Source organism: Streptomyces sp. NPDC049597, assembly GCF_040675505.1.
In the GTDB taxonomy this organism is placed as follows: domain Bacteria; phylum Actinomycetota; class Actinomycetes; order Streptomycetales; family Streptomycetaceae; genus Streptomyces.
In genome coordinates this window covers 1-57,671 of record NZ_JBFAOY010000015.1, presented here as the reverse complement: position 1 = coordinate 57,671, position 57,671 = coordinate 1, and the positions used below count along the sequence as shown (strand labels likewise).

Here is a 57,671-nt window from a genome sequence, read left to right as displayed (position 1 = left end):
GGCGGCCGGGCCGCGGGGAGGCCGCTCCTGTGCGGCATCGTCCGAACAGCCGGTCACCATCGCGGCGGCGGCCGCACCCGTCGCCAGCAGCGCCCGTCGCCGCGTCGTCCCGGTGCGCCCCACGCCTGTCTCCTCGGCCCTCTTGGTGATCATCGCCGCAGGCGAGCGTACCCGCGGGTCCGGCGCCCGTGGACGGCAACACCCTCCGGGACCGGATACCCTTTCCTTCGACACGCGACGATCCCACAACAGCACACGCGGCCGAGGAGTCACCCGGATGAGCACCACCCAGAGCGAGAGGCTGCGCGGGCTGCTGGAGCCGCTCGTCACCGCCGCCGGCCTGGATCTGGAAGAGATCGAGGTCTCCCGGGCAGGCCGACGCCGCACACTGAGGATCATCGTCGACTCCGACGACGGCGTGGAACTGGACGCGTGTGCCGAGCTGAGCCGCTCCCTCTCCGAGAAGCTCGACGAGACGGACGCGATGGGCGAGGGCGAGTACGTCCTCGAAGTCAGCTCCCCCGGCGCCGACCGCCCCCTGACCGAGCACCGCCACTACGTGCGCGCCACCGGCCGCCTGGTCAAGCTGCAGCTGCACGAAGCAGGGGAACTGGTCGCCCGCATCATCACCGTGGACGACGAAGGACTCGACCTCGAGATCCCGGGCGTGAAGGGGCGCAAGCCCACCGCCCGACGGGTCGCGTTCGACGAGATCGCCAAGGCGCGCGTCGAAATCGAGTTCAGCCGCAAGGACAGGCAAGACGTGAAGGACGAGAAGGAAGAGGAGGCGTAGCCGTGGACATCGACGTGAAGCTCCTGAGGGGCTTGGCACAGGAGAAGGAGATCGCCTTCGACCTGCTGGTCGAGGCCATCGAATCGGCCCTCCTCATCGCGTACCACCGCACCGAGGGCAGCCGCAGGCACGCCCGTGTGGTGCTCAGCCGGGACACCGGCCATGTGACGGTGTGGGCGAAGGAGGACCCGTCCGATCTGGAGGAGGGCCAGGAGCCCAAGGAGTTCGACGACACCCCGTCGGACTTCGGCCGGATCGCCGCGAGCACCGCCCGCCAGGTCATCCAGCAGCGGCTGCGGGACGCGGAGAACGACGTCACCTTCGGCGAGTACGCCCGCCGTGAGGGCGATGTCGTCGCGGGCCAGGTGCAGCAGGGCAAGGACCCCAAGAACGTCCTCGTCAAGCTGGACGACAAGCTCGAGGCGATCCTGCCCGTGCAGGAGCAGGTGCCGGGCGAGGAGTACACCCACGGCCTGCGCCTGCGCACCTACGTGGTCCGGGTGGCCAAGGGCGTGCGCGGTCCGTCCGTGACGCTGTCGCGCACCCACCCCAACCTGGTGAAAAAGCTGTTCGCGCTGGAGGTCCCGGAGATCGCCGACGGCAGCGTCGAGATCGCGGCGATCGCCCGTGAGGCCGGTCACCGCACCAAGATCGCGGTCCGCTCCACCCGTTCGGGTCTGAACGCCAAGGGCGCCTGCATCGGCCCCATGGGCGGCCGGGTGCGCAATGTGATGGCCGAGCTGCACGGCGAGAAGATCGACATCGTGGACTGGTCGGAGGACCCGGCCGAGATGGTGGCGAACGCGCTGTCGCCCGCCCGGGTGAGCAAGGTGGAGATCGTCGACCTCGGCGCCCGCTCCGCCCGTGTCACCGTTCCGGACTACCAGCTGTCGCTGGCGATCGGCAAGGAAGGGCAGAACGCCCGCCTCGCCGCGCGCCTGACCGGCTGGCGCATCGACATCCGCCCCGACACGGAGCACCCCTCCGACCAGGGCTGAGGAATGAATCGGCGTGGGGCCCCGTTGGTATGGGTCGGGGCTCACGCGGATCAGGACAACATCCGTTCGATTTTTGCCCCAAAGGGGTGAGGTCGGTGCGGGGAGGTAGACTTAAGCGTGTCTGGCCGGACGCATGCCCGCGTGTGCCCTGAGCGAACCTGTGTGGGATGCCGGGAGCGAGCGGCCAAGAGCGATCTGCTGCGCATCGTGGTGATCGAGGGCGAGTGCGTCCCCGATGATCGCGGTACGCTGCCCGGCCGGGGTGCGTACGTGCACCCCGCCTTGGTCTGTCTCGACCTGGCGGTTCGCCGCCGGGCGTTCCCGAGGGCCTTCCGGGTCAAGGGACCGCTCGAGACCGCCGACGTCCGGCGGCATGTCGAGCAGGCAGCACCGTAAGAAGAAAGAAGTACGGCACGGAACACCGTGCGGTCAGGTACCTCGCGAGTTGGAAGTAGGTCGAGATTGCGATGAGCACTCGATGAGTACGCGATGAGTACGCCCATGAAGTAGCGACGGTCCGGCGGTAACCCGGACCTAAAAGGAGCGAAGTGGCTAAGGTCCGGGTATACGAACTCGCCAAGGAGTTCGGCGTGGAGAGCAAGGTCGTCATGGCCAAGCTCCAAGAACTCGGTGAATTCGTCCGTTCGGCGTCCTCGACGATCGAGGCGCCGGTTGTACGCAAACTGACTGACGCGCTGCAGGGTCCCGGTGGCAACGCCGGCAAGACCGCAGCCAAGCCCGGCGCGCCCCGCAAGGCGACGCCGGCCAAGCCTGCCGCGCCCTCCCCGGCGCAGGCGGGCCGTCCCGCTGCCCCCAAGCCCGGCGCCCCGGCCCCCAAGCCGGCCCCGGCGAGCAGCACCCCCTCCGCGGCCCCGACCCCGGGCCCGCGTCCGACTCCGGGTCCCAAGCCCGCACCGGCCAAGCCCGCTCCGGCGGCTCCGGTGCCCGCAGCCGAGTTCTCGGCTCCGGCCCCGGCACAGCCCAGCACCCCGCAGGCCCCGCGGCCCACGGGTGCGACCCCCGGGCCCCGTCCTGCCCGTCCGGCTCCGTCCGGCGGCCAGCGTGACGGCGGCCGCGGCGGCGAGCGTCCGGCGCGTCCCGCCGGCGGCACCGGCGCCCCGCGCCCGGGTGCCCGTCCGGCCGGTCCCCGTCCGGGCAACAACCCCTTCACCTCCGGCGGCTCCACCGGCATGGCGCGCCCGCAGGCGCCCCGTCCGGGTGGCGCTCGTCCCGGCCCCGGCGGGCCGGGCGGCGGTGCCGTTCCGGGCGCCCCGCGTCCGCAGGGCGGCCCCGGCGGCGCTCCGCGCCCGCAGGGTCAGGGCGGTGCCCGTCCGACTCCGGGCGGCATGCCCCGTCCGCAGGCTCCCCGCCCCGGCGGCGGCCCTGCCGGCAACCGTCCCAACCCGGGCATGATGCCGCAGCGTCCCGCTGCCGGCCCGCGTCCCGGCCCCGGCGGCGGCGGTCGTGGTCCCGGCGGTGCCGGTCGTCCCGGCGGTGCCGGCCGTCCGGCCGGCGGCGGCTTCGCCGGTCGTCCCGGTGGCGGTGGCGGCGGCGGTCGTCCCGGTGGCGGCGGCGGTTTCGCCGGTCGTCCCGGTGGCGGTGGCCCCGGTGGCGGCGGCGGCTTCGGCGGCGGTCGTCCCGGCTTCGGCGGACGTCCGGGCGGTCCCGGCGGCCGTGGTGGCACGCAGGGCGCCTTCGGCCGTCCCGGCGGCCCCGCGCGCCGTGGTCGCAAGTCGAAGCGGCAGAGGCGCCAGGAGTACGAGGCCATGCAGGCCCCGTCGGTCGGCGGCGTGATGCTGCCTCGCGGCAACGGCGAGACCATTCGCCTGTCGCGCGGTGCGTCGCTCACCGACTTCGCGGAGAAGATCAACGCCAACCCGGCGTCGCTCGTCGCGGTCATGATGAACCTCGGCGAGATGGTCACGGCCACGCAGTCCGTCTCCGACGAGACGCTGCAGCTCCTCGGCGACGAGATGAACTACACGGTTCAGATCGTCAGCCCGGAGGAGGAGGACCGTGAGCTGCTCGAGTCCTTCGACATCGAGTTCGGCGAGGACGAGGGCGGCGACGAGGCCCTGGTCTCGCGTCCGCCGGTGGTGACCGTCATGGGTCACGTCGACCACGGCAAGACCCGACTGCTCGACGCCATCCGCAAGACGAACGTCGTCGCGGGCGAGGCGGGCGGCATCACGCAGCACATCGGTGCGTACCAGGTCGCCACCGAGGTCAACGGCGAGGACCGCGCGATCACCTTCATCGACACCCCGGGTCACGAGGCGTTCACCGCCATGCGTGCCCGTGGTGCGAAGTCCACCGACATCGCGATCCTCGTGGTCGCGGCCAACGACGGTGTGATGCCCCAGACGATCGAGGCGCTGAACCACGCCAAGGCGGCCGACGTGCCGATCGTGGTCGCGGTCAACAAGATCGACGTCGAGGGCGCGGACCCGACGAAGGTGCGCGGCCAGCTCACCGAGTTCGGTCTGGTGGCCGAGGAGTACGGCGGCGACACCATGTTCGTCGACATCTCCGCCAAGCAGGGTCTGCACATCGACTCCCTGCTGGAGGCCGTGGTCCTCACCGCGGACGCCTCGCTCGACCTGCGGGCCAACCCGGAGCAGGACGCGCAGGGCATCGCGATCGAGGCCCACCTGGACAAGGGCCGCGGCGCCGTCGCGACCGTCCTCGTCCAGCGAGGCACGCTGCGCGTCGGTGACACGATGGTCGCCGGTGACGCGTACGGCCGTGTCCGCGCGATGCTCGACGACAAGGGCGAGAACGTGGAGGAGGCGGGTCCCTCGACCCCCGTCCTCGTGCTCGGTCTCACCAACGTCCCGGGCGCCGGCGACAACTTCCTGGTCGTCGACGAGGACCGTACGGCCCGTCAGATCGCCGAGAAGCGTGCCGCCCGTGAGCGCAACGCCGCGTTCGCCAAGCGCACCCGCCGGGTGTCCCTCGAGGACCTCGACAAGGTGCTCAAGGCGGGCGAGGTCCAGCAGCTCAACCTCATCATCAAGGGCGACGCGTCCGGTTCGGTGGAGGCCCTCGAGTCCTCCCTGCTCCAGCTCGACGTCGGCGAAGAGGTCGACATCCGCGTGCTGCACCGCGGCGTGGGTGCGGTCACCGAGTCGGACATCGACCTGGCGATGGGCTCCGACGCCATCGTCATCGGCTTCAACGTCCGCGCGGCCGGCCGTGCCTCGCAGATGGCGGAGCGCGAGGGCGTCGACGTCCGGTACTACTCGGTGATCTACCAGGCCATCGAGGAGATCGAGGCGGCCCTCAAGGGCATGCTCAAGCCGGAGTACGAAGAGGTCGAGCTCGGTACGGCGGAGATCCGCGAGGTCTTCCGCTCGTCCAAGCTGGGCAACATCGCGGGTGTGCTCATCCGCTCCGGCGAGGTCAAGCGCAACACCAAGGCACGGCTCATCCGCGACGGCAAGGTCATCGCGGAGAACCTCAACATCGAGGGTCTGCGTCGCTTCAAGGACGACGTCACCGAGATCCGCGAGGGCTTCGAGGGCGGTATCAACCTCGGAAACTTCAACGACATCAAGGTCGACGACGTCATCGCGACGTACGAGATGCGCGAGAAGCCGCGCGGCTGACACAGCTCGACTGCGCAGCCTTTCCGGGGCCGGTCGGCGGAACAAACTCCGTCGATCGGCCCCGGCCGTTGCGTGTACGGTTTGGAGGTCCCTGCCAAGCGCTGGCAGGCGTCATGAACCCGAACCGGCGGGACATCCGGTCACACACATGTATGTGGGGACGCTGTCCTTCGATCTGCTTCTCGGCGACGTGCGGTCGCTGAAGGAGAAGCGCTCCGTGGTCCGCCCGATCGTCGCAGAACTCCAGCGGAAGTACGCGGTGAGCGTGGCCGAGGTGGGCGATCAGGACCTATACCGGCGGGCCGAGATCGGCCTCGCGGTGGTGTCCGGCGACACGGGACATCTGACGGCCGTACTGGACCGGTGCGAGCGCCTCGTCGCCGCCCGGCCCGAGGTGGAGCTGCTCTCGGTTAGACGCAGGCTCCACACAGACGAAGACTGAATGAGCAAGGCAGAGCAGGAAAGGAAGAAGGACCAGTGGCCGACAACGCGCGGGCGAAGAAACTGGCAGACCTCATCCGGGAGGTGGTCGCCGAGAAGCTGCAGCGCGGCATCAAGGACCCCCGGCTGGGATCGCACGTGACCATCACGGACACCCGCGTCACCGGTGACCTTCGGGAGGCCACGGTCTTCTACACGGTCTACGGCGACGACGAGGACAGGGCCAGCGCGGCGGCCGGACTGCAGAGCGCCAAGGGCATTCTGCGTTCGGCGGTCGGCGCGGCGGCGGGGACCAAGTTCACACCGACCCTGACGTTCGTGGCCGACGCCCTTCCGGAGAACGCGCGGACGATCGAGGACCTCCTCGACAAGGCGCGTGCCTCGGACGCCAAGGTACGCGAGGCGTCCTCGGGCGCCACGTACGCCGGCGAGGCGGACCCGTACCGCAAGCCCGAGGACGAAGCCTCGGAATGACACAGCACACCAGGACGCCCGACGGACTTGTCATCGTCGACAAGCCGTCGGGCTTCACTTCGCACGACGTCGTCGCCAAGATGCGCGGGATCGCGAGAACCCGGCGCGTCGGACACGCGGGGACGCTCGACCCCATGGCCACCGGCGTGCTCGTCCTCGGCGTGGAGAAGGCCACCAAGCTCCTCGGCCACCTCGCGCTGACGGAGAAGGAATACCTCGGCACCATCCGGCTCGGGCAGAACACGGTCACGGACGACGCGGAGGGCGAGATCACGTCCACCGCCGACGCCTCGGGCATCGCCCGTGAGGCGATCGACGCGGGTGTCGCCGCGCTGACCGGCGACATCATGCAGGTGCCGTCCAAGGTCAGCGCGATCAAGATCGACGGCAAGCGGTCGTACGCGCGCGTGCGCGGCGGCGAGGAGTTCGACATCCCGGCCCGGCCGGTGACCGTCTCCTCGTTCCAGGTGTACGACGTGCGGGAGGCGACCACCGAGGACGGCCAGACCGTCGTCGACCTCGTCGTCTCCGTGGTCTGCTCGTCGGGCACCTACATCCGGGCGCTCGCCCGCGACCTCGGCGCCTCGCTCGGCGTCGGCGGCCACCTCACCGCGCTGCGCCGGACCAGGGTCGGCCCCTACGGGATCGACGCGGCGAGGACGCTCGACCAGCTCCAGCAGGAGCTGACGGTGATGCCGATCGCCGAGGCCGCCGCAGCCGCCTTCCCCCGCTGGGACGTGGACGAGCGACGGGCGAAGCTGCTGGCCAACGGGGTGCGGCTGGACATGCCGGCCCACGACCGGTCGCCGGTCGCGGTCTTCGGCCCCGGCGGGCGCTTCCTGGCGCTGGTCGAGGAGCAGAAGGGCAAGGCCAAGAGCCTCGCCGTCTTCGCCTGACCCCGAGGACCGGGACGCCTCGTGGCACGGGCGGTGACGCCGCCCGTGCCACGACCCCCCTCGCTTCCCCCACCCCCATGCTGTCCGCCGTGACGCCCCAATTCACCTCATCGTGCAGGCGCTCGGAGTACCTGGCGGCGCACTTGGGGGCGCTTTCCTGACGCGGACTCCTGCGCTGATCATCGGCGGCCTAGCGTCGAGCGCATGGAACGCGGCAGCACGGCAACGCTGGTACAGATCTGCGACCTGGCCGGGCGGCCTCTGGGCACCGGCTTCGTCGCCGACGACTCGGGCACCGTCGTCACCGGTCAGGAGACCGTGGACGGACACGACACCGTGCTCGTCAGGGCACCCGGCGGCCACGAGAGCACGGCAGGGGCGGATGACGTCACCCGCATCCCGGACCTCGACGTCGCCCTGATCCGCACCCACGGACTCGCCGTGCCCCCGCTGCCCATCGGCGCACGGGACCACGTCGCGCGCGGGACGTACGTACGACTCCTCGCGGACGGCTGGCGCGAGGCCCGGGTCCTGGGCGCGGCCCACGACGTCCCGGACCCCTCAGCCGTGGAGCTGGCCATGGGGACGGACGGCACAGACGCGCTCCGCCGCGGCCGGGCGGCCGTCGGAGGACCGGTGCTCGACGCCGCAACCGGCGCCGTCCTCGCCGTCCTCGGCGCGCCCCCGCCGCCCGCACAGGGCGCGGCGGTCGCCCGGCTCCTGCGCCCCGGCCACCCGGACGGACCGCTCGCCGCGCTGCTGCGGCGCAACGCCGCCACCGTCCCCGCCTACGGCGACGACCTCAACCTGGCAGCCGTCCTCGAACTCACCGCCGTCTCCTGCGGATCCACCGGAGGCCCCAGCGCCTGGCCCGATCCGGTGGAACGGCCCGAAGCGGCCGCCGAGTTGACCGCCTTCACCCGGTCCGCGCCCGGCGTGCTGGGGCTCGTCGGCGCACCCGGCACGGGACGCACCACGGAACTGTCTGCGCTCGCCGTACGGCGCGCGGACGGCCCCCGCCCCGCGCCCACCCTGTGGCTGCGCGGCGCGGACCTGTGCCCCGACGACATGTCCCTCGCCGACGCGATGGCCCGCACACTGCGCCGCGCGGCACGCATCCGGGCCGCCGCGGAGAGGACCGTCGATCTCGCGGGAGTCACCCCGCGACGGGTGGCGCGCCTGTCCCGCGCGGCCGGCCGCCCCCTCCTCGTCGTCCTCGACGGCCCCGAGGAGATGCCGCCCGCCCTGGCGCACCGGCTCGCACCCTGGGCCCGGGCCACCGCCGACTGGCTGGCCGACCACTTCGTGCACCTGGTCGTCGGCTGCGGCCCCGAGCACTGGGAGCAGGCCGCGCAGCTGTACCGGCCGTCCGCCGCCCCCGCCCGCACGGCGTGCCCCGTCGTACGGATCGGGGACCTCGGACCGGAGCGGGCACGCCTGATGCGCGAGCGGTACGGCCTGCCCGAACACGCCCTCGCCGACCGGGACGCGGGCCATCCGCTCGCACTGCGCCTGCTCGCCGAGGTCCGCGGGGCCCTGCCCGACGGGGCGGCCGGCAGCCCGGCGCGCGAGGACGTCTTCGCCGCCTGGCTGGACCTGCTCTGCCTGCGCATCGCCGTCCGGGTCGCCGCGGCGAGCGCACCGCCCCCGCGCGGCACCGCCGTGCGGCGGCTCGCCGCCCGGGTGGCCGGCCGGGTGCACGAGGCGGCACGGCGCTGCCTTGGCGCCGGCCAGGGGGAACTGGACCGCCGGTCCTTCGAGGAGCTCTTTCCCTGGGCGTCCGGCTGGGCACCCGCCGTACTCACCGAGGGACTGCTCGTCCCGGCCGGCGGAGGCTACCGTTTCGCCCACGAGGAGTTCGCCGACTGGATCCAGGGCGCCCATCTGGACCTCGGCACCGCGCTCCGCACACTCGTGCACCGCCGCGTCCTGCCCGCCGACGAGGCGCCGGCCGTGCCGCGTCACCGCGGCGGCCCCCTCGTGCAGGCCCTGCTGCTCCTCGCCCGGCAGCGCGGCCCCGACCGGCTCGTCACCGAACTGGGCGCCCTCGTCGGCGCGTTGGACCGCACCGACGCGTCGCAGGCGGACCGGGACGCCCGCTGGTGGGCGGTGCGCCTGCTCACCGAGGTGCTGCACCGCGTGCCGGACGCCGAACCGTACGTCGGCGTGCTGCGGCTGATCGCGCGGCGCGTCGTCGCCGTGCCCGGCGAACGGAAGGACTTCGGGCCCGCGTTCTGGGCCCGGCTGCCGCTCGGCGAGGCGTCCCGCCTCGACCTGCTGCGCCGCCTGGTCCCCGCCGACCCGGCCCCGGGCACGGGCGCGACCGCCTCGCGCTTCCTCGACCTGGCCGCGGAGCGACTGGCCGCCGATCCCCGGGCCGTACAGCCACTGCTGTGCCAGTGGTTCACCGACGTCACCCCGCTCGCCGCCGGGCCGGACGCGGCCGTGCGGCCCACCGTCTCCGCCGCAGCGCAGGCCCTGCTGTACGCCCGTCGTGGCCAGGACCCCGACGGCCTTGCCGACGCCCTCGTCGCCACGGCCCACCCGCGGGCCGCCGAGCTGCTCGCCGTCCTCGCGCACGACGAGCCCGCCGCCTACTGCCGTGCCGTCCACCGCTGGGCCCGCGACCCGAGCCCGGCCAGGCGGGCCGCGGCCGCCGCCCATGCCCGGGCAGCCGACGCCGCGATCACCGCCGACGCCGACCGCGAACTGCTGCGCGGCGCGGCGGCCGCGCTGCTCGCCCGCCCCGGCCCGGTGAGCGGCCCGGCGCTGGCCCTGCTGGTCCGCGACCCCGTCAGCCGGGGACACCACCTGGACCGGGCGCTGGCCCGTTTCGCGGACGGCGACCCACAGCTGCCCCCGGCCGCCTTCACCGGCGCCCTCTCCACCCACCCGGGTCCCGTGCTCGCCGCCTTCCGGACCCGGCTCCTGCGGCCCGAGGCCACCGACGCGGGCGCCCTGCTGGAGGTGCTCGCCCGGGCGACCACCTCCACCACCGCCCGGCCGGTCGCCGCCCTCGTCTGCGAGTACGTCGACCACCGGCCCGGCGGAGCGCCGCACGCCGCGGCCTACGTGGAGCACCGCCTGGAGCAGCGGCCCGTCGACCGCGCCGTCCTGTTCCCCCTCGTCACCCGCCTGCTGCGCGGCCGGCCCGCGAACGTACGCAGCGCGCTCGCACCCGTACTCGCCGTGCCCGGCAGCCCCGCCTCCCGCCCGCTGCGCGCCGAGCTGCTCGACGTGCTGCTGCGCTACGAGCAGTACGAGGCCCGCGACCTGGAGGTGCTCGACGCCGTGCTGCGGGCCGCGGCCCTCGGCTGCGAGGGCGCCGACGAGTCCACGACCAGGGCCCTCGTGCACCGCACCGGCCTCCTGCTGGTCCGCAGCCCCGGCGGCGCGGCCCTCCTCGACCGCCGCCTCGTGGAACTCGCCGGGACCGCGCCGCGCTTCGCCGCCGCGCTCACCCGATGGCTCGCCGAGGACCCGGAGGAATGGGCCCTCGTGGCCGGTCCGCACACGTGGGGCACGCTCTGGACGCCCGACAGCCAGGTGCCGATGCGAAGCCGGGGTCCCGGGCATGGCAGTCTTAGACCTGCGTAATCGTTAATGACGTACACGGGTTCGGGCGAGGAGCGGTCACAGTGCAGCGCTGGCGTGGCTTGGAGGACATCCCCGAGGACTGGGGACGCAGCGTCGTCACCATCGGCTCCTACGACGGGGTGCACCGCGGACACCAGCTGATCATCGGTCGTGCCGTGGAGAAGGCGCGCGAGCTGGGCGTGCCGTCGGTCGTCGTCACCTTCGACCCGCACCCCAGCGAGGTCGTGCGCCCCGGCAGCCACCCGCCGTTGCTGGCGCCTCACCACCGCCGCGCGGAGCTGATGGCGGAGCTGGGCGTCGACGCGGTGCTCATCCTGCCGTTCACCGTGGAGTTCTCGAAGCTGTCGCCCGCCGACTTCATCGTGAAGGTGCTCGTCGACAAGCTGCACGCGCGTGCGGTCATCGAGGGCCCGAACTTCCGCTTCGGTCACAAGGCCGCCGGGAACGTCGCCTTCCTCACCGAGCTCGGCGCCACCTACGACTACGAGGTCGAGGTCGTCGACCTGTTCGTGTCCGGCGAGGCGGGCGGCGGGGAGCCGTTCTCCTCGACCCTGACCCGCCGCCTGGTCGCCGAGGGCGACGTGACGGGCGCCGCGGAGATCCTCGGCCGCCCGCACCGCGTGGAGGGCGTCGTGGTCCGCGGCGCGCAGCGCGGGCGCGAGCTCGGCTTCCCCACGGCGAACGTGGAGACCCTGCCGCACACCGCGATCCCGGCGGACGGCGTGTACGCGGGCTGGCTGACGGCGAACGGGGAGCGCATGCCGGCGGCGATCTCCGTCGGCACGAACCCGCAGTTCGACGGCACGGAGCGGACGGTCGAGGCGTACGCGATCGACCGCGTCGGCCTGGACCTGTACGGGCTGCACGTGACGGTGGACTTCCTGGCGTTCGTCAGGGGCCAGCAGAAGTTCGCATCGATCGACGCGCTGCTGGTGGCGATCGCGGACGACGTGAAGCGCTGCCGTGAACTGACGGCGTAGCCGTCCGGGCCGCGGCCTCGTGCGCGGCGCGGACGCGTGTGCGCAACCACCTCCGCGTGGGCCGGGCTTCTCGGGCTCGGCCGTCCGGCGGACGTGGTGACCGTGAGCGGGCCGTCGTCCGCACGTGCCCTGACGCGAAGCGACCCCAAGCCGTGGGGGCGGCCACCGGGCGGAACGGGGCCCCGGCACCACCCCGGCAGGGGCAGCGGGAGCGCCACGCCCCCGGGCGGACTCCGGCTCAGCGCCGGGACCAGTGGCACGCCACCCCCGCCCCCGTGCTCCCCAGCACCGGCAGGTCCCGGGTGCGGCACAGGTCCGCCACACCCGCCCGCGCGGCCTCGCCCGAGGCAAGGATCTGGCAGCGGGCGTGGAAGCGGCACCCGGACGGGATCCGGGAGGGGTCCGGGGGCTCGCCCGTCAGGACCACCGGGGCGTTCCCCGACTCCGGCAGCACCGACAGCAGCGCCTGGGTGTACGGGTGCCGGGGTGCCGTCAGCACCTCCTCCACCGGTCCCGACTCCACGATCCGGCCCAGGTACATCACCGCCACCCGGTCCGCGATGTTCCACGCGAGCCCGAGGTCGTGCGTCACCACCAGCGCGGACAGGCCCAGTTCGTCCCGCAGGCGCAGCAGCAGGGCGAGGATCTCGCCGCGTACGGAGGCGTCCAGCGATGCCACCGGCTCGTCGGCGACGATCAGTTCGGGCTCCAGCGCCAGCGCCCCGGCGATCACCACGCGCTGGCGCTGACCGCCGGACAGCTCGTGCGGATAGCGCAGGAAGAACCGCTCCGGCGGGCGCAGGCCCGCCCGCGACAGCGCCTGCGCGACGGCCGCCCGCTCGTCGCCCGCGTACCCGTGGATCCGCAGGCCCTCGGCGACCGCGTCGTACACGGTGTGCCGCGGGTTGAGCGAACCGCTCGGGTCCTGCAGCACCAGCTGCACCCGCTTGCGGTACCGCTTCAGCGAGCGGGAGGAGTAGTCCAGCGGCTGCCCCCCGAACGTCACCCGTCCCGACGTCGGCGGGACCAGACCGAGCAGCGAGCGCGCGAGCGTGGTCTTGCCGCAGCCGGACTCGCCGACCAGCGCGACGATCTCGCCCGCACCGATGTCCAGATCGACCCCGTCGACCGCCCGCGCGGCGGGACGGCCCCGCCGCCCGGGGAAGGCGACGTGCAGTTTGGCCGCGGACAGCAGGGGAGTGCTGGTCATGCTCGGCTCCTCGGTACGGCTCACAGCTGCTTCGCCCCCACGTGCAGACAGGCCGCCCGGCGCCCCTCACCCGCCGCGACCAGCACCTGGTCGCCGCTCGTACAGGCGTCCACGGCGACGGGACAGCGCGGGTGGAACGTACAGCCGTCCGGCAGTGACGCCGGGTCGGGCGGGTCGCCCGGCAGGCCGCGCGGCGCACGGCGCGACGCCGGGTCGCCGATGCGCGGGAACGCCGCGGAGAGGGCCTGCCCGTAGGGGTGCCGGGCCGCGCCGTACACCTCCCGCGCCGGGCCCTCCTCGACGATCCGGCCCGCGTACATCACCGCCAGCTCGTCGCAGGTGTCGGCGAGGACGCCCAGGTCATGGCTGATCATCAACAGGGCGATGTCCTTCTCGGCGACCAGCTGCTCGATGAGTCGCAGGATCTGCGCCTGGATCATCACATCGAGCGCGGTGGTCGGCTCGTCGGCCACGATGAGCCGGGGGTCGCAGGCCAGGGCCATCGCGATCATCACCCGCTGGCGCTGCCCGCCGGACAGCTCGTGCGGATACGCGTCGGCGCGGGAGACCGGCAGGCCCACGTGCTGGAGCAGTTCGCCGACGCGCGTCCTCGCTTCGGCCGGGGTGGCCCTGCGGTGCAGCAGGACCGGCTCGGCGATCTGGTCCCCGACGCGGTGCACCGCGTTGAGCGAGTGCATCGCGCCCTGGAAGACGATCGACGCCCCCGCCCAGCGGACGGCCCGCAGTCGTCCCCACTTCATGGTCAGCACGTCCTCGCCGTCGAGCAGGATCTCGCCGGTGAGGTGCGCGGACGCGGGCAACAGCCGCAGCAGGGCGAGCGCGAGCGTCGATTTGCCGCAGCCGGACTCGCCCGCGACCCCCAGCTTGCGGCCGGCCGCGAGCGTGAGGTCGACACCGCGTACGGCGGGGACGGCCCGCGCACCGGAGCCGTAGGTCACATGGAGGTCCCTGACCTCGAGAAGGCACGGCGCGGTCATCGAGTCGCCCCCAGCTTCGGGTTGAGCACGGACTCGATCGCGCGTCCGCACAGGGTGAAGGCGAGGGCCACGACCGCGATCGCGATGCCGGGCGGCGCCAGGTACCACCAGTGGCCCGAGGACACCGCGCCCGCCTCCCGCGCGTCCTGGAGCATGCCGCCCCAGGAGACCACGTTCGGGTCGCCGAGACCGAGGAAGGCGAGCGTCGCCTCGGTGAGGATGGCGCTGGAGATGCCGAGGGTGGTCTGCGCGAGGACCAGCGGCATCACATTGGGCAGGACGTGGCGGGTCATGATGTGCCGGTGCCCGCCGCCGAGAGCCTTCGCGCGCTCGATGTAGGGACGGGACTCGACGGCGATGGTCTGGGCGCGCACGAGCCGGGCCGTGGTGGGCCAGCTGGTGACCCCGATGGCGACGATCACGGTCCACATGCTCCGCGACATGACGGTCGCCAGGACGATCGCGAGCACCAGCGCCGGCATGACCAGGAACCAGTCCGTGATCCGCATCAGGACGGTGGAGAACCAGCCTCCGTAGTGACCCGCGACGATGCCGACCAGTGTGCCGATCGCCACCGAAAGGCCGGCGGCCAGCAGCCCCACGGTGAGCGAGACCCGGGCGCCCCACACCAGCAGCCCGAGCAGTGAACGCCCGAACTGGTCGGTCCCCAGAGGGAATGCGCCGCTCGGATCCTCCAGTGCCGTGCCGGGCGCGTTCGTCACGCTCTGCACGTCGGGTCCGACCAGCAGCGGTGCGGCCGCGGCCAGGGCGGCGATCAGCGCGAGCGCGGCCAGCCCGGACAGACCGGCGCGGTGGGTGCGGTACGCACGCCAGAACCGGGCCGCCGAGTCGCGGCGGCGCGCCCATGCAAGCGACGCGGCTGACGGTGCGGTCTTGTCGACCGGGGTCGTCGTCATCGGCCCACCCGGGGATCGAGCAGCGGATACAGCAGGTCTGCGAGGAGGTTCATCACGATCATGGCGCCGGCGAACACGACGAACAGGCCCTGCACCAGCGGGAGGTCCGGCACGCTCAGCGCCTGGTAGAACAGGCCGCCGAGGCCCGGCCAGGAGAACACCGTCTCCACCAGGATCGAACCGGCCGCCACATGACCGAGGTTGATGAAGACCATGGTCACCGTGGGCAGCATCGCGTTCGGCACGGCGTGCCTGCGGCGCACCACGTCGTCCCGCAGCCCCTTGGCCCGGGCCGTCGTCAGATAGTCGCTGCCCATCTCGTCGAGCAGCGAGGAACGCATCACGAGCAGCGTCTGCGCGTAGCCGACCGCGACCAGTGTGATCACCGGCAGCACCATGTGGTGCGCGACGTCGGCGACGTACGCGAAGCCGCTCTCGCTGCCGGACTCCATGCCACCGGTGGGGAACAGGCCGGGGACCGGGCCGATGCCGACCGCGAAGACGATGATCAGCAGCAGGCCCAGCCAGAACGAGGGCACCGACCACAGCGTCAGCGCGACACCCGTGTTGAGCTTGTCGCCGAGACTGCCGTGCCGCCATGCCGAGCGCGTGCCCAGCCAGAGCCCGATCGCGGAGTAGAGAACCACGGCGACGCCGGTCAGCAACAGCGTGGCCGGGACCTTCTGGGCGATCAGATCGCCCACGGGCGCGTGGAACTGGTACGACATGCCGAGGTCACCCGAGAGCGCCTTGCCGCAGTAGTCGGTGAACTGCTGCCACAGCGGCTTGTCCAGCCCGAACTGGCGGCGCAGCGTCGCCAGTTGCTCCGCCGATGTCGGCATGCCGTGCGTCATGGCCTTCACCGGGTCGCCCGGGATGATGCGGAAGAGGAAGAAGCTCGTGACGAGTACGGCGAACAGCGAGACCGCCGCACCGCCGAGCCTGCCCGCCGCGTGAAGGAGATAGGCGCGTACGTGGCCGCTCGCGGCGCGGGCCTCGGGGGCCCGCGCCACAGCGGTCGTGCCGGTCGTGCTCGTGGTGCTCATCGACTATTCACGGTCTTCCGCGGTGGAACGGCGCCGCATCGCGACGACGAGCCCGGTGGCGGCGGCCAGCACGACGAGCGCGCCGACGCCGAGCACGACACCGGTCGAGGAGCCGCTCCCGGACCCGCCGCCGTCACCGGCCGCGGGCTCGGCCGACCACCAGCTCCAGTAGCCGTCCTGGCCGTAGATGTTGCCCGCGGCCTCGGGCATCGTCGTGATGGACTTGATCTGGTCGGTACGGTACGCCTCGACCGCGTTCGGATACGCGAGGACATTCATGTATCCCGTGTCGTACAGCCGCGACTGCATCTGACGGACCAGATCGGCCCGCTTGGCGGGGTCGTACTCGGCGGCCTGCTTGGCGTAGAGCTCGTCGAACTGCTTGTCGCAGATGAAGTTGTCGGTCGCGCCGGTGTCCTTGGGGGTGGCGGGCAGCGCGGCGCAGGTGTGGATCGACAGGACGAAGTCCGGGTCGGGGTTGACCGACCAGCCGTCGAAGGCCAGGTCGTAGTCGCCCTTGAGCCAGGGGTCGGAGACGTTGTCGAGGCACTCGACCTTCAGCCCGATGCCCAGATCGCCCCACCACTCCTGGAGGTACTTGCCGATCGCCTTGTCGTTCGGATCGGTGGCGTGGCACAGGATGCGGAAGTCGAGCGGCTTGCCGTCCTTGCCGGTGCGCTTGCCGGCGGCGTTCTTCCGGTAACCGGCGTCGTCCAGCAGCTTCGCCGCGCGCGCCGGGTCGTATTCGATCTTCTGGCCGGCCTCCGGCTTCCAGAAGTACGAGGTGAAACGCGGCGGGATGTAGCCCTCGCCCTCGACGGCGTGGCCCTGGAAGACCTTGTCGACGATCGTCTTGCGGTCCGTCGCGTGGAACAGCGCCTTGCGCACGGCCGGGTCGAGCAGCGCCTTGTGGCCACTGCCGAACTTCGCGCCGTCCTTGGACTGCGCGCCCGGGTTGGTCGCCAGCGCGAAGAAGCGGCGGCCAGGCGCGTCGTTGACCTTGATGTTCTCCGCGTTCTTCAGCGCGGCGGCCTGCGCCGGGGTCAGGCCCTGGACGAAGGACACCTCGCCCTTCTGCAACGCGGCGACGGCGGCGTCACCGTCCTTGTAGTACTTGAAGACCAGCTCGTCGAACTTCGGAGCGCCCCGCCAGAAGTCCTTGTTCGGCCGGAGCCTCACGTACTGGTCGACCTTGAAGTCCGTGATGACGAACGGGCCGTTGCCGACGATGGGGAACTGCTTGTCGTTGTTGAACTTCGAGAAGTCGCCGACCTTCTCCCAGACGTGCTTCGGCACGATCGGCACGTCGAGGGCCGTCATGGTGGCCTGCGGCTTCTTCAGCTCGATGACGAGCGTCCTCGGGTCGGGCGCGGTGACCTTCTTGAAGTTGGCCGTGAAGCTGCCGTTGGCGGTGGCGGCGTTCTCGTCCGTCATCATCTTGTTGAAGGTCCAGGCCGCGTCCTCCGCGGTGGCCTGCCTGCCGTCCGACCACTTCGAGTCGTCACGGATGGTGTACGTCCACGTGAGCTTGTCCGCGGACGGCTTCCACGCCGTGGCGAGTGCGGGGACGGTCCGGCCGTCCTTGGGGTCGTAGTTCGTCAGGTACTCGTACGCCAGCCGGTGGATCGAGGTGCTCACCAGCCGGGAGGCGAGGAACGGACTCAGGGAGTCCACGCTCTGCGAGACGGCGACGGTGAGGACCTGCTTGCCGTCCTTGCCGTCGTCCTCGCCCGACGCCTCCGACAGGGCCGGGGCGAGGGCGCGGGCCTCGGGCTGCGCGTGGGCGTGCGGGACGATCGCGCCGGACATCACCAGCGCGGACGCGGCGGCGGATGCGGCGAGGACCAGTCGGTAGCGGGGGCGTTGCCGGACGGAGCGGAGTGGAGCCTTTGTGACCATGGACGGTGACCTCGCGTCAAGTCTCGCTGGGAGATGGCGGGTTGCTGATCATGGGTGCGCCAGCTGGTGAAGCGAAGGTTTATCAGGGTGGTTCTGCCGCGTCAACGGTGGCCCAAACCGCGTGTGGGCTGCGGGAATGCGCTGAGGGCCCGCACCGGCGAGTCGGTGCGGGCCCTCATTGGTCAAGACCTCTGTCGCCTCACTGCTGAGGGGCTGACGGCGCGTGGGGCGGCTGCTGGTGCGGCCATCCGGCCGGCGGTACGGACGCCTGCGGATCGGGCTGACCGGGAACGCCCGGCTGACCCGGAACGCCGGGTGCGCCGGGGTGTCCGGCCGCGCCCGGCGGCGGCCCGGCCGGCGTCGCGGGGGACTGCGCCTGCGACGGCGGCGACTGCTGCCAGCCCTGCGGCGGGTACCCCTGCTGCGGGCCGCCGTACGGGGGCTGCGGCTGCTGGGGGTGGTGCGGCTGCGGCGGGTAGGGCTGACCGGGCATCGGCTGCCCCGGGAGGGGCTGGCCCTGCCACTGCGGCTGCCCCTGGTGGCCTGGCATCGGCGGCGCGGACTGCGGCGGCGGGTTGCTGCCGTCGGCCGTCCACAGGCCCTGCTGCTGCTGGGCTCGCACGAAGTCCTCGGCGATCAGCGCCGAGAGGTTGAAGTACGCCTCACGCGTCTTCGGGCGCATCATGTCGAGGTCGACCTCGGCGCCGGCGGCCAGGTGCTCGTCGAAGGGCACCACGACGACACCGCGGCAGCGCGTCTGGAAGTGCTGCACGATGTCGTCGACCTTGATCATCTTTCCGGTCTCGCGCACCCCGGAGATGACCGTCACCGAACGCTGCACCAGCTCCGCGTACCCGTGCGCGGACAGCCAGTCCAGCGTCGTCGACGCACTGCTCGCACCGTCCACGGACGGCGTGGAGATGATGATCAACTGGTCGGCGAGGTCCAGCACTCCGCGCATCGCGCTGTAGAGCAGGCCCGTGCCGGAGTCCGTGAGGATGATCGGGTACTGCTTGCCGAGCACGTCGATCGCGCGCCGGTAGTCCTCGTCGTTGAACGTCGTGGAGACGGCCGGGTCCACGTCGTTGGCGATGATCTCCAGCCCGGAGGGCGCCTGCGAGGTGAACCGGCGGATGTCCATGTACGAGTTGAGGTACGGGATCGCCTGGACGAGGTCACGGATCGTGGCCCCGGTCTCACGGCGCACCCGGCGCCCGAGCGTACCGGCGTCGGGGTTGGCGTCGATCGCGAGGATCTTGTCCTGGCGCTCGGTGGCGAGGGTCGCGCCGAGCGCGGTGGTCGTGGTGGTCTTGCCGACGCCGCCCTTGAGGCTGATGACCGCTATCCGGTAGCAGGAGAGCACTGGGGTCCGGATCAGGTCCAGCTTGCGCTGGCGCTCCGCCTCCTCCTTCTTGCCGCCGATCTTGAAACGCGCGGCGCTGCCGGGATTGCGGCTCGACTTGGGCTTCTGCTTGTTGTTGCGCAGCAGCCGGTCGGAAGAGAGCTCGACGGCGGCCGTGTACCCGAGGGGAGCCCCGGGCACGGACCGCTCGCGCTGATCGTGCGTGACGGGCGTGGGCCACGCGCCGGCGGTACGCGGGTCGACGGGCGCGCCGGGAGCCTGCCGGCCGGGCGCCTGGGCAGGCAGCTGTCCGGGGTGGGCCGCCGGCGGGAGCGACTGACCGGGCTGGGGCTGCTGCACCTGGGCCGGAACGGGCAGGGGGGCGTTGGGCGCGGGCTGTCCGGGCTGCGCCGCCTGGGGGAAGCCGTAACCGCCCTGTGGGGTCTGGGTGTTGGGGGCCGGCTGCGGCTGCGGCTGCGGCTGCGGCTGCGGCAGGGGTTGGGGCTGGGGCTGCTGTCCGGGCTGCGCTGCCTGGGGGAAGCCGTAACCGCCCGGCTGCGGGGGCCGCTGAGCCTGCTGCTGGGGGAAGCCGTAACCGCCCTGGGGAGCCGGCGCCGGGGCCTGGGCCGGGAGGGGCTGCGCCCGCTGTGCGGGCAGGCCCGGCTGCGCCGCCTGCGGGAAGCCGTCACCGCCCTGCGGAGCCGGGGCGTGGGGAGCGGGCTGTGCCTGCGGCTGAGGCTGCTGCCCGGGCTGCGGGAAGCCGTAGCCGCCGGGCTGCCCGGGCGCGGGCCAGGGCGCCGACTGGTCGGCGGTGGGTGCGGGCCACTGCTGGGCGGGCGCCGGTGCGGCGGGCTGGTACGAGGGCGGCAGCGGCGGCAGTTCGCCCTGCGGCGCGGTGGCGGCCGGGGCAGGCGCCCACGGCTGGGCCTCGGCGGCGGGCGCGGCGTCCTGGGGCACGGCGGCCCGGACCTCGTCGGCGGCGGCCTCGCCGTCCGGGTCGCCTGCCGGTGTGGCCTCGGCCCGCGCGTCGCGGGCGTCGTCGCCGGCCGGGGCGTCGTCCGAGGCGTCCGCCGGCGCCGCGGGGTCGTCGTCCGTGTCCGCGACGGCCACGGGAGCGTCGACGGGCTCAACCGCTTCGGCGTCGTCCGCGGGCTGGGCCGTGCTGTCGGTGGCGCCGGTGGTCTCGGCGTCGTTCTCCTCCGTGGCCTCGGCGGCCTCGGAGTCCTGGGACTCCCTGGCGGCGGCGATTTCGGCCATCTCGCGCTTGAGCGCGGCGGGGGAGAAGCGCATGGTGGCGCCGCTCTCCAGATCACCGCCTCCGAAGGACTGCGACGAGGTGTCGTCCGTCGCGGGCGCGGCAGCGGCGGCCGGCGGCGCCTGCTCGGCCGGAGCCGAAGCCGGAACCGAAGCCGGGGGAGCGGGGGCAGGAGGAGCCGGAGCCGAAGCCGGAGGGGCGGCCTCCGGAGCGGGGGCAGGAGCGGGCGGCGGTGCTGCGGGGCCGGGTTCCTGTGCCGCGGGCGGGGCGGGCGGCGCAGGCGCCCAGTTCGGCTCGAAACCGCTGCCCGCGGGCAGCCCCGGCACGGCGACCGGAGCGCCCTGCGGCGGAGGCGGGGTGTACTGACCGGTGCTCCCGCCCGAGGCGTCGCCCGACGCGTTCTGCGTGTACCAGGCAGGCGGGGTGTAGTCGATGGTGAACTCACCCGTCAGCTCGGCGGGCTCCGCGTCGGACTCGTCGACGGGAAGGTTCCAGCCCCCGTGGATGTCGTCCCGATCGCCGTTCACTTTGCCTCCTGGTGTGGTCGAGCACCCTTGTGCCGTCGTGGGTGGGGGCCACCGTTGACGTCCGATCGGCCCGGCTCTCCCCCTGAGGACGCGGTGAACATGCCCGAGGGTTCTTCTGCCGCGCCCGGACCCACCCTAATCGCCAACAACACCACTCCGTCAGGCCCGCCCGCCCCCGGCCGCTGTCCTGTGCGTCACGCCCTGCCCGCATGTGACGCCGGTACGCCGGAGCGTGAAGAACCTCATGGGGCAAACCGGCACAACCGCGCCGAGATCCGGAGTCGCTGGATCCATTCCGCCGGTGCCGCCCAACGATCCGGTCTCGGCCTCGGCGGCCCCGCGTCATGACGAACCGGCGGTCCCGCGACCCCTGCCCGGTCGTCGCGGGCCGCCGGCCCGATGTGAGGAGGCCGAAGCCTCGGCGAGGAACTGAGCCTCAGCGCAGGTCGAACTCGCCGTCCCGCGCGCCGAGCACGAACGCGCGCCACTCCGCCTCGGTGTACCGGAGAACCGTCTCCGGATCCAGCGAGGAACGCATGGCGACGGCGCCGCCCGGGAGATGAGCGATCTCGACCCGCTCCTCGTCCGGACTGGTGCCGGGAGGGCCCTGCCATTCGACGTCGGAGATGTCCAGGGCGTACAGCTCGTCCTTCTCCTGCGCGCTCCCCATCAGGGTTCCTTTCGCTACGGCCGACATCCGGCATCCGGTGTTTCGGCAGCCGGGTGAACGGCCCAAGTGCCTCGTGGCGCGGCGTAGTTCGGCGTCGCTCTCCGTCACCGTGGAACATCCTAGGCCAGCAGGCCGGACCTGGTGGCCGAGTTCCGGGACCGTCCACCGCGAGGTGACGCGGACGCCATGACGGGTTCCACCGTCGTGGCGTCATCCGGGGCATGCGCCTGCGCGGACCGGCGCGCGAGCGGGCTCAGTCCATCCGGCGGGCCACACCGAGCAGGCCGGACTCCGCGTCCGTCGCGCTCGTCATGACCCAGTGCCGCTCACGTCCGGCGCACCACAGCGTGACGCCGTCCGCCAGCGTCGGCAGAGCCTCGACCTCGCTCTGGGCGAGCCCCAGGATGCGCCCGATCTGCTGCGCCTCCTGCGGCGAGACCCTCTGGACGCCGACCAGCGTCGCGGTCCGCAGCAACCGCGGCGCCACCGGGCTCAGATACGGCAGAAGGGTCAGCACGGACTGCCACGGCGACGACACCACGCGCCCGCGCGGCGGCCGCATGCCGCAGTCGCGCACCACCACGACGGGACTGCCGACGGTCGCACCCATCGGGGGCACGCGCCCCACGTCGTGCAGCGTGATGCACTCCAGGCCCGCGCCGGCCGCCTGGGCCAAAACGGTCCACTCCCGTGCGCGACCGGTCTCCACCGCCACCCTCGCGCCCGTACCCGCGGCGCGCAGCGCCAGCACCTGCGCGGTCCACAGGCCGCCGATCAGCAGCACCTCGTAGGGGGTCGAGCGGTGGAAGCCCACCATCTGCGGACGCCCCTCGGCGTCGTCCCCGATGACCACCCCGTCGTCACCGACGGGGAGGGAGAGGGCGCCGAGGTGGTCGGCGGCCATGGTGTGCCCTGCGTGCCGCGGGCCGATCAGGCCCCGCAGCCCCTTGGACGTTCCCGTGCGTCCCATCACCGAGCACCTCCCAGAGGCATGGTCGCCAGTACGCCCGGCAGTTGTTCGCGGTCGAGCCGCAGCAGACCCACCTTCGCGGTCCGGGCCGCCTGCTCCAAAGTCCTGCGCACACCGACCAGTTCCGTGTCGGAACCGCCGGTGATCCGCACATGGCCACCGATGTCCATCGTGCCCTGACGCGAACCGTGCCGGACGGTGAGGCTGAAGGTGGTGGCGTACGCGGGGACGGCGGTCAGCAGCGAGACCAGCTTGGGCAGCGGGGTCGCACCCCGGCCGAGCTCGGGCCAGCGGCCGATCGCGTACGTCGTGTGCCAGCGGTCGTCGCACCGCCACACCCGGGAGGTCTCCGACGTGCGCCGCTGCGGAGCGGTGTCGGGCCGGCCCGCACGCGCCGCCGCCCGCGGGCTCGCACATGCCGCGGTCGCCATGGTGGAGTTGAGCTCCTCCTGGTCCAGCACGACGGCCTGGAAACCCGCGCCCGTGATCCGGCTGGCGACATGGTCCGCCACCCGGACCAGGCAGCGCTGGGCCCCCTCGAAGCCGCCACCGCGGGCCGCCACGGCCTCCGGACACAGCTCGGGGTCCAGCTTCACCGCCACCCAGGTCATCCGCAGTGCGGGCGCGCCCGTCTTCTCCTGCAGCGGCGCGTACGAGAGCCGGGCGACCGACTGCTGCGGAAGGTGCGGCGCGGGCGCGGCGCGTACCTGCTGCACCAGCTGTACCGACTCGGCCCGGATGTCGTCGACCGCCAGGGCGTCACCCAGCAGGGACAGCGGCAGAGCACGGGCACCGAACGCCGGCCGCAGGGCCGACCCGCTGGCCTCGACGCGCACCACGGCGGTCAGGAAGCTCCCGTCGCCCAGCATGCCGATGGTGCGGCGCTTCCGGTCGACGTACGGCGAGGGGCGCAGCCCCGGGACGCTCTCGGCGATCGGGGCGAGGGAGGCGTCGGTGTCGGGCGCGGCCGGTGCGGTGTTGCGACTGCGCGCACGCAACGCCTGAGCGGTCGACAGCCAGTCCTGGAGCGCGTGCCCGCGGCGGCGGATCACGGCGAGCAGCACGAGCGCACCCGCCACCACGCATGTCGCAACGAGCCACAGGCCGCCGAGGACCAGGCCCACGGCGACGAGGGCCAGAGCCGTCTCCACCAGGACCAGTTGCCGCAGCTGCAGCGGGCCGATCCGGCTCGTACGGGACAGAGGGCGCAGAGTCGTTGTTGCCGGGACACCCCGGGCAGTCCTCGCCCCGGGTGCGTTGCTGCGTTGCCGTCGGGAAGTGCCAGGCGCCTGACCGGTGGTCCGCCCGTTCCGCGCACGCGTCGCCGTACCCATCGCCGCGTTGCCCCCTCGTGTCCGTATTAGCCAAATTCTCATGGGCGTTGACCGGGCGATCACCCTACCTGAGCAGTGAGACGCGAGCGCCAGCAGGCATAGTAGGGGCGGCACGACGGCAGGCCGTCACGATGAGTGTGGGAACCTGGTCGCCCAGCGGGGAGAGGGACAGCGAACAGATGGCATCACGACGGGACGAACTGAACGCCTACACCTTCGCGAAGCGGAGGCTGATTGCGCAGTTCGTGCAGCCGAATGCGACCGGCTCCGAGGAAGGTGCGCCGCGCCCGCTGCGGGCGGTGCTGCCCGGGACCATCGTCGGTGTGGTGATCCTCGCGGTCTTCGGCGCCTGGGGGATGTTCAAGCCGGTGGCCCCCAAGGGCTGGGACAAGCCGGGCGAGAACGTCATCATCGCCAGCAAGTCGACGACGCGTTACGTCGTGCTCAGGACCGGCAAGAAAGTTCAGTTGCACCCCGTTCTCAACATGTCGTCGGCCAAGCTCCTGCTCGACCCGGACAAGGGCAAGGTCATCAACGTCGACGAGTCGGTCCTCGACAGCGGCAAGATCCCGCACGGTGCCACGCTCGGCATCCCGTACGCCCCCGACCGTCTGCCCGAAGGCAAGGAGGCCGGCGCGGCCAAGCGCTGGGCCGTGTGCGAACGGCCGGGGGAGGGCGGCCGGGCGATCCAGAAGGCGGCGTTCGTCTTCGCCGAGCGCGAGGCGAAGAAGACCGAAGGCGCGAACCGTCTGACCGGCGGCGAACTGCTCTACGTCGAAGGGCCCGACAAGACCCGTTACGTGGTCGACGCGGCGGGCACGGCCTACCGCGTGGACAAGGACGAACTGCTGCTGCGCCAGCTGGTCGGCCAGGACCGCGCGGCGCAGCGCGTGTCCGAGGCGTGGCTCGCCACCCTTCACAAGGGCGACACCATCACCTTCCCGACCGTGCCCGGACAGGTCAACACCCCTGCCGACATCCCCGGTGAGCTCGACCCCGAGGTCAACAAGGTCGGCATGGTCCTGTCCGCCACCAGCGGCACGAAGAAGCAGATGTACGTCGTCCTGCAGGGACGGGTCGCCCCCGTGTCGGACTTCACCGCCAAACTGCTGCTCAACAGCCGGCAGCTCGTCGACCTCGGCCAGGCCGGCGAGGCGACCGCGGTCAGCGGCGGCGCCTTCCAGCCGGGCCAGGCGTTCGGCCAGGACAAGAAGTGGCCGCAGGCGGCACCGGTGCCCGTCAACGACGCGAGCACGTCCGAAGGCAGCCGCAACACGGTGTGCAACGTCCTGCGATCGGTCGACGCCGACAACGGGAGGACCACACTGAGCACGTGGGCCGGTACCGACTTCCCGGCCACCCTGCCCACCGGCTCCAGCAGCGCCTACGTCACCCCCGGATCCGGGCAGCTGTTCCGGCAGTTCAAGGGCTCCACGACGGGCAGCGGCTTCCTCTTCCTCGTGACCGACACCGGCCTGCGCTACGCGATGCAGTCCAACGGCGACAGCGCCACCGACGATTCCGGCATCGGCTCCTCCGGTTCGGCCGAGGAGAAGCAGGCGCGCCAGGCGGAAGCCCAGCAGGCCCAGAACCGGCTCGGTTACAAGGGCGTCGACCCGCGGCCCATCCCGGCGGAATGGTCGACGTTCCTGCCCACCGGACCGCGTCTGTCGACCGGGGCCGCGCGGCAGCCCCAGGGTTCGTGAGGGCCGGTAGGACGATGACGAACACCAGTCGGCGCCTGTTCACCGTCGCGGCCGCCACCGCCCTCACGGTCATCGGTCTGCCGATGACCACCGCGGTGGCGGACAGCACCCAGTGCACCTTTCCGGGGAAGAAGTACGAAGGCCGGCCCTGGGCGCTCCAGCGCGTCCTGCTGGACGAGTTGTGGAAGCAGTCCACCGGCAAGGGGGTGCGCGTGGCCGTCATCGACACGGGCGTCGACGTCAAGAACCCCCAGCTGACGAAGGCCGTGGACACCAAGAGCGGCGTGAACCTGATCCCCAAGAACGCCAAGGACGCCAACGGCAACAAGCTCGAGCGCGGCAAGGAGAACGGCACCACGGACACGGTGGGCCACGGCACCAAGGTGGCGGGGATCATCGCGGCCCGCCCTGTCAAGGGCACCGGCTTCGTCGGGCTGGCGCCGGACGCCACGATCATCCCGATCCAGCAGAACGACGCGGACGGCAACGGCACCGCCGAGACCCTGGCCCAGGCGATCCGGCACGCGATCGACAAGAAGGCCGACGTCATCAACATCTCGCAGGACACGGCCAACGCCGTGGCACCGGCACCCGCGCTCAAGCAGGCCGTGGACGCCGCCCTGGCCGAGGAGATCGTCGTCGTCGCGTCGGCGGGCAACGACGGACTGGGCGGCAACGTCAAGCGCACCTACCCCGCCTCGTACGACGGCGTGCTCGCCGTCGCCTCGTCGGACCGCAACAACGAGCGGGCCCAGTTCTCCCAGTCCGGCGACTTCGTGGGGGTGGCCGCGCCGGGAGTCGACATGGTCTCCACCGTGCCGGGGGGCGGCCACTGCGCCGACACCGGCACGAGCTTCTCCGCGCCGTACGTCGCCGGTCTGGCCGCCCTGGTCAAGGCCAAGCACGGCGACTGGACCCAGGAGCAGATCGTCGCCCAGATCCAGCAGACGGCGGAACGCTCGATCGCCGGTCACGACCGCCTCGTCGGCTGGGGAGTGGTCGACCCGGTCCGCGCCCTGACCGAGGACGACAAGCCCATCGAGAAGCCGGTCGCCCATGAGGGAGTGACCCGCGCCGAAGCCCCGACCCCGGCCGAACTCCACCTGGGCGAGACGCCGGAACAGCGCAATGCGCGACTGGCGACGTATGTGCTGGTCGGCGGGGGAGTGGTGGTCGCGGCGATCGCGGGCTCGGCGGTGGCGCTCCGCGACTCCCGGCGCAGGAGCCGAAGGCTCGCGCGGGAGGCGACGGGCTGACGCTGCGTAGCGGTACGGCGCCGGTTAGGTGACAATTGCAGGCGCACACGAGGCGGTCCGTGAGACTGTTGAAGTCTCGTGACGGATAAGGCACTTGGCCTGTCATGCCTGGTGGTTAGAGTGGTATCCGATGCAATCGGTGGATGGCGGGTCACCACGATCGCAATGTGGGACAGCTGAGCACAGCTGAAGCAAACGGGGAGGAATGACTCGTGCTCGAGGTAGTTGGTGACGGGGGCGGCTGTGGCGAGTGACCTCGAGCGCGGAGTGGGCGCTCTGAAGAAGTTCCGGTCGCGCGTCGATGCGGTGCTCCGGGACCTGGAGGGCGGCGATGGGGGCGCCTCCAAGGTCGCGATGGAACGGGTGACGCGGGCGTCGTTCGGCGTCGGTGGCGGCATCAAGTTCGAAGAGGCGGACGGTTTCCACAAGGAGTACAACCGCGTCCACAAGGCGCTCGTCTCGCTGTCGAAGTCCCTCGGTGACCAGATCGAGTTGCTGACCATCGGGGTCCACGCCGCGGACGTCGGCTACGACAACGTGGACGAGGATCAGCGCCGTCGCTTCCACGAGATCCAGGCCCGCCTGGACGAGGAGCGGGATGCTGCGATCGCACGCGAGGAGGCGAAGCAGCGTGAGAAGGAGCAAGGCGACAAGCCGGCCAATCCCCCGCAGCCTCGCACCGACACCAAGAGCGGCACGTCGAATTGGGGGGGATGAGCGATGAGTGAAGAAAAGCAGCCGCAGCCGAAGCCCACGTTGACGCCGCAGGAGCAGGAGCAGCAGGAGCAAGAGGCCCAGATCCACGGCCAGTTCGCTGCCACTGACATGGTGGAACGGGCGAACGACATCTTCGAGTCCTTCGGCTTCGGCCCCGGCGGCAGCATCTTCGGGAAGACGGCGTTCGACGGCCGCAAGCTCAACGAGATGCTCGACCTCCTGGAGAGCGCGAACCCGGAGGCGCTGGAGGAGGCGGGCGACGCCCTGGAGCGGGCGACGAAGGCCATCAACGATGCCGCCAAGGATCTGAACGACTTCGTCAAGCAGACCAAGGCGGAGTGGCACGGTGAAGGCGCTGAGGCGTTCCAGACGTACGGCTCGGAGGTCGTCGGCTACGCGTGGGGGATCGGCAAGTTCGCCAACGCCGTCGGTGCCCAGATGAAGGTGGCGAGCACAGGCCTGGCCTCGGTGCGCAACGCACGGCCGCCGCGCGACACCCGAGCGGTCCAGAAGGACCCCAAGGACTTCAAGATCCCCGAGCAGTCGCCGGACAACCTGGAGTACCAGAAGGCGCTGCAGGTCGAGAAGGACCGGCAGGAGGCCATCAACCAGATGAACCGCCTGGCGTCCTTCTACGCGGTCTCGCAGGGGACGCTGGCTGCCCAGGAGCCGCCGAAGCCGCCGGCGGCGTACAAGGCGGCGGTGCCGCCGCCGTCCGGCAGTAAGGAGGACACCAGCGGTGGCGGCTCCGCCGCGACTGGTGAGGCCTCGGCGCGGCCTTCTTCCGCGATCACCGAAACCGGAGACACCGGTATCGGCGAAAGAACCCACCGAACGGGGATGCCCGGTAAGGCGGGCACCGTCACCGACTCCACGTCGATGGAGATCGACAGCGTGACCACAGTCACGCCGCCCACCACCAATCCGAGCCCGACGCAGCCGACCGTCGTCAACACCCCCAATCAGGGTCCTGGGCCCGTCACCACCCCGCCGCTCACCAGCTTCGGCCCGCCCGGACGCGCTACGTCCCCGCGCATGGGTGATTCGAGAACGGCTGGCGGACAGCCGTACAAGGCCGTAGGCCGAGAGGGCACGCGCGGCACCTACCAGCCGCTGGGCCGCCCCGCCACGTCGACGGGGCGGGCGCCGATCGCGCCCACCAGCGGCCCGACGTCCCCGACGGCCGGCCGTTCGCCCATGGTGGGCCGTCCGACCACCCCGGGCATCCCGGGTGGGGGCAGCCCAGGGCGTCAGGCGCCGAACACCGGACGCGGGCAAGCTCCAATTGTCGGCCGTCCGGGTGGCCAGGGGCAGCCTGCCACCGGACGCAGCACGAGTCCCACAGGATCCCGCAACCTCGGGAACGGAATCGTCGGAGGCACGCCTCAGCGCCCTGCCGGCGCGGGTACGCCATCGCGTATTCCCCGCGGCACGGTGATCGGCGCGGAAGCCTCGGCCGCGGGGCGCTCCACGGCCGCGCGACCGAGCCAGGCAGGCGTCGTGGGAGCCAACGCCGCCAACACGCCCGCCCGGCTCGTGGGCCGTGGCACCCCCAGTGCGAACGGTGTGGTCGGCACCCCGCGTGCCGCCGGCGCTCGCTCAGGCACGGGAGGTGGGGGCCCGGTCGGAGGCCGTGGCGGCCAGCGCCGGGACGACGAGCAGGACCGCGACGGCACCGCACGCCCGGATTTCCTGACCGACGACGAAGAGACAAGGGCGAATCGCCGACGCGGCGTTGTTCCGCCGGTGATCGACTAACCACTGGGAAGGCTCGGAAGTCAGAATGATGGCACGAACGATCGAGGCCCGCAGCGCTCGGCGGAGCCTCGGCACCGTGGCTGCGCTGGTGGCGCTGACGGCAGGACTCGTCGGCGCCGCCCCTGCGGCGCATGCCGCAGATGCGCAGGCGAAGCAGTGGTACCTGGATGCCATGAACGCCGAGGAGATCTGGAAGACCTCGACCGGCAAGGGCATCACTGTTGCTGTCATCGACACCGGCGTCGACCCGTCCACCCCGCCCCTCAAAGGCCAGGTACTCAAGGGCAAGGACGTTGCCGAAGCCAAGGGCGACGAGACCGACGACTATTCGGGCCACGGTACGACAATGGCCGAACTCATCGTCGGTACCGGAGCGGGCGGGGGCATCAAAGGGCTGGCACCTGGCGCCAAGGTGATTCCCTATCGGGTCAGCGACACCGAGCTGCAGAACAACGAGAAGGTGAACGCCTTCGACCAGGAGGAGGCGATCCGGGCCGCCGCCGACAGCGAAGCCCAGATCATCAACGTCTCCTTCGGCAACGAGTACTACAGCTCCTCGGTTCGGAGCGCTGTCAAGTACGCCCAGCAGAAGGGGAAGTTGCTCTTCTCGTCCTCCGGCAACGAGGCGAAGAAGGGTAACAAGAAGAACTACCCCGCCGCCTACCCCGAGGCGGTTGCCGTTGGGGCAGCCGGTCGGGACGGCAAGGTCGGTGACTACTCCACCTACGGTGACTTCGTCGACATCGCGGCACCCGGCACCGGCATTCCCGGGTACTGCGACAAGAGCCTGACCCGGTACTGCGACGAGCAGGGCACGAGTCACGCATCGGCCATTGCCTCCGCCTCCGCCGCCCTCATCTGGTCCGCCCACCCCGACTGGACGGCGAACCAGGTACTCCGCGTCATGTTCGAGTCCGCCGGACGCGGCGAGGACTGGGAAGAGGGAACGCTCAGCCGGTACCTCGGCCACGGCATCGTCCGCCCCGGCGCCCACATCAACCGAGGCATCGGCAAGCCGGGTGACCCGAACATCAGCCCTCTCACGAACGAGCGCGTCGGCGGTGCTTCCGGCTCGTCCGCCTCACCGAAGCCCTCTGCACCAGCTTCGTCACAAGCCCCTCAGGACAAAGCCGACTCCGCTGCCGCCGTGACAGGCTCTGACAACAGTGCCGACGACGACAGCCGGCTCGGACTGATCATCGGTGGTGCCGCAGCCGTGGTCGTTGTTGTGGGGGCGGCCTACGCGTTCGCACGTAAGCGGCGCACCGCCTGACAGCGTCCCGGCTCCGAGCAGCGGGCCGGGACGTTCGACTCAGACCATTCTGCGTGCGCGCGACAGGGCGGGCGCAGTTCCCATGAGAACCCAAGAAAGGGAGAGCGACACATGTCAGTCCAGAAGGTTGGCGATCAGAGTCTCAAGGATTTCCAGGACGAACTCACCCGCAAGTTCGAGGACGTCAAGGGGCAGCTGAGGGCTCTCCAGGGCGTCATCGACAGCCTCGAAGGCCGCTGGAAAGGTATTGGCGCCGGCGCCTTCGACGTCAAGCAGAACGAGATCAACCAGGGCATGGTGCGTATCGCCAAGCTGATGCTCAACTTCCAGGAAGCCATCCAGGTGACGCGGGTGACCGCGGGCAACACCGAGGACGAGGTCGAGGCGGCCCTCAAGGGTGTCGACGTGACCGCGGGCTTCTCCGGGGACGCCGCGGCCGAGAAGAAGGCCACGTCGAACATCGCCGCCTACTGACGTACGCGTCGGACACCGCACCAGCCAACTCATAGGCATCAACGGGACCTGGAGGGACCATGCCGGCAAACAACGACGGCGTCATGCTCGTCACCTACGCCTCGCTCGAAGAGGCTGCCACGACCATCGAGAAGCAGGCCAAGCGACTTGACGACGCTCTGGAGGCCATCCAGACGCAGATCCGCACCGTCTCCAACACCTGGGAAGGTGAGGCGAAGGTCGCGGCGGACGGCGCCCACAAGAAGTGGGACACGGAGACGCGCGCGATCCACACGGCCCTGAAGGGCATCGCAAAGGCGGTCCGTGAGGCCGGCCCGGCTTACCAGGCCGGCGACAAGAAGGCCGCCGGCTACTTCTAAGCACGGCCGGACATCAGTACAGGGTGGGCACGCGCGGGAGGTGCCCACCCTGTCCTTGTACTCCCGCCCCGCCGATATGGGCATGCCTCTTACGCGAACACCGGAAGCGCCACCACCTCCGCCCCTGCCCTCACGAAGAGGCGGTTGCCATCGCCGTTCAACCAGTAGGACCCGGCGTCCTTCGGCAGCTGGCGGCTCCAGACGTGCTTGTTGTCGCTGCGGGAGATCGCATGGAGCTCCCATGCGCCCCCATCGCCTGCGTTCGAGCTGATGGCGCACACCGCATCGCCCTGCACTACCACCGGGCTGTCCGCGAAGGAGCCTTCCGGTGATCTCCAGACCTCGGTGCCGTCTGTTGCGTCGAACGCCAATATGTAGGGTCCTCGTGTGCTGTACACGGTGTCGTCCTTGACGAGAGGAGGGCCCGAGGGCTGCAGCATGCCGTGGATTGAGCTGCTCTTCGACCACCGTTCGGTGCCGTCCGACAGGTTGCGGGCGGTCAGCGTGGCACCGTTGATCAGGACCATGTCCTTGTACAGCACAGGGTAGAGACCTGCCTGCCCAGTGGGCGACTGGTCGTCGATGTTCCACACCTCCTGGCCGTCGGCCGTGTCGACGGCCAGGACGCGGCCCTTGCCCGTCGCGATCACCAGTCGGCTGCCCCCCGCCACGCCGCGCGGACGGGTTTCGGCATCCAGCAAGACCTTGGGGCGGACGGTCCAGAGGATGCTGCCGTCGGAGCGGCTGATGCTGCGGAGCCGGTCGTTCTTGGTGACGATGTACACGGCCGAGTCGTCGGCGGCCAGGATGTGCTGCGCGGCTGCGGGGACCGACCACCGTGCTTCGCCCGACGAGGCGACGAACGTGACTACGTCGCCCTCCTTGTCGACGGCCGCGACGAGCGCGTCCGACAAGGTGACGATGCCGGCGGCCGGGACCGGGCCGGGGGCATGCCAGCGGCGCTTTCCGTCGATGACGCCGTGGGCGGCCAGTCCGCCCTCCGGGGCTCCGACAGCGAGCACGACATCGCGCACAGGCAGCAAGCCGCCCCCCGTCTTGTCGAGCAGCCCTGCGCCGGCCCACAGCGGTTCGGGGCCCTCAGCCGTCGCGGCGACCGGGTCGGCCATCGGGGTGTCGGCCGCCGGAGGCAGGGCGTAGGGGCCCGAGTCACCCCGGTTGCCCAGCCACCACGCCGTCGCCCCGCCTCCGGCTGCCAGGACCGCGCCGCCCACCGCGAGTGTGGTGAGCAGGCGCCGTCGCGACATTCCCCCGGAGTCCGAGGAGGTAACCACCGTTGTCAGGTGGTGGATCGTGCGTTCCTGCTCCTTGATGTCAGACGCCAGTGGCCCATGGCGCCACATCCGTTCCGCGCCTCGGGGAGGCGCAAACGCCACCGCCAGCTGCCCGGGTGTCGGCCGGTGCGCCGGGTCCTTGGCGAGGCAGGGGCCGATGAGCGGCGCGAGAGGAGGCGGGACCCGGTCCATACGGGGTGCTCCGTGCACGACCTCGTACTGCACTGCTGCGACGTGGGTTCCGGTGAACGCCTGGGTCCCTGTGGTCGCGTAGATCAGCACAGCCCCCAGGGAGAACACGTCCGCTGCGGGCCCGACACGCCGGCCCAGCACTTGCTCGGGAGCGCCGAAGCCGGGAGTGACGGGGATCTGCCCAGTGGTCGTGAGGGTGAGCCCGTGTTCAGGCCGGGCAATGCCGAAGTCGATGACGCGCGGTCCGGCCGAGGTCAGAACGATGTTGGCGGGCTTGAGATCGCGGTGGACCAGCCCGGTCGCATGGATGTCGGCCAGCGTCCGGGCCAGCGAGGAGGCCAGGACGCGCAGTGTCGGCTCGTCCAGTGGCCCGTGACGGCTGATGGCATCGTCCAGCGTCGGACCGGTCAAGAACTCGGTGGCGATCCATGGGCGCCCGCCGTCGGTGTGCGCGCCGAGCACTCTTGCGACGCCTGTGCTGCTGACGGACTGCGCCGTTTGGGCCTCGCGGACGAAGCGTTGGGCCAGCTTCGTGTCGTGTGCCAGTTCGGGGCGGAGGACCTTCACAGCGGCTTTCCTGCCGAAGGAGTCCTGGCCGAAGTAGACCTTGCCCATACCGCCCTCGCCGAGGACGCCGAGGAGTCGGTACGGTCCGAGCCGGAGCGGATCGCCGGTGCCGAGGGGTTTCACGAGGAAGGCTGCTTTCTACGCAATCGGGTCAGCTGTATGGATAGGCAGCGAAGTAGTCCTCACCGATGGCGACAATCGCTTCCGGGATGCCGTGGTAGCCGTAGAAGCGGTCGCCCCGGGCGATGCGCGTCTTACCTGCCTTGCCGGTATGGATGGAGAACGACCGCAGTAGGCCGGACTCGCTGCTGTATGCGTGAACTTCGCCGACCCCGGGAGCGGGCGGCAGCGTCACGTCGAGGTCGGCCCCGCTGCGGTCGGGGGCCCGCCACAGCAGGTCCCCGGTGACCCAGTCGACGGCGACAAGGCCGATGCCCTCCTCGACGGCGAGGACCCCATCTCCACCCAATGCGGGCGGTCCCGTCCGTGCCTTGGCCCGGCCCGGCCCGAAGGACCACTTCTCCTTGCCGTCCTTCAGCTCAAGAGCGCGTAGATGGCCCACCGGGGGGTAGACACCCCAGTCGTCGGCCTCCAGCATTCCCCTGATGGCGTCCGGGTCGGGGACGTCGAGTGGCTGCCGCCACAGTTCCTTTCCCCGGCGCGAGTCGTGGACGGCCAGAGTGACCGCGCCGTCGGGCATTTCCTGAAGGACGACCAGATGGTCCCTGACAGCCCGCGCGGCCAGGAAGTGCAACCGGTCCGACGTTCGCGGTCGGGAGGGAAGCGGCTGCCGCCACCGCACTTTGGCGGTGTGCACGTCGACAGCGAGCACGTACCACTCCTGGGAACTGTCATAGCCGATGCCTGTGCCGGAGGGCTCGCCCCGTCCCGCCGCGAGAAAGACGACACCGGAGTGGGCGCTCAGGAGCTGGGTCGCGGAGAGAGCTCCGTTGTAGCCGTTCAGCTCGACGGTGTCCGGCTTCGGAACGCGGGCGAACTTGACCGAAGAGATGGTGAGCGGATGGTTGCGGGAGGTCGGGGCTTCGCAGGCATACACCCTGGCCTCGTCAACGCTCTGGTCGTATGTGCACCGGTGGGCTGGGCCCTCCAGCAAGGGGGTGCCGGCGCGGCCCTTGGCGACATCGACGGTCCGTAGCCCTTCGTCGTCCGCGATGGCGAGCGTCGGGCCGAAGGACAGGGGAACTGGCGGGGACAGCGAGGCTCCCTCCAGGCGCAGCGGAAGCTCCCACAGCCAGTCGCCCTTCTCGGCCACCGGCCCGGGGGACTTGTTCTTGGCACCCGGGACGGCGTCGCTGCTTCCGCCCGCCGAGGCCGCCCAGGTCCATATGCCACCGCCGATCGCCGCGGCGCCGACGAGACCCGCGCCACCGATGGTGAGGAGTTTGCGGCGGCTGACTTCCCGTGGGGGTGCAGGGACTGTGTCCTCGGTGGTGTGGTTTGCCGGTACGGGCAGGCGTTGTCGCTGGTGTTGCCAGACCTCCGTCGCCCGGCGGGCGATGTCAGTGAGCAGTGGAGCCGGGAGGTGGTCCGCGAACTCGCCGTGACCGTCGTGCAGTTCGGCCGCCAGTTGCCCGGTGGTGGGGCGTTGCGCGGGTTCTTTGGCCAGACACCGGCTGAGCACGGCCGCCAGGCCGGCCGGGACACTCGACAGGTCCGGGTCGGAGTAGCGGACACGGTAGAGCAGGTCGGCCGCTTGGCCCGTGCCGAAGGGGCCGTGGCCGGTGGCGGCGTAGACGAGGACCCCGGCGAGGGCGAACACGTCACCCGCGGGTGTGTGTTCCTGGCCCGTGGCCTGTTCCGGAGACATGAAGGCCGGCGTGCCCGCGGCGGTACCGGTACGCGTGAGGCGGTCGTCGCCGGCGGCGCGGGCGATGCCGAAGTCGATGATCTTGGGTCCGTAGGCGGTGATCATGACGTTGGAGGGCTTCAGGTCGCGGTGCACCACGTCGGAGGCGTGGAGCTGGGCGAGAGCGCCGGCGAGGGCCGCGCCCAGGGCCCGGACGGACGCCTCGGGCAGGGGGCCGCACAGGGCGACCGCGTCGTCCAGGGGAGGGCCGAGGACGTACTCCGTGGCGAGCCAGGGGGTTTCGGCACCAGGGTCGGCGTCGACGACGGTGGCGCCGTGGTGGCCGCCGATGATGCGAGCGGCGTCGGTTTCGAGGTGGAAGCGGGTACGCGCGGCGGGATCGGTCGCGATGCGGGCGTGCATGGATTTGAGGGCGACGGTGCGCCCGCCGGCGGTGCGCGCGAGGTAAACGGTGCCCATGCCGCCATGGCCGAGGCGGGCGAGCAGGTGGTAACCGCCGATCTCACCGGGGTCGTCATGAGTCAGTGGCGCGAGCATCGTCGTCAGGTCCTGGTGGTGGTCTGAGGGACACGGACTTCGGCAGTCAGAAGCTGGGCCGACTGGCGGGCGAGTGCTGCGACCACACGCCCGGGCAGCCAGCCGGGTGACAGCAGTGATGCCGCCGAGTCCAGCACTGTCGCCGACGGCGCGCCCGTAGCCGGCGGCAGCGCGTGCAGCAGCTCCGCCGCCGTCGGGCGGGCCGCCGCGTCACGGGACAGGCAGCGAGAGATCAAGGGACGCAGCGATTCAGGGAGTTCGGCGCGGTCCGGGACCGTGTGGCCGGTGGCGGCGTACGCGAGCACCGCGCCGAGCCCGTGGATGTCACCCGCAGGGCGCGGGCGCCCGCCGGCCGCCGCCTCGGGGGCGAGGCTGCCCGGCTCCAGCCCGGGACGGCTGTTGCGTGGCTCGCCGTCCGGCGCGGCAGCGCGTACGGAGCCGAAACAGGTCAGCCGCGGCCCGTCCCAGGCGAGCAGCACCGCGGCGGGGGAGGAGAGACCCGCGTGGGTGGTGCCCGCTGCGTGCGCGGCCGCGAGCGTGTCGGCGAGAGCCGTACCCAGGGCCCGTACGGTGTGCTCGGGCAACGGCCCGCCGTGCACGGCGAGGGCGACAGGCAACGGAAGCACGGGGAGATAGGGCGTCGCGTACCAGGCCGCGGCGGGAGTCGGCGACACCTCGTCAACCGGCAGCACCCAGGGCCCGACGAACCCACGCGCCGCCTGAGCCTCGACGAGGAACCGGCCGGGGTCGGTGTCGGCGAGCGGCGCGCTGACCAGGACCGTGCGGTCACCGTCCGCGCTGCGCGCGACGAACCGGTGCTCGGGCACGGGAGGCAAGCCGGGGCCGGTCGGGTCGAGCCGGGTGATCAGCTGGTACGGGCCTATGTGGCGCGGGCCGTTGCCGGAGGGCCGTTCCGTGCGCCCTCGTTCCATCTGCGAATCCCCCTCTGAAGCTGGTCAGCCACAGGAGCCTATCGGGGACCGCACGGCGGCATGGACCGGCCCGCGTACTCGCAGCAAGTCCCATGAGACGCAGTCGCGTCACCGCCGTCCGATGGTGTTCCTTGACAGAGCACGGTGGCACCACCGATCGCGGTGGCGCCACCGAGGGTTGGCACCCAGTCTACGAATCACCGCCGAGTCGCGGAGAGGCAGTCGGGATCTTCGACGGCAGATCGCACTGAGCAGCCTTGTGAGCGAAGCGTGCCGAGCCCAGGGCCAGATCGACCAGACGCTGGTTCACCTTGGAGTCGTCGGATCCCTTGTCCTCCCTCAGATGGACCACGACGCTCAGGCTGTAGCTGCCGCCCACGACGCTGCCCGGAGCCGAGCAGGGCACGAGCACAGCAGCCTTCCCCCCGGAGACGACGCCCATGGCGCCTGCCTCGAAGGACGTGGCCCGTGAGGCGAGTTCGTCCCCGATGGCCTCCGCTGCCCAGCTCCGACCCGGCTCGGCGACCATCATCTGTGTCCGGGCGCTGAGCAGCACGCTGCCTTCACCCCGCACCAGGCAGTCGGCCGTGAAGCTCGAACCTCCCTGTGCCACCGTCTTGCCGTCGATCTTGTCCTCGAAGGAGTACTCCGGCTTTTCCGGCAGTACCTCTTTGAGAGCTGCGACCGAGGCGTCTTGGTCTCCCAGAGTTTCGCAGACGTCTTTCGCGGTGATGTCTCCACGTCTCTCGAACGGGGGAATCCCGCTGACATAGGCGACGGCTGCAGCCGCCCCGGCGATCGCGATGACCGCGAGCAGGACGATCAGCTTCCTGGACACGCCCTTCACGGCGTCACCCTTCCTTGTCCAACGCCTTGGGAACCCCCTGACCGTCGCAGAAGTCCGCGACATTGGTCTTGGCGTTGTTGAATCCCTGTTCGGCAGCCGTTGCCGCCGCCGACACGATGTGCGGGGACGGGTTCTTCGCCGCTTCGCCGGCCTTCTGAGCAGCCGACTCGACCAGGGTATAGGTGGATTCGCGCGTGTCGTTGATCTCCTTGCCGTTGCGGTAGATCACTTCGCCCGAGCTGTCCTTCACCAGTCCCTCGGAGATCGATCCGAGGATCTCGCTCGCCGCGGTGCCGGCGAGGCCGCCGGCCACGATCCCGCCCGGGCCTGCGACGGGTGCCGTGGCCAGGCCGATGCCGATGCCCACTCCACTGCTCACCCAGGTGTTCACGTTCTTGAGGGAATCGTTGAACTCCGCGTCCTTTGCCCCGCCCTCGACCTCGTTCGCGTACGCGCGACCCGTGCCGATGGTCCCCTCGATTTCGCCGGCGACTCGGGCGACGTCCTCGATCGACTTCTTGAGATTCTCGTCGCGGCTGAAGTTCGGGTCTGCCAGGTATGCGTCCGGGTTGGCGAAGTGGTACTCCATCACCGACGTGGTGTAGCTGTGCTGCCCGGCGTTGACTGCGGCGTAGCCGTCAGGGTTCTGGCCCACCGTGTACAGGAATCGTGTGATGTCCTGCTCGCTGAGCGAGGCCGAGGCTCCGGCCTGGGGGAACAGGGCTCCCTCGTTCTCCTTGCCGGGGTGGAGTCCCCGGTTGATGTCCGGCATGTACTCCGCGGCGATCTGGCCCATGCTGTCGGACATGTAACCGTGATCGGTGAGGCGCTTCGGATCCTCGGACACGGCACTGAAGATGCTCTCGACGAGCTTCGCCTGCTCCTCGTTGTGCGCGGGCGTGTCGATCGTCGGCATCTCTCCTGCTCGGTGACCGGTCGTTGCCGCCTCCAGGGCAAGCGCGAGGTTGTTGCGGCCCTCGATGCTGTCCTCGCCCTTGTTGTCCCGGTCCTGGGGCCAGTCCCGCTCTCCGAAGAGATAGTCGAAGTTGGTCAGCGCCCGCTTTTCGTTCTTGCCGTTCTCGTCGGCGTCCTCTTCGAAGTCGTGGTCCTCGTCCTTGGTGACGAAGTCCCCGTTGAAGAACTCCGTGGCGGCGTCGGGGCTGTTCGAGAGCGCCTTGAGGAAGCCGGTCATGGGGTCGGAACCGGAGTCGGTGCCCGTGCGGTTGAGCAGCGGGTCCATACCCATGTGCTGCCAGCCCATCGGCATGTGACGACCGTTGTCGGTCATCTTCTTCTCGGTCTCGATCAGCTTGCTTCCGTAGTCGTTCAGGAAGCGGTCGTCGTAGTCGCCCCAGCGCATGAGGTTGCTCATGACCTGGAAGCCCATGGTGGTGCTGTTCTTGGAGATGGGCTGGTCACCGAGATTGACCATGTCGTACTTCCACCGGGACATCTCGGGCGAGTCCGCCTGAGTGGCCGTGGCGAGGGTGAGGCTCAGGTGCTTCTGGAGGTCGTCGTACTGGTCGACGCGCTCGCGGCCGAGCTTGTACGCGGCATGGGGATCATTGATGCCCGCCCAGAAGTTGAGCGTCCCCTGCGGCCCGAGCGTCGTGGCGAAGTGCTCGGCGAAGATCTCGTCGCCCGAGTACTTCTCCAGACCCGACTTCAGTGCGTCGAAGTCCGCCGGGGTCATGTCCTCAGGCTTCTTCTTCGCCAGGGCCGCGAGCCGCTCGGCTTCCTTGACGGCGTTGGCCGCCTCGTCACGGTCCTTGTACGTGGCGTCCGAGAAGCCGTGGTCCGTCAGGTCCACCAGCGCCTTGAGCGACGTCGAGCCGGTGCTGTCTATCTCGGTCGCCTTGTTCAGGATCCCTTGGAGCTCGTCACGCAGGGCATCGAGGTCCGCCTGTCCGCCGGGGGCCTTCTTGTCGGGGTTCTCCCGTACCGTGAAGCCGCCGCCGTTCGCGGTCACCGTCAGGTTCTTGCCCCGACCGCGGTCGATGGCCTCCTTGAGCAGGCGCTGCTGGGTCTTCAGCTCGTCGCGGGTGTCGCGCATGATGTTGCGGATGGACGTCGCCTGGGTGACGGCGTCGCCGAACTCGCCGGCGGTTTTGCCGATGAACTCACGGGAGACGGTGGCGTTGTAGCCGGCCCAGTTGGCCTTGTTGGCCTGACCGTGCAGGCCGTCCTCGGCGTCCTTCTTCAGCGTCTCGAGTTTGGTGATCATGCTCGTCCAGTCGGTGACTGTGTCGTCGAGCAGCTTGAAATTGGCCGAGTGCAGGGCTTCGAAATCCATCAGGAGTCAGTCCTTGTCCTTCTTGTCCTTCGTCCCGTAAATTCCGTTCTCTTTGCCCGGCTTCGCCCAGTCGTCGTCGAATCCCGCGTCGAGTGTCTGGATACTGCTCACATGCCGCTCGATGAAGATCTCGTCGCCGGCATGCGCGTTTTTTGTGAAGTCCATGTGGTTCGAAATCAGCGCGCACGCGTCCATCACGGACCCGAGCTGCTTGTCCCACCGGGTTGACACGTGCTGCAACGCCTTGCCGAGGGCGAACCCCTGGGAGTCCAGGTCGGTGCCCGCAGAGTCTGTGCTCGTGACCCGCGCTTCCTTCCACAGCCGGTTGTACAGCTTGAAGGCGTGGTCGCCGATCTTCGCCAGATCCTGCTGGTGCACCTCGAGGTCGCCCTGGGGGTTTCCGGCATTGGGTCTGTCCTCGGGAGGCAGCCCGTTGAGCTGCATCTGCGCCGACCCGTTCGCGGCCGCCGACGCCTTCAATTGTTCCCACTCGTCCCAAGCCATCCGCAGGGCTCCTTCCCCCGTACAACGATGGACGCTTCAATTCCGAACCAACATCAACCTATGTGATGCGTTGTGCCTACGTACAAGGGGCGTCCACAACATCCGTGGTAATGCCGTACATCAAGTTGTCGATCGCCGCGTCCCGCTCGGACTGCCCCGCCAGCGGCACCGCGTGCACCGTCAGGCAGATGCCGTCGATCTCATAGCGCTCGACGAACGGGTCCTTGGGGTTCGGCTCGGTGTCGGACTCCGAACCGGACAGGCCCTCCCTCCTCGCCTCCGAGTCCCAGTCGCCACCGGAGTCCTCGTCCTCCTTCACCAGCGTCGCGACCGGGTCATCACGCTCGGGTCCCTTGAGCCGCGGGTCGATGAACCCGCCCCACGATCCCTCTCCGACAGGCCACTTGTGGCGCCCTTGGCCGTCCTCCGTCTCAAGGTTCAGCGCCGCGTACTCCACCCGATCGAGAACCTCTGCGTGATCCGGTCCCGTTTCGAAGACACCTGCCAGCCGCAGGAGGCTGATCACTTGCCATCCCAGGAACAGTCCCACAGCCACCAGTGCCACCCGCCGCCACATGAACGACGCCGCCGACGGCTCGTGAGGTTCCGGGTTCTCGAAATGCGGCGCGCGGAAGCGCCACCAGAGTTTGCGCGGGTCGACGAACAGGCCGAAGGCGACGAACGCCACCGCGAACACCCCGGCGAAGACCGCGGCCCCGATCATCAGGACACCTCCGGCGGCATCAGACCCGTCTGCACCAGCGGGTTGCCCCGCTGACGCGAGACGAAGACGCCGCGGCCCGCCGGCATCGGCCGCATCCGCACGCCGCCGAGCACGTCGCCTTCCGACGGGTCGCCGGAGAGCAGCACACCCTGCGCGCCCAGCTCCATCATCCGCTGCATGAACGACTCGTACGCAGCACGGCTCGCTCCCGCCGCGCTGCGCGCGATGATGAAGCGGACACCGACGTCACGCGCGAACGGCAGATGCTCCGTGAGCTTGGCCAGTGGATTGCCGCTCGACGTGGACACCAGGTCGTAGTCGTCGACCACCACGTACACCGACGGGCCGCGCCACCAGCTGCGGTCCCGCAGCTGTTGGGCCGTGACGTCGGCGGAGGGCGTGCGGCGCTGCATGAGATCGGCGAGCGCGTCCACATGGTGGTCCATGTTGTTGGACATGGGGACGTACTCGGCCAGGTGGCTGGCCGGGGTGACGTCCAGCAGGGCACGTCGGTTGTCGATGACGAAGAACTTCGCGGAGTCGCCGTCGTACCTCTCCGACACCTGCTTGATGAGCAGCCGCAGAAGGTTCGACTTGCCGGACTCGCTCTCGCCGAAGATCAGGAAGAACGGATCGCGGTCGAAGTTGACGAAGACCGGCTCCAGCGCGTTCTCGTCGATGCCGAACGCCACGCCGCGCTGCGGCTCCGCGTACCCGGCCGGGAGGCTCTGGGCATGCAGCTCGCGGGGGAGGAGGCGTACGGCCGGGGCCGGGGCCGCCGTCCAGTGCCGGGAGACCTCCTGCGTCATGGCAGCGGTCGCCTCGGACAGGTCGCTGTCGGAGCTGATGCCGTCGATGCGGGGCACAGCGGCCATGAAGTGGAGGCCCTCCGGGGTCAGACCGCGGCCGGGCACGCCCGTCGGGACGTTCGCGGCGGCCTTGCGGTCCAGTTCGGAGTCCATCGTGTCGCCCAGCCGCAGTTCCAGCCTGTTCATCAGGTGGTCCTTGAGGTTGGCCCGGACCTCCATGGAGCGCGAGGCCGTCAGGATCACGTGGATGCCGTAGCCGAGCCCGCGCGCGGCGACGTCCACCACCGCGGCCTCCAACCCTTCGTAGTCCGTGCGGAAGTTGCCCCAGCCGTCGATCACCAGGAAGACGTCGCCCCACGGCTGGTCCGTCGCCGAGATCTCGCCGCGGGCCCGGAGCCTGCGGTACGTGGCGATGGAGTCGATGCCGGCGCTGCGGAAGTACTCCTCGCGCCGCGACAGGATGCCGTAGACCTCGGCGACCGTGCGCCGCACACGCTCCGGGTCGAGCCGGGACGCGATGCCGCCCACGTGAGGCAGGCTGGCGACGGACGACATACCGCCACCACCGAAGTCGAGCCCGTAGAACTGGACTTCCTGCGGCGTGTGGGTCAGCGCGAACGCCGAGATCAGCGTCCGCAGCAGCGTCGACTTGCCGGACTGCGGACCGCCGATGATCTGCATGTGACCCGCGGCTCCGGAGAAGTCCTTGTAGAGCGGGTCGCGGCGTTGCTCGTACGGCTTGTCCACGAGGCCCAGCGGGACGACCAGCCGGCCGGCTCCCTCGTAGCCGGGCTGGGTCAGGCCGCGGCCCTCCACCCCCGCCAGTCCCGGCAGCAGTTCGTCCAGCGCCGGCGGGTTGTCCAGGGGCGGCAGCCACACCTGGTGGGCCTCGGCACCGCGGCCCTCCAGCCGCCTCACGATGACGTCGAGGACGGAGTCCGCCAGAGCGTCGTCCTCGGGCGTGCGGGCGTCGGGGATGCTCGACTGGGCGGTCGGCTGGATGTAACGGACGGGGACCGGCGCGGCGGTGAAGGGCACCGGTCGGCGGTCGACGGGCAGCGGCCCGCTGGACACCGCCGCGTGCTGGTTTGAGCGGTACACACCGGAGACGTAGGCCGCCTTGAAGCGAACCATCTCGTCCGTGCCGTACTTGAGGTACCCGGAGCCCGGGACGTTCGGCAGCGTGTAGGCGTCCGGGACACCGATCGCGGCACGCGACTCGGCGGCGGAGAAGGTGCGCAGACCCACCCGGTACGACAGGTACGTCTCCAGGCCGCGAAGACGCCCCTCCTCCAGGCGCTGCGAGGCCAGCAGCAGGTGGACGCCGAGCGACCGGCCGATACGGCCGATCTGCACGAACATCTCGATGAAGTCGGGCTTGGCCGTCAGCAGCTCGCTGAACTCGTCGATCACCAGGACGAGCGACGGGATCGGCTGCAGCGGCGCACCGGCCGCCCTCGCCTTCTCGTAGTCGTGGATGTTCGCGTAGTTGCCCGCGTCGCGCAGCATCTCCTGCCGGCGGTTGAGTTCACCGCGGATGGAGTCGCCCATGCGGTCCACCAGCGTGAGGTCGTCCGCGAGGTTGGTGATGACGGCGGCGACGTGCGGCATCTGGGACATGCCCGCGAAGGTCGCACCACCCTTGAAGTCCGCGAGGACGAAGTTCAGCGTCTCCGAGGAGTGCGTGACGGCCAGGCCCAGCACCAGCGTGCGCAGCAGCTCCGACTTGCCGGAACCGGTGGCGCCGACGCACAGGCCGTGCGGGCCCATGCCCTCCTGCGCCGCCTCCTTGAGGTCCAGCATGACCGGACTGCCGTCCTCGCCGACGCCGATCGGCACGCGCAGCCGCTCGGACTGCGACCGCGGCCGCCAGGTGCGGCTGACGTCGACCGAGGCGGCGTCTCCGAGGTTCAGCAGGTCGGTGAACTCCAGGTTGGCGAGCAGCGGTTCGTCGTCGTCCCCGCCGGACGCGATCCGCAGCGGAGCGAGCTGACGGGCGAGGGCCTCGGCGGCCTCCAGGCTCAGACGGTCGGGGGTTCCGTCGTACACCAGCCCGTGGCCGGATTCCAGTTGAAGGGAGTCCGGGTGCACGATCACCGACAGGCCGCCACGGGCGCCCGTGAGCTCACCCGGTACGACCTCGATGATCGTCACGCCCTGAAGGCCCTCCGGGGCGGCGAGCGCCGAAGCCTGCGGGACCGACTGGCCGTCGAGCACGACGACGATGTGGGGCTGGTCCAGGAGCGGGTGGTTGCCGCCCTGGAAGCGGGGGCGCCCCTCCAGACGGGTGGCGAGCATGTCCTGCAGGTCACGCGCGTCCGTGGTGATGAGACGCCGCGTCCCCGCGCCGTCGCCGGGGCCGGTGTCCTGGACGTGCGGAAGCCACTTCACCCACTCCCACTGCGGTGCGGCGGTGGCGCTCGCCGCGACGGCGACGACCAGGTCCTCGGGGGAGTGGAGCGCTGCGAGCGAGCCGACCATGGCGCGTGCGGCGGAGCGCACGGAGTCGGGATCGCCGCTCACCGTCAAGTGGTAGAAGGCCCGCAGGGACACGGCCATGGGCAGGCCGTCGAGCATGCTGTGCGCATTGACGAACTGCTGCATGGCACCGGCCGTGAGCGGCTCCAGTTCGTCGACGGGAGCGGTCTCCGGAGCGATGAGCGGAGTGGCGAGCTGCTGGCTGCCCAGCCCGATGCGCACCTGCGCGAAGTCGCCGTCGGCGACGCGGCGTTCCCAGACCCGGCTGCCCTCGGCGACCAGCGCCCACAGCTGCTCCGGGGACGGGTGCAGATAGAACTGGGCGTCGCGCTGGAGTCTGGCCGTCCTCAGGACCGTGCGCCGGGTCTGCGTCAGGTACTTCAGGTAGTCCCGTCGCAGATCGGCCAGCTGGCCCTGGGTGCCGCGCCGGTAGCGGACGAGCATGGCGATACCCATGCCGACCGTCGACGCGATCATCACCATGCCCATGATCCGCATGATCGGGTTCGGGGTCATGAAGAAGAAGACGACCGAACCACCCATACCGAGCATGGGCAAGAGCTGCATCAGAGCGCCCTCCTGCTGCCCCCGGGGCAGCTCGGGCGGTGGTTGCAGCTGCACCTGCTCGCCGGGCACTTCGGACGGCAGGGCCCGTGGTGGGCGCTTGACGACGATCTGACTCACAGCTCACCAATTCCCTTGCCGGACGGAAATGTTCCTATCGGCGCCCCCGTGGCGACGGGTTCCATCCGCGGGGAGGGATCCTACTTGCGTGGGGACTCAACGGTGGGCGGTAGGGTGGCGCGACGTGTTTGCGCGCTCATGAACTACCGCAAAAAAAGGGTCATTCGGAGCGCAATGTCAGGCGTGCCAGCCAGGATCACCACGAGGGGAAGCAGCAGGTGAGTATGTCGGCCCCAGCCACGGCCACCGGAGCCGGTCAGACGGCTCCCGCGACTGTGTCCAACGGCAGCACCGGTTTCTGCCGGGTCACGGTCGTGGCACCGGACGGTCGTGTCGACGTCGCCCTGCCCGAGGACATCGCCGTCGCCGACCTGTACCCGGAGATCCTCCGTCTGTCGGGTCAGACGCCCGCGCAGGGGGCACCGGTCGGGTACCACCTGGTCCGCCGCGACGGCACGGTCCTGGACGGCGGGCGTTCTCTCGCCGCCCAGCGCATCCTCGACGGCGAACTGCTGTCGCTGCGGCCGTTCGCCGAGTCGCTGCCGCCGGCGGTCTTCGACGACGTCTCCGACGCCGTGGCCTCCGCCGTCGCCCGGGACCGGACGCTGTGGAGCGACGCGCTGATGCGGGGCGCGGGTCTGTTCGGCGGTTCCGTGCTGCTGGTGCTGCTGGCGTTCGCCCTGTGGTCCGCCGACCCGCGGCACGACATGCACGGCCTGCCCGGCATCCTCGCCGCCGTCGCCGGAGTCCTGCTCCTGGCGCTCGCGGCCGTGCGCGCCAGGGTGTACGACGACCGGGGCTCCTCGGTGGCGCTCGGAGTCGGTGCGATGGCGAACGCGGCGGTGGGCGGCGCCGGGCTCCTGCCGCTCGCCCAGGGGGAGGGGATCGGCAAGCTGCAGTTCCTTCTCGCCTGCGCCGCCGTTCTCGTCTGCGCCGTCATCCTCACGATCGTCGCGCCGGCCGGGGACGGCCCCTTCGTCGCGTTCGTCTTCGCCGCGACGGTCGCTCTTCTGGTCACGTTCGTCGCCATCCTGACCTCGCTGGAGCCGGTGGAGACCGCGGCGGTCTGCGCGCCCCTCGCCGTCGGCGCACTCGCCTTCCTGCCGGGGCTGTCCACCCGGTTCGCCCGCCTGCCCGTCGGCTTCGATCCGCCGCGGACGTCCGTCGGCGGCTACGGCGACGACCCCGAGCCCCAGGGGCCGGTCGACGGCGAGCGGATCGCGGCTCGGGCCCGCCGGGGTCACGAGCTGCTCGTCGGCCTGGTCGGCGGCTGCGCCCTCGTCGCCGTCGGCGCCGCCGCGGTGCTCGGATTCTCCGACAACGTCTGGGGTCAGCTGCTGGCCCTCGCCACCGGCGTCGCCATGCTGATGCGCGCCCACCTCTTCCGCTACACCGCGCAGGTCGGCTGCGCGCTGGCGGCCGGCCTGGGAGCCCTCGTACTGCTCGGGCTCGGGCTGTCCCTGAACCCGCCCACCGGCCTCTTCCAGGACGCCCTGCGCGGGGACGGCACCGGCCTGGACATCCGTACGATCTGGCTCGCCGCCGCGATCGCCGGAGTCGCCGCGCTGATCACGGCCATCGGCCTGATCGTGCCGCGCAAGGGCGTCACGCCGTTCTGGGGCCGCTTCCTGGAGGTCGCCGAGACGTTTGTGCTGCTCACGCTCGTGCCGCTGTGCCTGGCCGTCTTCGACGTCTACCACTCGATCCGGGCACTGACGTCCTGAACACCCTGGTACGCTGTGTGACGGCCGTTTGTGTACGCGATCCCCGGAGCCCTCTCGGACTCTGGAGCAGCGCTCATCGGACCTTCGCCTCCGAGTCACGGAAGCTCCCCTGAGACCAAGACCAGGGGCACTCGTGGGCGCATCGAACACCCAGAGGAGTACCGAGTGTCTCTCGACGCCGCTACGAAGAAGCAGATCATCGCCGAGTTCGGCACCAAGGAGGGCGACACCGGTTCCCCCGAGGTCCAGGTCGCGATGCTCTCCCGCCGCATCTCGGACCTGACCGAGCACCTCAAGACGCACAAGCACGACCACCACTCCCGTCGTGGTCTGCTGATCCTCGTCGGCCAGCGCCGCCGTCTGCTGCAGTACCTGGCCAAGAAGGACATCCAGCGCTTCCGTACGCTGGTCGACCGGCTCGGCATCCGCCGTGGTGCGGCCGGCGCCAAGTAAGACGCCGTGAAGGGAGCGGTTCCCGCCGACAGGGGGCCGCTCCCTTTGCCGTACGCGCGGCAGTCGTCGCGCTGTACGTGCGCGACGGACCGGACGGCAATTAGTCTGGTCGCACAACGACACACTCATCGAGCGAGAAGACGCCCCCCTCGCCGCCGGTCCTCGGTAGTGGCCCCCGGACACATGCCGGGTGCTTCGATCGAAGACCGGCCCGCACCCAAGGCGCGCTTCTCCGCCACCGTTCCGCCACCACACGGGTGCCGGGACGAAAAGACGATACGTAGGAGAATTCGCTAGTGGAGAACGAGACCCACTACGCCGAGGCCGTCATCGACAACGGCGCCTTCGGCACCCGCACCATCCGCTTCGAGATGGGCCGCCTGGCCAAGCAGGCCGCCGGTTCCGCGGTGGCGTACCTGGACGACGACACCATGGTGCTGTCCGCAACCACCGCTTCGAAGAAGCCCAAGGACCAGCTGGACTTCTTCCCCCTCACGGTGGACGTCGAGGAGCGGATGTACTCGGCCGGCAAGATCCCCGGCTCCTTCTTCCGCCGGGAGGGCCGGCCCTCCGAGGACGCGATCCTCACCTGCCGCCTGATCGACCGCCCGCTGCGCCCGTCCTTCAAGAAGGGCCTGCGCAACGAGATCCAGATCGTCGAGACGATCATGGCGCTCAACCCCGATCACCTCTACGACGTGATCGCGATCAACGCCGCCTCCTGCTCCACGCAGCTCGCCGGCCTGCCCTTCTCCGGCCCCATCGGCGGCACCCGTGTCGCGCTGATCAAGGGCCAGTGGGTCGCGTTCCCGACGCACACCGAGCTCGAGGACGCCGTCTTCGACATGGTGGTCGCCGGCCGCGTCCTGGAGGACGGCGACGTCGCGATCATGATGGTCGAGGCCGAGGCCACCGAGAAGACGATCGAGCTCGTCAAGGGCGGCGCCGAGGCGCCGACCGAGGAGATCGTCGCCGCCGGTCTCGAGGCCGCGAAGCCGTTCATCAAGGTCCTGTGCAAGGCGCAGTCGGACCTCGCCGCCAAGGCCGCCAAGCCCGAGGGCGAGTTCCCTGTCTTCCTCGACTACGAGGACGACGTCTACGCCGCCCTGTCCGACGCGGTCAAGGACGAGCTCGCCCAGGCGCTCACCATCGCCGGCAAGCAGGAGCGCGAGACCGAGCTGGACCGCGTCAAGGCGGTCGCCGCCGAGAAGCTGCTCCCGGCCTTCGAGGGCCGCGAGAAGGAGATCTCCGCCGCGTACCGCTCGCTGACCAAGGCCCTGGTGCGCGAGCGCGTCATCAAGGACAAGGTCCGCATCGACGGCCGTGGCGTCACGGACATCCGTACGCTCGCCGCCGAGGTCGAGGCGATCCCGCGCGTGCACGGCTCGGCGCTGTTCGAGCGTGGCGAGACCCAGATCCTGGGCGTCACCACCCTGAACATGCTCCGCATGGAGCAGCAGCTGGACACCCTCTCCCCGGTGACCCGCAAGCGCTACATGCACAACTACAACTTCCCGCCGTACTCCACCGGTGAGACCGGCCGCGTCGGTTCCCCGAAGCGCCGCGAGATCGGCCACGGCGCGCTCGCCGAGCGCGCTCTCGTGCCGGTGCTGCCGACGCGCGAGGAGTTCCCGTACGCGATCCGTCAGGTGTCCGAGGCCCTCGGCTCCAACGGCTCGACGTCCATGGGCTCGGTCTGCGCCTCCACCATGTCGCTGCTGAACGCCGGTGTGCCGCTGAAGGCCCCCGTCGCCGGTATCGCCATGGGCCTGATCTCCCAGGAGATCGACGGCGAGACCCACTACGTCACCCTCACCGACATCCTCGGTGCGGAGGACGCCTTCGGCGACATGGACTTCAAGGTCGCCGGCACCAAGGAGTTCGTCACCGCCCTCCAGCTCGACACCAAGCTGGACGGCATCCCGGCCTCCGTCCTGGCCGCGGCCCTCAAGCAGGCCCGCGACGCCCGCCTCCACATCCTCGACGTGATGATGGAAGCGATCGACACCCCGGACGAGATGTCCCCGAACGCCCCGCGGATCATCACCGTCAAGATCCCCGTGGACAAGATCGGCGAGGTCATCGGCCCCAAGGGCAAGATGATCAACCAGATCCAGGAGGACACCGGCGCCGAGATCACGATCGAGGACGACGGCACCATCTACATCGGTGCCGCCGACGGCCCGGCCGCCGAGGCCGCCCGCGCCACGATCAACGGCATCGCCAACCCGACCATGCCGGAGGTCGGCGAACGCTACCTGGGCACCGTCGTCAAGACGACCACCTTCGGTGCGTTCGTGTCCCTGCTCCCGGGCAAGGACGGCCTGCTGCACATCTCGCAGATCCGCAAGCTCGCCGGCGGCAAGCGCGTGGAGAACGTCGAGGACGTCGTCGCCGTGGGCTCCAAGGTCCAGGTCGAGATCGCCGAGATCGACTCGCGCGGCAAGCTCTCCCTGATCCCCGTGATCGAGGGCGGCGAAGACGGCGACGAGAACAAGGACGACACCGACAAGTGACGTCCCGTAGTTCCAGGACGACGGCCCGCACCTCCTCGGAGGCGCGGGCCGTCGCCCGTACCCAAACCCTGCTCAAGGGCAAGGACGGCATCGGCACCGTCCGGCGCACCACTCTGCCCGGCGGCCTGCGCGTCGTCACCGAGACGCTGCCGTCCGTGCGCTCCGCCACCTTCGGGATCTGGGTGAACGTCGGCTCCCGTGACGAGACGCCGTCGCTCGGCGGCGCCACCCACTACCTCGAGCACCTCCTGTTCAAGGGCACGAGCCGGCGCTCCGCCCTCGACATCTCCGCCGCCATCGACGCGGTGGGCGGCGAGATGAACGCCTTCACGGCCAAGGAGTACACCTGCTACTACGCGCGGGTGCTCGACACGGACCTGCCGCTCGCCATCGACGTCGTGTGCGACATGCTCACGGGCTCGCTGATCCTCGAAGAGGACGTCGACGTCGAGCGCGGCGCGATCCTCGAAGAGATCGCGATGACGGAGGACGACCCGGGTGACTGCGTGCACGATCTGTTCGCGCACACCATGTTCGGTGACTCGCCGCTCGGCCGGCCGGTCCTCGGCACCGTCGACACCGTCAACGCGCTCACGGCCGACCGCATCCGGCGCTTCTACAAGAAGCACTACGACCCCACCCACCTGATCGTCGCCGCCGCGGGCAACATCGACCACGCCACGGTCGTACGCCAGGTCCGCCGCGCCTTCGAGAGGGCCGGCGCCCTCTCCCGTACGGACGCGGTCCCCACGCCGCCCCGCGACGGAAGCCGCGCGCTGCGCACCGCCGGCCGGGTCGAGCACCTGAACCGCAGGACCGAGCAGGCCCACGTCGTCCTCGGCATGCCGGGCCTCGCCCGCACCGACGACCGGCGCTGGGCCCTCGGCGTCCTGAACACCGCGCTCGGCGGCGGCATGTCCTCGCGCCTCTTCCAGGAGGTCCGCGAGAAGCGCGGCCTGGCCTACAGCGTGTACTCGTACACGTCGGGCTTCGCCGACACGGGCCTGTTCGGGGTGTACGCGGGCTGCCGGCCGAGCCAGATCCACGACGTCCTCAAGATCTGCCGGGACGAACTCGACCGCGTCGCGGCGGAGGGTCTGTCCGACGAGGAGATCGGCCGTGCCATCGGGCAGCTCGCCGGTTCGACCGTCCTCGGCCTGGAGGACACGGGCGCGCTCATGAACCGCATCGGCAAGAGCGAGCTGTGCTGGGGTTCCCAGATGTCGGTCGACGAGATGCTCGCCCGGATATCGGCCGTCACCCCCGACGAGGTGCGGGCGGTGGCCGGTGACATCCTGGGGCAGCGTCCGTCGCTGTCGGTCATCGGCCCGCTCAAGGACAAGCAGGCGGACCGCCTGCACGAAGCGGTCTCGTAATCCCCTGAAGGAAGAGTGCAATGAGCAAGCTGCGCGTGGCTGTTCTCGGTGCCAAGGGCCGTATCGGCTCCGAGGCCGTACGAGCCGTCGAGGCCGCCGACGACATGGAGCTGGTCGCGGCCCTCGGCCGCGGTGACACGCTGGAGACCCTCGTGGAATCCGGCGCGCAGGTCGTGGTCGAACTGACCACCCCCGACTCCGTGATGGACAACCTCGACTTCTGCGTACGCCACGGCATGCACGCGGTCGTCGGCACCACCGGCTGGACCGACGAACGCCTCGCGCAGCTCAACACCTGGCTCGCCGCCTCCCCGCGGACCGGCGTGCTCATCGCACCCAACTTCTCCATCGGCGCGGTGCTCACCATGAAGTTCGCCGAGCAGGCGGCGCGTTTCTTCGAGTCCGTCGAGGTCGTCGAGCTGCACCACCCGAACAAGGCCGACGCCCCGTCCGGCACCGCCACCCGCACCGCCCAGCTGATCGCCGCGGCCCGGGCCGAGGCCGGCTGCGCCCCGCAGCCCGACGCCACCGTCACCGCCCTCGACGGTGCCCGCGGCGCCGACGTCGACGGCGTCCCGGTGCACGCGGTCCGCCTGCGCGGGCTCCTGGCCCACCAGGAGGTGCTCCTCGGCGGGGAGGGCGAGACGCTGACCATCCGGCACGACTCGCTGCACCACAGCAGCTTCATGCCCGGCATCCTGCTCGGCGCCCGCCGCGTGGTGTCCGCCCCCGGCCTCACCTTCGGGCTGGAAAACTTCCTCGACCTGGCCTGACCGGGACCTCGGATGCGCGCAAAGATCACGTACTTCGTCACGGCAGCCGTCCTGGTCGTCTACTTCGTCCTGGTCGGCAGCCGGGGCCTGATGCTGATCCGGCAGGGCACCGCGCTCACCGTCACCTTCGGTGTCGCGGTGCTGATCCTGCCGGTCATCGGCCTGTGGTTCCTGTGGAAGAACACCCGGTTCGTCACGAGGGCCAACCAGCTCGCGGCCGAACTGGACGCCGAGGGCGGCCTGCCGGTCGACGAGCTGGTGCGTACGCCGGGCGGCCGTATCGACCGGGACTCCGCCGACGCGGTGTTCGCCCGGCGACGGGCGGAGACGGAGGACGCGCCGGACGACTGGCGCTGCTGGTTCCGCCTTGCCGTCGCGTACCACGACGCGCGCGACACCCCGCGCGCCCGCAAGGCCATGCAGCGCGCGATCGCCCTGCACGACGGAAAGCCCGTCACCGACTGACGGCGTCCCTCACCTGCTGACGGCCGGGCGGCTGAGGGCCCGATGCTCCTGGGCGCACCCGGGCCCCAGCCCCCGCCGCCGTCAGGCGGTGCGGTACTCGGCGCCCCACGCCTCGATGCTGTCCGCTGCCCGGTCGAAGGCCTCGAGCCGCGACAGGAAGTCGCCGTTGTGATCGGTGAGCAGGGCGAGCTGCGCACCGCCCCGGTGCTCGAGAATCAGCGCCTGCCCCTGCACCGTCCTCGGCATCCCGAGCCAGCGCACCGGCTGCTGCACGGTCCGCAGCCCGGTGGTGCGGTTCCAGGGGACCGTGGTGGTCGAGAAGAACGCCACGCGCCGTACGCCGTGCCGGCTCACCCACGTGCCCATGCGCAGCAGCCGCAGCGCGGCGACGATCACGGCGGCACCCAGGACCATGCACCCGGTGGCACCGGGAAGCGCGCCCGCGAACCCGGTGATCATCCCGGCGATGAGCACGAACGAGGCGAACAGCAGCAGCAGCGCCGCGGCCCCCACCCGCCACGGACCAGGGCGATAGGGGCGCCGCCAGCGGTCGTGGTCGTCGAAGGGCAGCGCGACGTCGTCCGCTTGCGCGTCGAAGGCGCGGTCGGCCGTCAGGAAGGGCAGGGGCACAACGGATCCTCACTCAGCAGCACACTCGGTTGGGCTGTGCCCGGTGAGGCTATCGAGGCCCCCAGGGGCCGACCACCCCCGGGGGCCAAGGGGGTGGTCCGGGCACGGCCGGTCACGGGGAGGTCAGCGTCCTTCCGACGCCTCGGACTTCTGGGAATGGGAGGGGGCCCGGTCCGCTTCCAGCGCGGGCATCCCGAGCAGCAGGGAACCGACGAGACCGCCGACGATGGTGAGCCCGATCATCGCCCGGCCCAGCAACTGGGACCTGCTCGGCCGTTCCCGGGGCGGGGGAGTGACGTTGCTGCGGAAGGCGTCGGCCTCGGCGACGAACGAGAACGGGACGGCCTCTCGCCGGAACATCAGTGACTCTCCTCAAACTCGTGACGTGTGGGGCTTGTGGTGTGGTGCCGGCTGCTCGTGCAGCCGCTGCTCGTACAGACGAGCAACGCGGTCGTTCGGTGCCCGAATTCCCCGAATTGACCACAGGACACCTCCCGCCCGCCGTTTCCGCGACTGTCGGTGGTCCGCCGTAGAGTGGGCGCGGTCCGAGCGATGCAACTGGAAGGACCCGCCGGTGAGCGACACCCCCGCAGAGAACGTCAAGCCCAGCTTCCGCAGCGATGTCACGGTCGAGCTGGTGAAGCACACCGCCGGTGACTCCGACGTGCTGTGGGCCGCCCGCGTCTCCACCGCGGGCGAGCAGTCCCTCGACGAGCTCTCGAAGGACCCCGAGCGTTCCAAGGGCCTCATCAACTACCTGATGAGGGACCGCCACGGCAGCCCCTTCGAGCACAACTCGATGACCTTCTTCATCAGCGCCCCGATCTTCGTGTTCCGCGAGTTCATGCGCCACCGCGTCGGCTGGTCGTACAACGAGGAGTCCGGCCGCTACCGCCGTCTGGAGCCGGTCTTCTACATCCCGGACGAGGAGCGCAAGCTCGTCCAGGAGGGCCGCCCCGGGAAGTACGTGTTCGTCGAGGGCACCCAGGCGCAGCAGGAGCTCACCGCCCAGGTCATGTCGGACGCGTACCTCCACGCGTACGAGGCGTACCAGGAGATGCTCGACGCGGGCGTGGCGCGCGAGGTGGCCCGTTCGGTCCTGCCGGTCGGTCTCTACTCGTCGATGTACGCCACGTGCAATGCCCGCTCGCTCATGCACTTCCTCGGACTGCGCACCCAGCACGACGACGCGAAGGTCCCGTCCTTCCCGCAGCGTGAGATCGAAATGGTCGGCGAGAAGATGGAGCAGCACTGGGCCAAGCTCATGCCGCTCACGTACGCCGCCTTCAATGCCAACGGGCGCATCGCCCCCTGACGGCGGCCGCAGGGCACAGATGTGCGGTCAGCCTTGCGAAGTGTCCGTATTGCGGCGTTTCGAGAAGTTCATCTAGGCTGATCAAACGGACCCGGCACTGCTTGAACCCCCGAGCAGGCAGTGCCGGGTTCCACATGCCACGTCGTACGTCACGTCCCCCGAGGGGACACCGGGCGCTGAGCAGCGAGTAGCGTGTTACCCATGGCTCCGATCTCCACTCCGCAGACCCCCTTCGGGCGGGTCCTCACCGCCATGGTCACGCCTTTCACGGCGGACGGCGCACTCGACATCGCAGGCGCACAGCGACTGGCCGCCCATCTGGTGGACGCAGGCAACGACGGCCTGGTCATCAACGGCACCACCGGTGAGTCGCCCACCACCAGCGACGCGGAGAAAGACCAGCTCGTACGGGCCGTCCTGGAAGCGGTCGGGGACCGCGCCCACGTCGTCGCCGGCATCGGCACGAACGACACCCACCACTCCATCGAGCTCGCCCGCGCCGCCGAGCGCGCCGGCGCGCACGGCCTGCTCGCCGTCACGCCGTACTACAACAAGCCCCCTCAGGAGGGCCTGTACCGGCACTTCTCGGCCATCGCCGACGCGACGGAACTGCCGGTCATGCTGTACGACATCCCGGGCCGCAGCGGCGTCCCGATCGACACCGAGACGATCGTCCGCCTCGCCGCGCACCCGCGCATCGTCGCCAACAAGGACGCCAAGGGCGACCTCGGCCGCGCCAGCTGGGCCATCGCCCGCAGCGGCCTCGCCTGGTACTCCGGTGACGACATGCTCAACCTGCCGCTCCTGTCCGTCGGCGCGGTCGGATTCGTCTCCGTCGTCGGCCATGTGGTCACCCCGGAGCTGCGGGCCCTGCTCGACGCCCACCGCGGCGGCGACGTCGAGAAGGCGACGGAGATCCACCAGAAGCTGCTGCCGGTCTTCACCGGCATGTTCCGCACCCAGGGCGTGATCACCACCAAGGCGGCCCTGGCCCTCCAGGGACTGCCCGCCGGCCCGCTGCGCCTGCCGCTCGTGGAGCTCTCGCCCGAGGAAACCGCACAGCTCAAGATCGACCTGGCCGCCGGCGGGGTACAGCTCTGAGTACAGACTTCACAACTGAATAGACGCAGAACCGGCCGACGTGATCGATGAGGTCGACACACCCGTGGAATCGGTGAGCCACGACCCCGATCGAACCGGCCGTCACACACCAGCAAGTGGCATGAATGTCATGTACGCCACGTGCCCGGGCGGGCACGTGGCGTACATGGTGAGGAGAGTCTTTTGAGTCATCCGCATCCTGAACTCGGCGCGCCCCCGAAGCTGCCCAAGGGCGGCCTGCGCGTCACGCCCCTCGGCGGTCTCGGCGAGATCGGCCGGAACATGACGGTCTTCGAGTACGACGGCCGACTGCTCATCGTCGACTGCGGCGTCCTCTTCCCCGAGGAGGAGCAGCCCGGGATCGACCTGATCCTTCCGGATTTCACCACCATCCGGGACCGCCTCGACGACATCGAAGGCATCGTGCTCACGCACGGCCACGAGGACCACATCGGCGGTGTCCCGTACCTGCTCCGGCTGAAGCCGGACATCCCGCTGATCGGCTCCAAGCTGACCCTCGCGCTCATCGAGGCCAAGCTCCAGGAGCACCGCATCCGCCCGTACACGCTGGAGGTCGCCGAGGGCAACCGAGAGCGCATCGGCCCCTTCGACTGCGAGTTCATCGCGGTCAACCACTCGATTCCCGACGCCCTGGCCGTCGCCATCCGCACTCCTGCGGGCATGGCCGTGCACACCGGCGACTTCAAGATGGACCAGCTGCCGCTGGACCGTCGGCTCACCGACCTGCACGCCTTCGCGCGGCTCAGCGAGGAGGGCATCGACCTCCTGCTGTCGGACTCGACGAACGCCGAGGTCCCGGGCTTCGTCCCGCCCGAGCGTGACATCTCGAACGTGCTGCGCACGGTCTTCGCCAACGCCCAGAAGCGGATCATCGTCGCCAGCTTCGCGAGCCACGTCCACCGTATCCAGCAGATCCTCGACGCCGCGCACGAGTACGGACGCCGGGTCGCCTTCGTCGGACGCTCGATGGTCCGGAACATGGGCATCGCCCGGGACCTGGGCTACCTCCGCGTCCCGGCCGGCCTCGTCGTGGACGTCAAGACGCTCGACGACCTGCCCGACCACGAGGTCGTCCTCGTCTGCACCGGTTCCCAGGGCGAGCCCATGGCGGCCCTCTCCCGGATGGCCAACCGGGACCACCAGATCCGCATCGTCCAGGGCGACACGGTGATCCTGGCGTCGTCCCTCATCCCGGGCAACGAGAACGCGGTCTATCGCGTGATCAACGGCCTGAGCCGCTGGGGCGCGAACGTGGTCCACAAGGGCAACGCCAAGGTCCACGTCTCGGGCCACGCCTCGGCCGGCGAGCTGCTGTACTTCTACAACATCTGCAAGCCGAAGAACCTGATGCCCGTCCACGGGGAATGGCGCCACCTGCGTGCCAACGCCGAGCTGGGTGCGCTCACGGGCGTCCCGAAGGACCGCATCGTCATCGCCGAGGACGGCGTGGTCGTCGACCTCATCGACGGCAAGGCCAAGATCGTCGGCAAGGTCCAGGCCGGGTACGTGTACGTGGACGGCCTGTCGGTCGGCGACGTCACCGAGCCGGCGCTCAAGGACCGCCGCATCCTCGGCGAGGAGGGCATCATCTCGGTCTTCGTCGTCGTGGACAGCACGACGGGCAAGGTCGTGGGAGGCCCCAACATCCACGCGAGGGGCTCCGGCATCGACGACTCCGTGTTCACCGGCGTCGTGCCGAAGATCGAGGAGGCGATCGCCAAGGCGGCCTCCGACGGCGTCGCCGAGCCCCACCAACTGCAGCAACTGGTCCGCCGGTCCGTCGGCAAGTGGGTGTCCGACACCTACCGCCGACGCCCGATGATCCTGCCCGTGGTCGTCGAGGTCTGACGCCACGACAGGTCGTCACTCAGGAGCGGGGCCCCCGATTTGCATCGGGGCGCTCCGCTCCAGTACGTTTGCATCTCCGCCTGAACGGGACCCCCGCACACTCATGTGCGCATACCGGTGCCCGAAGGGGGCGGGGAATTCCGACTCAGAATCTCTGATAAAGTCGGGTCCGCCGGAAAGGGAAGCGCGAAAGCGAAGAACTGGAAAGCACCGAGGAAATCGGATCGGAAAGATCTGATAGAGTCGGAAACGCAAGACCGAAGG

General features: G+C 70.6%; 45 protein-coding genes (1 of these 45 running past the window's edge). 25 read left to right on the top strand and 20 right to left on the bottom strand.

From position 1 onward, the window contains the following. On the bottom strand, window positions 1-153 hold the start of the coding sequence (locus AB0K02_RS18825; protein ID WP_365993571.1) for a hypothetical protein. Its footprint begins 411 nt before the window's first position; 153 of the gene's 564 nt are visible here — the first part of the coding sequence; the start codon lies at window positions 151-153; its stop codon lies beyond the left edge, outside the window. A gap of 124 nt (window positions 154-277) precedes the next feature. On the opposite strand from AB0K02_RS18825, the gene rimP reads away from it, so the two are divergent. The 9 genes from rimP (at window position 278) to AB0K02_RS18780 (ending at window position 11,787) form a co-directional block, all read left to right on the top strand. Beyond that, window positions 278-793, top strand: coding sequence for a ribosome maturation factor RimP (gene rimP, locus AB0K02_RS18820; RefSeq protein WP_365993570.1), 516 nt, complete (start codon window positions 278-280; stop codon window positions 791-793). 2 nt (window positions 794-795) lie between these two features. Further along, window positions 796-1,791, top strand: coding sequence for a transcription termination factor NusA (gene nusA / locus AB0K02_RS18815; RefSeq protein ID WP_365993569.1), 996 nt, complete (start codon window positions 796-798; stop codon window positions 1,789-1,791). A 117-nt stretch (window positions 1,792-1,908) separates the two neighbouring features. Continuing rightward, on the top strand, window positions 1,909-2,187 hold the full coding sequence (locus AB0K02_RS18810; RefSeq protein ID WP_365993568.1) for a YlxR family protein: 279 nt from the start codon (window positions 1,909-1,911) through the stop codon (window positions 2,185-2,187). Window positions 2,188-2,339: 152 nt separating this feature from the next. Further along, window positions 2,340-5,399 carry a translation initiation factor IF-2 gene (infB, locus tag AB0K02_RS18805; protein ID WP_365993567.1) on the top strand — a complete coding sequence of 1,020 codons (3,060 nt, stop codon included), beginning with the start codon at window positions 2,340-2,342 and terminating at the stop codon, window positions 5,397-5,399. Between the two features lie 148 nt (window positions 5,400-5,547). Beyond that, window positions 5,548-5,841, top strand: coding sequence for a DUF503 domain-containing protein (locus AB0K02_RS18800; protein WP_365993566.1), 294 nt, complete (start codon window positions 5,548-5,550; stop codon window positions 5,839-5,841). A gap of 35 nt (window positions 5,842-5,876) precedes the next feature. Further along, window positions 5,877-6,314, top strand: a complete 438-nt coding sequence (gene rbfA, locus AB0K02_RS18795) for a 30S ribosome-binding factor RbfA (RefSeq protein WP_365993565.1) — start codon at window positions 5,877-5,879, stop codon at window positions 6,312-6,314. Beyond that, complete coding sequence (gene truB / locus AB0K02_RS18790) at window positions 6,311-7,210, top strand: tRNA pseudouridine(55) synthase TruB (RefSeq protein WP_365993564.1); 900 nt, start codon at window positions 6,311-6,313, stop codon at window positions 7,208-7,210. The genes rbfA and truB overlap by 4 nt, the downstream gene beginning before the upstream one ends. A gap of 204 nt (window positions 7,211-7,414) precedes the next feature. Continuing rightward, on the top strand, window positions 7,415-10,807 hold the full coding sequence (locus tag AB0K02_RS18785; RefSeq protein ID WP_365993563.1) for a serine protease: 3,393 nt from the start codon (window positions 7,415-7,417) through the stop codon (window positions 10,805-10,807). Between the two features lie 41 nt (window positions 10,808-10,848). After that, entirely contained in the window at window positions 10,849-11,787 is a 939-nt protein-coding gene (locus AB0K02_RS18780) for a bifunctional riboflavin kinase/FAD synthetase (RefSeq protein WP_365993562.1), read from the top strand. 238 nt (window positions 11,788-12,025) lie between these two features. On the opposite strand, the gene AB0K02_RS18775 is transcribed toward AB0K02_RS18780, so the two are convergent. The 9 genes from AB0K02_RS18775 to eccE all read right to left on the bottom strand — a co-directional run bounded on the left by AB0K02_RS18775 (window position 12,026) and on the right by eccE (window position 23,955). Then, the gene (locus AB0K02_RS18775; protein WP_365993561.1) at window positions 12,026-12,997 is read right to left on the bottom strand and encodes an ABC transporter ATP-binding protein; all 972 of its coding nucleotides are present in this window, start codon (window positions 12,995-12,997) and stop codon (window positions 12,026-12,028) included. 20 nt (window positions 12,998-13,017) lie between these two features. Next, window positions 13,018-13,995, bottom strand: a complete 978-nt coding sequence (locus AB0K02_RS18770; protein WP_365993560.1) for an ABC transporter ATP-binding protein — start codon at window positions 13,993-13,995, stop codon at window positions 13,018-13,020. Continuing rightward, on the bottom strand, window positions 13,992-14,912 hold the full coding sequence (locus AB0K02_RS18765; protein ID WP_365993559.1) for an ABC transporter permease: 921 nt from the start codon (window positions 14,910-14,912) through the stop codon (window positions 13,992-13,994). Before AB0K02_RS18765 ends, AB0K02_RS18770 begins: the two co-directional genes overlap by 4 nt. Beyond that, window positions 14,909-15,958: an ABC transporter permease gene (locus AB0K02_RS18760; RefSeq protein ID WP_365993558.1), complete on the bottom strand. Its 1,050-nt coding sequence runs from the start codon at window positions 15,956-15,958 to the stop codon at window positions 14,909-14,911. Before AB0K02_RS18760 ends, AB0K02_RS18765 begins: the two co-directional genes overlap by 4 nt. Window positions 15,959-15,961: 3 nt before the next feature. Further along, window positions 15,962-17,857 carry an ABC transporter substrate-binding protein gene (locus AB0K02_RS18755; RefSeq protein WP_365993557.1) on the bottom strand — a complete coding sequence of 632 codons (1,896 nt, stop codon included), beginning with the start codon at window positions 17,855-17,857 and terminating at the stop codon, window positions 15,962-15,964. A gap of 199 nt (window positions 17,858-18,056) precedes the next feature. Then, window positions 18,057-20,981 carry an SCO5717 family growth-regulating ATPase gene (locus tag AB0K02_RS18750; RefSeq protein WP_365993556.1) on the bottom strand — a complete coding sequence of 975 codons (2,925 nt, stop codon included), beginning with the start codon at window positions 20,979-20,981 and terminating at the stop codon, window positions 18,057-18,059. Between the two features lie 436 nt (window positions 20,982-21,417). After that, window positions 21,418-21,651: a DUF397 domain-containing protein gene (locus AB0K02_RS18745; protein WP_345614041.1), complete on the bottom strand. Its 234-nt coding sequence runs from the start codon at window positions 21,649-21,651 to the stop codon at window positions 21,418-21,420. 253 nt (window positions 21,652-21,904) lie between these two features. Beyond that, on the bottom strand, window positions 21,905-22,621 hold the full coding sequence (locus tag AB0K02_RS18740; RefSeq protein ID WP_365993555.1) for a hypothetical protein: 717 nt from the start codon (window positions 22,619-22,621) through the stop codon (window positions 21,905-21,907). Next, on the bottom strand, window positions 22,621-23,955 hold the full coding sequence (gene eccE / locus AB0K02_RS18735; RefSeq protein WP_365993554.1) for a type VII secretion protein EccE: 1,335 nt from the start codon (window positions 23,953-23,955) through the stop codon (window positions 22,621-22,623). Before eccE ends, AB0K02_RS18740 begins: the two co-directional genes overlap by 1 nt. 179 nt (window positions 23,956-24,134) lie before the next feature. Here eccE and eccB point away from each other — a divergent pair, with 179 nt between their 5' ends. From eccB to AB0K02_RS18700, 7 genes are all read left to right on the top strand, one after another. Then, window positions 24,135-25,661, top strand: coding sequence for a type VII secretion protein EccB (gene eccB / locus AB0K02_RS18730; RefSeq protein WP_365993553.1), 1,527 nt, complete (start codon window positions 24,135-24,137; stop codon window positions 25,659-25,661). 14 nt (window positions 25,662-25,675) lie between these two features. Then, window positions 25,676-26,917, top strand: coding sequence for a type VII secretion-associated serine protease mycosin (gene mycP, locus AB0K02_RS18725; protein WP_365993552.1), 1,242 nt, complete (start codon window positions 25,676-25,678; stop codon window positions 26,915-26,917). Window positions 26,918-27,160: 243 nt separating this feature from the next. Beyond that, window positions 27,161-27,634, top strand: coding sequence for a hypothetical protein (locus AB0K02_RS18720; RefSeq protein ID WP_365993551.1), 474 nt, complete (start codon window positions 27,161-27,163; stop codon window positions 27,632-27,634). Window positions 27,635-27,637: 3 nt separating this feature from the next. Further along, window positions 27,638-29,392, top strand: a complete 1,755-nt coding sequence (locus tag AB0K02_RS18715; RefSeq protein ID WP_365993550.1) for a hypothetical protein — start codon at window positions 27,638-27,640, stop codon at window positions 29,390-29,392. A gap of 76 nt (window positions 29,393-29,468) precedes the next feature. Then, window positions 29,469-30,665, top strand: a complete 1,197-nt coding sequence (locus AB0K02_RS18710) for a S8 family serine peptidase (RefSeq protein WP_365993549.1) — start codon at window positions 29,469-29,471, stop codon at window positions 30,663-30,665. 111 nt (window positions 30,666-30,776) lie between these two features. After that, window positions 30,777-31,139 carry a WXG100 family type VII secretion target gene (locus tag AB0K02_RS18705; protein WP_365993548.1) on the top strand — a complete coding sequence of 121 codons (363 nt, stop codon included), beginning with the start codon at window positions 30,777-30,779 and terminating at the stop codon, window positions 31,137-31,139. A 59-nt stretch (window positions 31,140-31,198) separates the two neighbouring features. Beyond that, window positions 31,199-31,498: a WXG100 family type VII secretion target gene (locus tag AB0K02_RS18700; protein WP_365993547.1), complete on the top strand. Its 300-nt coding sequence runs from the start codon at window positions 31,199-31,201 to the stop codon at window positions 31,496-31,498. A gap of 89 nt (window positions 31,499-31,587) precedes the next feature. Here AB0K02_RS18700 and AB0K02_RS18695 read toward each other — a convergent pair whose 3' ends face one another. The 8 genes from AB0K02_RS18695 to eccCa form a co-directional block, all read right to left on the bottom strand. Further along, window positions 31,588-33,672, bottom strand: a complete 2,085-nt coding sequence (locus AB0K02_RS18695) for a serine/threonine-protein kinase (protein WP_365993546.1) — start codon at window positions 33,670-33,672, stop codon at window positions 31,588-31,590. Window positions 33,673-33,700: 28 nt separating this feature from the next. Next, entirely contained in the window at window positions 33,701-35,914 is a 2,214-nt protein-coding gene (locus tag AB0K02_RS18690) for a protein kinase (RefSeq protein ID WP_365993545.1), read from the bottom strand. 5 nt (window positions 35,915-35,919) lie between these two features. Further along, window positions 35,920-36,846 carry a serine/threonine protein kinase gene (locus tag AB0K02_RS18685; protein ID WP_365993544.1) on the bottom strand — a complete coding sequence of 309 codons (927 nt, stop codon included), beginning with the start codon at window positions 36,844-36,846 and terminating at the stop codon, window positions 35,920-35,922. Window positions 36,847-37,036: 190 nt separating this feature from the next. After that, the gene (locus AB0K02_RS18680) at window positions 37,037-37,693 is read right to left on the bottom strand and encodes a hypothetical protein (protein ID WP_365993543.1); all 657 of its coding nucleotides are present in this window, start codon (window positions 37,691-37,693) and stop codon (window positions 37,037-37,039) included. A 4-nt stretch (window positions 37,694-37,697) separates the two neighbouring features. After that, complete coding sequence (locus tag AB0K02_RS18675) at window positions 37,698-39,986, bottom strand: DUF6571 family protein (RefSeq protein ID WP_365993542.1); 2,289 nt, start codon at window positions 39,984-39,986, stop codon at window positions 37,698-37,700. A 6-nt stretch (window positions 39,987-39,992) separates the two neighbouring features. After that, window positions 39,993-40,490: a hypothetical protein gene (locus tag AB0K02_RS18670; RefSeq protein ID WP_365993541.1), complete on the bottom strand. Its 498-nt coding sequence runs from the start codon at window positions 40,488-40,490 to the stop codon at window positions 39,993-39,995. A 76-nt stretch (window positions 40,491-40,566) separates the two neighbouring features. Further along, entirely contained in the window at window positions 40,567-41,214 is a 648-nt protein-coding gene (locus AB0K02_RS18665; RefSeq protein ID WP_365993540.1) for a hypothetical protein, read from the bottom strand. Further along, window positions 41,214-45,185 (bottom strand): type VII secretion protein EccCa, encoded by a 3,972-nt coding sequence (eccCa, locus tag AB0K02_RS18660; protein ID WP_365993539.1) that lies wholly within the window; start codon window positions 45,183-45,185, stop codon window positions 41,214-41,216. Before eccCa ends, AB0K02_RS18665 begins: the two co-directional genes overlap by 1 nt. A 224-nt stretch (window positions 45,186-45,409) precedes the next feature. Between eccCa and eccD the strand changes: the two genes are divergently transcribed. From eccD to AB0K02_RS18630, 6 genes are all read left to right on the top strand, one after another. Next, window positions 45,410-46,909, top strand: a complete 1,500-nt coding sequence (eccD, locus tag AB0K02_RS18655; RefSeq protein ID WP_365993538.1) for a type VII secretion integral membrane protein EccD — start codon at window positions 45,410-45,412, stop codon at window positions 46,907-46,909. A 165-nt stretch (window positions 46,910-47,074) separates the two neighbouring features. Then, window positions 47,075-47,362 carry a 30S ribosomal protein S15 gene (gene rpsO / locus AB0K02_RS18650; protein ID WP_030583699.1) on the top strand — a complete coding sequence of 96 codons (288 nt, stop codon included), beginning with the start codon at window positions 47,075-47,077 and terminating at the stop codon, window positions 47,360-47,362. A gap of 296 nt (window positions 47,363-47,658) precedes the next feature. Further along, window positions 47,659-49,878: a polyribonucleotide nucleotidyltransferase gene (locus AB0K02_RS18645; protein WP_365993537.1), complete on the top strand. Its 2,220-nt coding sequence runs from the start codon at window positions 47,659-47,661 to the stop codon at window positions 49,876-49,878. Then, window positions 49,875-51,254, top strand: a complete 1,380-nt coding sequence (locus AB0K02_RS18640) for a pitrilysin family protein (RefSeq protein WP_365993536.1) — start codon at window positions 49,875-49,877, stop codon at window positions 51,252-51,254. Before AB0K02_RS18645 ends, AB0K02_RS18640 begins: the two co-directional genes overlap by 4 nt. 20 nt (window positions 51,255-51,274) lie before the next feature. Further along, window positions 51,275-52,027 (top strand): 4-hydroxy-tetrahydrodipicolinate reductase, encoded by a 753-nt coding sequence (gene dapB / locus AB0K02_RS18635; RefSeq protein ID WP_365993535.1) that lies wholly within the window; start codon window positions 51,275-51,277, stop codon window positions 52,025-52,027. Window positions 52,028-52,039: 12 nt separating this feature from the next. Further along, window positions 52,040-52,492 carry a tetratricopeptide repeat protein gene (locus tag AB0K02_RS18630; RefSeq protein WP_365993534.1) on the top strand — a complete coding sequence of 151 codons (453 nt, stop codon included), beginning with the start codon at window positions 52,040-52,042 and terminating at the stop codon, window positions 52,490-52,492. Window positions 52,493-52,573: 81 nt separating this feature from the next. On the opposite strand, the gene AB0K02_RS18625 is transcribed toward AB0K02_RS18630, so the two are convergent. After that, window positions 52,574-53,122 carry a hypothetical protein gene (locus AB0K02_RS18625; RefSeq protein WP_365993533.1) on the bottom strand — a complete coding sequence of 183 codons (549 nt, stop codon included), beginning with the start codon at window positions 53,120-53,122 and terminating at the stop codon, window positions 52,574-52,576. Between the two features lie 123 nt (window positions 53,123-53,245). Next, complete coding sequence (locus AB0K02_RS18620) at window positions 53,246-53,482, bottom strand: hypothetical protein (protein WP_365993532.1); 237 nt, start codon at window positions 53,480-53,482, stop codon at window positions 53,246-53,248. 214 nt (window positions 53,483-53,696) lie between these two features. On the opposite strand from AB0K02_RS18620, the gene thyX reads away from it, so the two are divergent. The 3 genes from thyX (at window position 53,697) to AB0K02_RS18605 (ending at window position 57,407) form a co-directional block, all read left to right on the top strand. Further along, window positions 53,697-54,437 carry an FAD-dependent thymidylate synthase gene (gene thyX, locus AB0K02_RS18615; protein ID WP_365993531.1) on the top strand — a complete coding sequence of 247 codons (741 nt, stop codon included), beginning with the start codon at window positions 53,697-53,699 and terminating at the stop codon, window positions 54,435-54,437. Window positions 54,438-54,638: 201 nt separating this feature from the next. Next, window positions 54,639-55,538, top strand: coding sequence for a 4-hydroxy-tetrahydrodipicolinate synthase (dapA, locus tag AB0K02_RS18610; protein WP_177151304.1), 900 nt, complete (start codon window positions 54,639-54,641; stop codon window positions 55,536-55,538). A gap of 183 nt (window positions 55,539-55,721) precedes the next feature. Then, window positions 55,722-57,407 (top strand): ribonuclease J, encoded by a 1,686-nt coding sequence (locus AB0K02_RS18605; RefSeq protein ID WP_365993530.1) that lies wholly within the window; start codon window positions 55,722-55,724, stop codon window positions 57,405-57,407. Window positions 57,408-57,671: the final 264 nt, after the last annotated feature.

Coding starts and splice junctions, on each gene's coding strand:
- AB0K02_RS18800 (WP_365993566.1), top strand. CDS start 5,548: ATGTATGTGGGGACGCTGTCCTTCGATCTGCTTCTCGGCGACGTGCGG.
- dapA (WP_177151304.1), top strand. CDS start 54,639: ATGGCTCCGATCTCCACTCCGCAGACCCCCTTCGGGCGGGTCCTCACC.
- dapB (WP_365993535.1), top strand. CDS start 51,275: ATGAGCAAGCTGCGCGTGGCTGTTCTCGGTGCCAAGGGCCGTATCGGC.
- truB (WP_365993564.1), top strand. CDS start 6,311: ATGACACAGCACACCAGGACGCCCGACGGACTTGTCATCGTCGACAAG.
- AB0K02_RS18670 (WP_365993541.1), bottom strand. CDS start 40,490: ATGGCTTGGGACGAGTGGGAACAATTGAAGGCGTCGGCGGCCGCGAAC.
- eccD (WP_365993538.1), top strand. CDS start 45,410: ATGTCGGCCCCAGCCACGGCCACCGGAGCCGGTCAGACGGCTCCCGCG.
- eccE (WP_365993554.1), bottom strand. CDS start 23,955: ATGGGTACGGCGACGCGTGCGCGGAACGGGCGGACCACCGGTCAGGCG.
- AB0K02_RS18765 (WP_365993559.1), bottom strand. CDS start 14,912: ATGACGACGACCCCGGTCGACAAGACCGCACCGTCAGCCGCGTCGCTT.
- AB0K02_RS18760 (WP_365993558.1), bottom strand. CDS start 15,958: ATGAGCACCACGAGCACGACCGGCACGACCGCTGTGGCGCGGGCCCCC.
- AB0K02_RS18770 (WP_365993560.1), bottom strand. CDS start 13,995: ATGACCGCGCCGTGCCTTCTCGAGGTCAGGGACCTCCATGTGACCTAC.
- AB0K02_RS18785 (WP_365993563.1), top strand. CDS start 7,415: ATGGAACGCGGCAGCACGGCAACGCTGGTACAGATCTGCGACCTGGCC.
- AB0K02_RS18620 (WP_365993532.1), bottom strand. CDS start 53,482: ATGTTCCGGCGAGAGGCCGTCCCGTTCTCGTTCGTCGCCGAGGCCGAC.
- AB0K02_RS18685 (WP_365993544.1), bottom strand. CDS start 36,846: ATGGAACGAGGGCGCACGGAACGGCCCTCCGGCAACGGCCCGCGCCAC.
- AB0K02_RS18690 (WP_365993545.1), bottom strand. CDS start 35,914: ATGCTCGCGCCACTGACTCATGACGACCCCGGTGAGATCGGCGGTTAC.
- AB0K02_RS18700 (WP_365993547.1), top strand. CDS start 31,199: ATGCCGGCAAACAACGACGGCGTCATGCTCGTCACCTACGCCTCGCTC.
- AB0K02_RS18665 (WP_365993540.1), bottom strand. CDS start 41,214: ATGATCGGGGCCGCGGTCTTCGCCGGGGTGTTCGCGGTGGCGTTCGTC.
- mycP (WP_365993552.1), top strand. CDS start 25,676: ATGACGAACACCAGTCGGCGCCTGTTCACCGTCGCGGCCGCCACCGCC.
- AB0K02_RS18740 (WP_365993555.1), bottom strand. CDS start 22,621: ATGGGACGCACGGGAACGTCCAAGGGGCTGCGGGGCCTGATCGGCCCG.
- AB0K02_RS18705 (WP_365993548.1), top strand. CDS start 30,777: ATGTCAGTCCAGAAGGTTGGCGATCAGAGTCTCAAGGATTTCCAGGAC.
- AB0K02_RS18715 (WP_365993550.1), top strand. CDS start 27,638: ATGAGTGAAGAAAAGCAGCCGCAGCCGAAGCCCACGTTGACGCCGCAG.
- AB0K02_RS18775 (WP_365993561.1), bottom strand. CDS start 12,997: ATGACCAGCACTCCCCTGCTGTCCGCGGCCAAACTGCACGTCGCCTTC.
- AB0K02_RS18630 (WP_365993534.1), top strand. CDS start 52,040: ATGCGCGCAAAGATCACGTACTTCGTCACGGCAGCCGTCCTGGTCGTC.
- rimP (WP_365993570.1), top strand. CDS start 278: ATGAGCACCACCCAGAGCGAGAGGCTGCGCGGGCTGCTGGAGCCGCTC.
- AB0K02_RS18745 (WP_345614041.1), bottom strand. CDS start 21,651: ATGGGGAGCGCGCAGGAGAAGGACGAGCTGTACGCCCTGGACATCTCC.
- AB0K02_RS18755 (WP_365993557.1), bottom strand. CDS start 17,857: ATGGTCACAAAGGCTCCACTCCGCTCCGTCCGGCAACGCCCCCGCTAC.
- eccB (WP_365993553.1), top strand. CDS start 24,135: ATGGCATCACGACGGGACGAACTGAACGCCTACACCTTCGCGAAGCGG.
- AB0K02_RS18675 (WP_365993542.1), bottom strand. CDS start 39,986: ATGGATTTCGAAGCCCTGCACTCGGCCAATTTCAAGCTGCTCGACGAC.